This is a genomic window from Leifsonia sp. NPDC058292 (assembly GCF_042880955.1).
Lineage (GTDB): Bacteria > Actinomycetota > Actinomycetes > Actinomycetales > Microbacteriaceae > Leifsonia.
The window spans coordinates 1-54,993 of sequence record NZ_JBHVYL010000001.1 but is presented as its reverse complement, the minus strand read 5'-3'; the positions used below and the strand labels follow the sequence as shown (position 1 = coordinate 54,993).

The following is a 54,993-nucleotide window of genomic DNA, read 5'->3' as shown; positions in this document are numbered from 1 at the left end:
CGACTGGTGGCTCACGCGACCACTTTGGCTGCTGGCGGTCGGAGCCGGTGTCGCGGCGGTGGTCGCGCTGGCCGGGCGGGTCGAGCTCGGCCGCCCGCGCGAGAGTGCTGGTTCCGGGACGGGCGGTGCGTTCGCGCCGTTCGCCGCCGCCGCGATCGGCGCGGCCGGCGTGCTGCTCCTCCTCGTCACCGGCTTGTCGCTCGCGGGTGGCATCCTGGGTGTCGCGCTGATCACCGGCGCTCTGAAGATTCTGCCGAGAGCATAACGGCGCCACGGGAAGGCGCGGATGCCGGCCGCTGAGCCTAGGCTGGCCCACACGTCGACGGTGAGGAGGGACCATGCTGCTGCGTCACGCGATCGGTGCCGTGCTCAGACGCCTGAGGCTCGAGCGGGGCAAGACGCTGCGCGAGCTCTCGGAATCGTCGAGGATCTCGCTGCCGTATCTGTCCGAAGTGGAACGCGGACGCAAGGAGGCATCGTCCGAGATCCTCGCCTCGCTCTGCCGGGTGCTCGACGTGACCGAACAGGAACTTCTCGCACGCGTCGCAGCCGAGTATGCGACGAGGGAGTTGGTGCTCGCCACGAGCGTGCACCCAGCGTTCGACGCGCCCCGCGTGCCCTCACAGGCCCCGCAACTGCTGGCGGCCTGACGGCGCCGGCCGATTTCGCCCAGCGCCGTTCGATGAGTATCCTTGTCGAGCGCCTTCGGTCAGCAGAATACTGGTGGTTGGAGCGCCACGGCGAGTTACCCAAGCGGCCAAAGGGATCTGACTGTAAATCAGACTGCTCAGCATTCGGGGGTTCGAATCCCTCACTCGCCACCCCAGTGAAGACAAGGGCTCCAGCGTGAAAGCTGGGGCCCTTTTCTCGCCTCTCCCGTGTCCGCCACCCTGCCGTTAGTACACGCTATGCTGTATCGTCGGGGCATGACGCTCACCGCTTCAGCAGCCACCGTCACCCACACTGCCGCGCTGGCCCGTTTCAGCCATGCCCTCTCCGATCCGACCCGGGTCGGCATCCTTCTCGCACTGCGTGAAGCGCCGGCGTTCCCGTCCGACCTCGCGGACGCACTGGGCGTCTCCCGTCAGGTGATGTCGAACCAGCTCGCCTGCCTTCGCGGATGCGGTCTCGTCGAGGCCATCCCCGAGGGGCGGCGCACCTGGTACCGGCTCGCCGACGGCCACATCGCCCCCGCCCTGAACGAACTGCTGCGGGTCACCCTGTTCGTCGAGCCGGGATGCTGCGCCGGCGAAGAGTGCCGCTGCGCGTGAGCACCACTGCTGCGGCCACCCGCGCCGCTGTGCTGCGGCGACGCATCCGCTGGATCGTCGCCGCCACGATCGGCTACAACCTCATCGAAGCCGTCGTTGCGATCGCAGCAGGCAGCGTGGCGTCGTCTGCCGCTCTCGTCGGATTCGGTCTGGACTCCACGATCGAGGTGCTCTCCGCCGGGGCAGTGGCTTGGCAGTTCACTCGACGCGACCCCGAGCGTTGGGAGAAGCCCACCCTCCGCGTGATCGCCGTCGCGTTCTTCGCTCTCGCCGCTTACGTCGTCGTCAGTTCACTGCTGACTTTGCTCGCGCGCGTCGAGGCTCATCATTCACCCGTCGGGATCGCACTCACCGCCGTGAGTGTCGTGATCATGCCGTTCCTTTCCCTCGCGGAACGACGCGCCGGCCGCGAACTCGGCTCGGCCACCGCCGTCGCCGACTCGATGCAGACGCTGATCTGCGCCTACCTCTCGGCCGCCGTTCTCATCGGCCTGCTGCTGAACACCCTGTTCGGCTGGTGGTGGGCCGACCCCATCGCTGGGCTGGTCATCGCCGTTCTCGCCGTCCGGGAGGGCATCGAAGCGTGGAAGGGTGACGCCTGCGCGACGTCTGTCGGCATGCTGCTCGAGGAGGAAGACGCATCCACCCCTCAGGTCTGAGAGGCTGGTTGCATGCCTGCCAACGCCGAACTGCTCGAGATCGCCCTCACAATCGCCCACCGAGCCGCCGACCTTGCCCGGCAGCGCCGGGACGAGGGAGTGGAGGTCGCGGCGTCGAAGTCGTCGCTGAGCGACATCGTGACGCGGGCCGATCGGGAGGCGGAAGACCTCATCCGCGACGCCATCGCCGCTGCGCGACCCGACGACGGCTTCTACGGCGAAGAGTCCGGCGGCGCCGAGGGCACGAGCGGACTCACCTGGGTGGTCGACCCGATCGACGGAACCGTCAACTACTTCTACGGGATTCCGGCATACGCGGTCAGCGTCGCAGTCGTGGAGGGAGACCCCGACCCCCGCACCTGGCGAGCGTTGGCCGGCGCCGTGGTGAACCCGGCGATCGGTGAGACGTTCACCGCGTCGGCCGGTGGCGGCGCCGAACTGAACGGTAAAGCCTTGCAGGTGAAGCAGGGCACCGACCTGGCGCTCGCGCTGGTGGGCACGGGTTTCGGCTACGACGCCGAACGGCGGGTGCAGCAGGCGACCATCCTTGCCGACCTCATCGGCAAGGTGCGCGACATCCGGCGCATCGGAGCGGCATCCCTCGACCTCTGCTCGGTGGCGGCCGGGCGCCTCGACGCGTACTACGAGCGCGGGCTCAACCCGTGGGATCACGCGGCGGGCGCACTGATCGCTCGCGAGGCGGGCGCCCAGGTGGGCGCATTGGCCGGAACTCGGGAGAGCGCAGACCTGCTCATCGCGGCCGAGCCCGGCCTGTACGCGCAGCTCGAGCCGCTGCTGCGGCCGCATTTCTCGGTCGCCGGCTAGGGCTGAAACGGGCGACCCATACAAATTCATGTATTTCGGTGACGGGGTTGGTAATCGTTTATGAATTCGTTACATTGGATGAGCGCTCGGCCCCGGCCGTGACGCCCCCGCCTCACGAGAAGAAATCGAAAGCCGACTCGACCGTTGACTCCCGACCACCAGAACCTCGACGCTGCGACGTCGACAGGCTCGGTGGACCCTGAGGGATCCGGCACAGCAGGCGCATCGCAACCCATGACGAGGCGCGAACTGCGCGAGCGTGAGCGGGCTGCCGCGGCTGCCGCAACTGCCGCTGCTGTCACGGCGCCGGCGGATGCCGTGCCCCCGCGGATCGCGCGTACCGCGCAGACCCCACGGCTGACCACGGTGGCGCGGACGTCCGCGCCCCAGCGCCGCACGCACAAGGCGGCGTTCTCGCGCGGCTTCAGCGTGCTCGCGATGACCTTCGCCGCGACGATCGCGGTCGCGACGTCGGTGCCCGCGATGGCGCTGCTCACGAAAGACGACGTGCAGGCGCAGGCGATCCAGGCCCAGACCTCGCGAAGTGCGCAAGGTGTGGCCCAAGAACTGGTCTCCCAGCCGGGCAGCACCGTCGCGTCCATCACGCGCGACGGCACCGAGGTCACCTCGGCCGAGCAGGTTGTCGCGCTCAGCCACATGCGCATCGCGGACACCTTCACGAACAACCCGCGTGCCGCCGTGCAGTGGCCTTTCCCGGTCGGCGTCCCCATCTCCGACTACTACGGCGCCCGCTCGGCGCCCACCGAGGGTGCGTCGACCAACCACCTCGGTGTGGACTTCGCGCCCGGATCAGGCGTTCCCATCCAGATCATCGCCGACGGTGTGGTTCGGGAGGTCGTGAACAGCGACAACGGCGGATGCGGCGTGAACGTCACCATCGACCACATGATCGCGGGCGCTCTCGTGTCGAGCAAGTACTGCCACATGGCGCCGGGCTCGGTGCGGGTGGCTGTCGGTCAGCAGGTGAAAGTGGCCGACATCGTGGGACTCGTCGGCAACACCGGCGTCTCCACGGGCGCGCACCTGCACTTGGAGATCCTGCTGAACGGCACCGAGCACACGGATCCGCTCGCCTGGCTCAAAACCAACGCCCGCTGACGCGCCCGCCCGCTGACGCGCCCGCTGAACGCAGACGAGGGGCGCCTTCTTGCGGCCTACGGATGTCCGCAGCTCGCAAGAAGGCGCCCCTCGGCGCCCGGGCGCCCCGGTCCTAGCTTGCCAGCCAGACGGTGACGTCTTGCGGGATGACGTCGCCGGTGAGCGGTGCGCTGGAGAGCAGCACCTCGCCGGCGGGAAGCTCGACCGGCGCAGCGCCGATGTTGGCGACGACCGTCACATTCCCGTTGCGGAATGCGAGCACGTCGTCACCGAGCGACAGCCACTCGAGCGTGCCGAAGGCGAGGTCGTTCGCCTCGCGCGCGGCCAGCGCATCCTGGTACATCGTCAGGGTCGAGCCGGGAACGCCCTGCTGCAGGTCGCGCGCATACCGAGCCCAGGATGCGGGTTGCGGCAACCAGCTCGCGGCGTCGGGCCCGAAGCCGTACGAGGCGGCGTCCGCCTCCCACGGGATGGGGACGCGGCAGCCGTCGCGCCCGTAGCGCTCGCCGTTCGTGCGGAACCACGTCGGGTCTTGACGTGCGGCGTCGGGAAGGTCGATCGCCTCGGGAAGGCCGAGCTCCTCGCCCTGGTAGAGGTAGGCGGAACCGGGGAGGGCAAGCATCAGCGCGGTGGCCGCGCGGGCGCGGTGCAGGGCGAAGGCCGGGTCGGGGAGACCGGTGGACTTCGGTCCGATGCCGTGGCCCTGCAGGTTCTCTCCTTCGAGCGCGAGCCGCGTGGCGTGGCGGACGACGTCGTGGTTCGACAACACCCAGGTGCTGGGAGCGCCGACGCTGCCGAACACCGAGATCGAGCGGTCGATCACGTGACGCAGAGCCTCGGCGTTCCACGGCGTCTCCAGGTAGCCGAAGTTGAACGTCTGCTGCATCTCGTCGGGTCGCACCCAGAGAGCGAGCTTCTCGAGCGGCTCCACCCAGGCCTCGCCGCAGAGCACGCGATCGCCCTCGTACTCGTCGAGCACCTTGTGCCAGTCGCGGTAGATGGCGTGCACGCCGTCTTGCGCCCAGTAGGGCGGGGTCGGCGGCTCGCCGGCCGCGTGGCCGCCGATCTCGGGCTCGAGCGCCACTCCGCCGCCCATGCTGCCGGCGTGCTCCGGCGGCGTGTAGTCGGGCAGGCCTGCCTCTTTGATCATGCCGTGGGCGACATCGACGCGGAATCCGTCGACGCCACGGTCGAGCCAGAAGCGCAGGATGCCGCGGAACTGCTCCCAGACCCACGGGTTCTCCCAGTTGAGGTCGGGCTGTGACGTGTCGAACAGGTGCAGGTACCACTGGCCGGGGGTGCCGTCGGCTTCGGTCAAGCGCGTCCAGGCGGCTCCGCCGAAGATGGACTCCCAGTTGTTCGGCGGGAGCTCCCCGTTCTCGCCCTTGCCGTCGCGGAAGATGTACCGGTCGCGCTCGGGGCTTCCGGGAGCCGCGGCGATGGCGGCCTGGAACCAGGCGTGGTCGCTCGACGTGTGGTTGGGCACCAGGTCGATGATGACCCGCAGGCCGAGACCGTGCGCTTCGCTCAGCATGGCGTCGAAGTCGGCGAGTGTTCCGAAGAGCGGGTCGACGTCGCGGTAGTCGGCGACGTCGTAGCCCGCGTCGCGCTGCGGGGAGGTCTGGAACGGCGAGAGCCAGACGGCATCCACACCGAGATCGCGCAGCGAAGGAAGCCGCCGGGTGATGCCCGGCAGGTCGCCGATGCCGTCGCCGTCGGAGTCGGCGAACGAGCGGGGGTAGACCTGGTAGATGACGGCGGAGCGCCACCATTCGCGACGGGGAAGGCTCTCGGAGAGGGCGGGCGCCGTGGCTGCACGCCCCGGAACGATCGGGGAGTCGGTTGTAGAGATTGTCGTCACCTAAGTCTCGAAGGGAGGGAACGGTTAGACAATAGCCGCGCCCCTTCGGGGTTGACCAAATCGAAGCACAACGTTTACACAGCATCTACCGGCCGGGCGGTGGCCGCTCAGCGCGCCCAGTGCGCGGGGCGCACGACGGTCGACGGGAGCCGCGTGCGGGCATCCCCTCGCGCCGCGTTCATCTGCAGTTGGGTCACGTAGATGGCGGTGGCCAAGTTCGCACCCGCCAGGTCGGCATCGCGCAGGTCGGCGCCGATGAGGTCGGCTCCCGAGAGGTCGGCGTCGCTGAGGTCTGCCGCGATGAGAAGCGCGCCTCGCAGTTCGGCGCCGCGAAGGTCTTGTCCGTGGAGGTCGGCGCCGAGCAGGTCTGCGCCGGGACCGACCCGTTTCGACCGCTTGCCTCGCGGGTGCTGCGGCTGTGCGCTCCGAACCAAGCGGCTCGCCTCGCGCAGCAGCTCCGCGACCGGTGCCCGCACCGCGTCGAGGTCGAGGTCGAGGATGCTCTGCGCCGACGACTCGGTGAGCGCTTCGACCTCGGCCTCCGCGCGCTCCAGTTCGGGGCGGAGGGATGCTGCGCCGGGCATCCGGATGGCCTCGTCCAGATACCGCAGAAGCTCGTGCAGCTGCCGCATGATCGGAAACACGGCGAACATCTCCGACCGGGTCTGAGGCGCTTCGACCCAGCTCTTTCCGGAGTAGGTCGTCTGCGAGACCTTCTGGCCGGCGCCGTGGCAGTCGAACACCGTGCACCCGGCGAACCCGCGCTCGCGGAGCTCAGGGTGGATCGTGCAGCGGAAGCCGTCGTCGAGGTTCACGCACGGGTCGCCGGCGCTCTTGTCGAACGCGAAATCGGAGGACCGGGCGAAAGCGAGCGCGACGCAGCACAGCCCGAAACAGTCGGCGCAGTTCGCCAGCAGGTCGGGACGAGCTCCGCGGTCGATCGTCGTCATCCTTCCAGGGTATGCGTTACCGAATGTCACGCGCGGGAATGATGGGGCCGGGGGAGGCGGTTAGCGTGAGTGGACGACTTCACGCAACGGCTTCATCGAAGGAGACATACATGACCGCACCCCGCCGCACCATCGGAGGTTCCGACCTCTCCGTCTATCCGCTGTCGCTCGGTGGCAACGTCTTCGGTTGGACGGCCGACCGCGACACATCGTTCGCCGTGCTCGACGGCTACACGCGCGCGGGCGGCAACTTCGTCGACACGGCCGACGGATACTCGGCGTGGGTGCCGGGCAACACGGGCGGTGACTCGGAGCGCATCATCGGCGAATGGTTCGACGCCCGCGGCAACCGCGACGACGTCGTGCTCGCCACCAAGGTCAGCCAGCACCCCGACTTCAAGGGACTGGCCGCGGCCAACATCGTGAAGGCGGCGGATGCGTCGCTCCAGCGGTTGCAGAGCGAGTACATCGACCTCTACTACGCCCACTTCGACGACGAGACGGTTCCCCTCGAAGAGACGGTCGCCGCGCTCTCCGGCCTGGTCGACGCCGGCAAGGTGCGGTACATCGGCATCTCGAACTACTCGCCGGAGCGCATCCGCGAGTGGTTCCGCATCACGGAGGCCGAGGGGCTGCACCGCGCCGTAGCCCTGCAGCCGCACTACAACCTGGTCGAGCGCGGTTTCGAGGATTCGTATCGAGCGATCGCCGAGCAGGAGAACCTCGGCGTCGTGCCGTATTTCGCCCTCGCGGCGGGCTTCCTCACCGGCAAGTACCGCGACGGCGTTCAGGTCGACAGCGCCCGTGCCGCCGGCGCCTCGAAGTATCTCGACGACCGGGGGCGGTCCGTTCTCTCCGCCCTCGATGACGTGGCGGCAGCGCAGGGAACGTCCATCGCATCCGTCGCTCTGGCGTGGCTCGCGGCACAGCCCACCGTCGTCGCGCCGATCGCCAGTGCGCGCACGCTCGAGCAGCTTCCCGACCTCATTGCGTCGGTCGGACTGGAACTGACCTCGTCGGAGCTCGAAGCGCTCGACGCGGCGTCGGAGGAGGCCGAAGCGGCCTGACCCGCGCCTGCGTTCGGTGGTACGGAGGAGGGCCGCGCGGATGGTATTCTCTTACGGTTGCCAAAAACGTGCGGCGTTTCGCCGAATCGCAGGCTACGCCCCCTTAGCTCATTGGTAGAGCACTTCCTTGGTAAGGAAGAGGTAGTGGGTCCGATTCCCACAGGGGGCTCCGTCCTCCCGGTGTGAACCACCGTGGAAGACTGCGGCGGGGTAGCTCAGGTGGTTAGAGCACACGGCTCATAATCGTGGTGTCGCGGGTTCAAGTCCCGCTCCCGCTACTAAACCCCCAGGATCTCGCCATTCTGGGGGTTTTTTCCTGCCTCTGAGCGGGCTCATTCAGGTGAGTCCTCGTGGCTGCTCGCGATGTGCGCTAGCAGGGTTGGGCGCCCGTCGAGGGGTTCGATCGCACTGGCGGCGGGCTCAGAGTTCGTATGAGTGTGGGTAGCAGTGGTCGTGCTCCGGTCCATCATCAGGGCGGCGCGGTTCTGGCGTGCGAACGCCGGCTTGACGGGTGTGGACACGATGGCGAGGGCCCGTAGGAGTGGTCGCGGCAGGTGGCGGAGTGGGCCGTTCCAGTGGCGCGCTTCCTGAAGTGCTTGGGCGAGCTGGTTCATGGTGATCAGTTCTCCGGTGACCTCCAGGATCCTCCCTCGCAAACGACGGTCGCTGACCGCCCGGCTGACGAGGTCGGCGACGTCGTCGGCGGAGGTGAAGGGAATCGGCTGGTCACCTCGGCCGAATATGACGGGTCGCCCCGTGGAGCCGGCTGTTTCGGTGAGAATCGCCAGCCAGGTCTCGATGTAGGCGGGGGCTCTCACGATCGTCCAGGGTGCGCTGTTCGCCTGCGCGTACTGCTCCGCCGCGTATTTGGCGCGGAAGAGGTCGAGAGGGTGATCCGGTGCGGCGCCGCTCACGGATACGAGCACGAAACGCGCCCCGGTCGCCGCGGCAGCATCGATGAGGTTGGCGTTTCCTCGTTGATCCACCTCGGCTGGGCCGGCGCCGCGACCGCCGAGGAAGCCGTGCACGGCGGAGATGACGACGTCGGCACCGGCGACGGCAGCATCTAACCCCTTCCGGCGCCTCACATCCATGCTGATCACGCCGACGTCGGACCCGAGCACCGAGCGAGCGCGGTCGACGTCCCTCACCAGGACGACAATGCGTTCGCCGCGTCCCTGAAGCCGGGTGACGATCAGTCGGCCAAGGAGCCCACTGCCGCCGGCTACGACGATCATGGTGTTTCACCCGCGTGCACGTGAGCCTGCACGGCCTCGTCCACTGTCGACTCCGATTCGTCGACCGGTTCGAGGTAGAAACGAGCTGAGACCGCGCGCTCTCCCTCGAGCCTGAAGATGATCACTCCGCGCATCCGATGAAGGGTGCCGTCGAGACGTGTGCCGCTCATCTCCCACTCGGACCAAACGTCGCTGCCGTCGACTGCCTGGCTGACGATTGCGGCCGTGATGTCCGGCACGAAGGTGAAGATCCGGCTCCAATTGCTGCGCACCTGAACGGCGCCTGAGAAGCTACGGCCGGGATGCGCGGGTGTCTCGTTGCGGTAGTCGGCCGCGAAGCAGTCCACGAGCGCTTCGAGATCGTGATCGTTCGTCGCGCGCTGAAGGCGCTGGAGGAACGGAAGTGCAGCTCTGGACATCTCTGCCTCGATTTTGTTACAGTCGTCTGTAACCATTTACTTGAGTATGGAGCGCGGAATGACGGGCGTCAAGCGGCAGTATGACGGCGAGGCCCGGCGCGCACGAGCCGAGCAGGTGCGGGTGCAGATCCTCGAGCGTGCCAGGGAGATGCTTCTGCGCGACGGATATGCCGGCCTCACCATTCCCGCGGTGGCTCGTGCCTGCGGCGTCTCGGCGGAATCGGTGTACAAGCGGTTCGCGGGTCGAGCGGCACTGACTCGCGCGGTCGTCGAGGAGGCGTTGCACGGGCTCGGCCCGGTGGCGGCCGAAAGTCGCTCGGACGCCCTGCCCGCGGACGATCTCCCCAAGCTGGTGGACGGGTGGGGGCGTCTCACGGCCGAACTCGCGCCACGGGTGGCGCCGATTCTTCTGCTGCTCGAGAACGCGGCAAGCCATGATGCCGAACTCGCAGAGCTTTCTCGCGGGCTGAGCGACGATCGCCGAGCCAGGATGAGGGAGAACGCGCTCCGCCTCTCGCGCGCAGGGCACCTGCCCGCTGCCTTTTCCACCGAGCACGCGACCGACGTCCTCCTCACCTACAGTTCTCCCCAGCTGTACGACATGCTTGTCGTCCGCAGCGGGTGGAACCTCGCGGAGTACGCCAGGTTCGTCAGTGTCGGAATCGCGGCTCACTTGTCCGCGGTACAGCAATGACTGGCTTCAGACCTTGAGGCCGTGCCGCCTTCGTTCGACGCTAGCTTTTGTACGACCTACGGGCGGACTTCGACGCTTACCGGAACATCGCGCACGACAGACTTCGCCAAGCTCTCGTACATCTAGACTCGCGAAGCTCCCTCGACCGGTGCTCAGGCTCGCGATAGGGCAGGGGTTCCGCTGGTCCATCACAAGCGGCAGCTGAGGATCGCTGTCGGACGGCTGGATATTGGCGCGCCGGTGGGGGCGTCATATGGGTGGACGGGGCGCCGGCGTTACGGGTGCGGAACCATCGTGAAGCGGGCTCCGAGCTCGGCTATGCGGTTGGCGCGGTGCTCAGAACGCATGCGGCCGGCGCGTTCGAGCAGGCTGATGCCGTGCAATGCTCCCCAGAGCACTTCCGTTGCCGAGCCGTCGCCGTCGTCAGCGATCGCATCCGAGAGCACGTCGAAGGCTGCACGGAGGTTCGGGTCGGTGTCTTCGCTGGCGAACCGGGTGTCGATCGGCTGCTGGAACATGGCTTCGTAGACAGCCGGATGCTCGGTGCCGAAGTCGAGGTAGGCGATCGCAACGGCCTCGATCCCACGCCGCCCTCGTTCGCCATGGAGCGCTGCGCGACAGTTCTGCGTCAGCTCGACGAAGCCCTCCATCGCGAGGGTCAGCATGATCTCCGACTTGCCTCCGGGGAAGTGGCTGTAGAGCACCGGCTGGGTGTACCCGATGGCTTCCGCGAGGTGCCGGGTCGTCACAGCCGCCCACCCGTCGGCGTCGGCCCGCTCCTTCGCTGCAGCGAGGATGCGGCGGCGTCGCTCCTCGGTGCGCTGCCGGCGTGGCGTCTGATCTGGCATCGGTCCTCCTCTTGCGATCCTGTCCGTCGCCCCCTACGGTAGCACTGCTAGCGTTTCTAGTGACGCTAGATTCTGAAAGGAAGATGCAGTGATCTCCGTTCTCGCCATCATCACAACGACCGTCGTCGGCCTCATGGTCGGCGTCGAGTTCTCGGTCGCCTTCGTGATCAATCCGATCGTGTCGCGCCTCCCTGTCGGCGCCTCCCTGACCGCACGAGCGCATGGGGGTCGAATGCTCGGCCGCGTGATGCCGTTCTGGTACTTCGGCTCCCTGATCCTTACCGCGGCCCTCGCCGTGGCGCAGTGGGGCACGACGACCGCCGTCGCGGCCGTCGTCGCGGCAGCCCTGCTGGCCGTGACCGTCGTGATGTCCGTCGCTCTGCTGGTGCCGATCAACAATCGCTCGAAATCGTGGACCGCGGACGACCACCCTCAGGATTGGAGGGAGCAGCACCAGCGCTGGGACCGGCTGCACTACGTGCGCGTCGCGATCCTCGTGGCCGCCTTCGTCCTCGTCGCCGTCGCGGTCACGGCCCTCTGAGGCGAACCGACGACACAGGAGCCTGAACCCGGCGCCATCACTCGCCGGGATCGGGTTCGTGCCTGGATCCGTGCTCGGACTCGTGCTCGGCCTTGGGGTAGTTGCCCGCCCGCTGGTGCGTGGTGCGGACGAGGGGAGGCTCGCCGTCCCGCTCCGCGCCGATGTATGTTCCGGCTACATCGGCTTCAGGTCCGACGCCCCCGCGCTCGGTGTACTGTCCGTGGACTTCGCGCGGCTCGGGCGTCTCAGGGTCTGCCTGCGTGTAGCGGCCCTCGAGCCGGTCGCGTTCGTTTTCCTGCGCCATGGTCACCGCCTCCTCTTTGATTGCGATAGCGCAATTATCTCACGATTCCTGCCGCTCGGCGTGGGGATATAGGAGCGATTCGGGGTAGAAAGGACAGATGAGCGAAGACGAGCAGGTCGAGGCCGCCTTGGGCGCCGCCGACGTCCTCATGCGCGTCGCCGCCCGCTCTGTCATGGAGGTGGAGGACATCGTCACCTCGCCGCAGCTGCGGATCCTGGTCCTCATCGCGCGGCGCGGACCCCGCACGGCGGGCGATGTCGCCGCTGAACTCGAGGTGCATGCCTCCAACGCAACGCGCCTCAGCGACAAGCTCGTCCAGGCCGGACTCGTCGAGCGCCGCGAGGATCCGGAAGACCGCCGTTATGTCTGGCTCACTCTGACAAGTGCGGGCCGGCAGCTGGTGGAGCGCGTGATCGGCCACCGACGGCAGGCGATCGCCGAGGTACTGGCGGCGATGCCTCCGTCCGAGCGCGCCGCCGCCTCCCGAGCCTTCAGCGCGTTCTCTCGCGCCGCCAGCGCCGACCCCGACGACGACGGGCGCTTCACCCTCCTGCAGCCGGGATAGCGCATCCGCGTGAGTACTGCGCGCTGGTGCCGCGCCAGTCGGCTGCGATACCCCACGGTGGTTAGTGCACGTCGTCGCGAGCCATCGCAATCGCTGCGGCGATGTCGGCGGTCGTCGTCAGCCCTTGCCCCTCGGCCGAGAGTACGAACGTCGAGTCCTGCGGCCGTGCGTTGTCGACGCGGCTCTCCACGATATGAATCCATTGATAAGCCCGGAGCTCTGCGCGACCGGCGGAGCGCAACTCCATCGGTGTCGTGCCGTCCATCCCGAGGACATTGTGCATTCGGGGCGACGTCGCGTTCCGATGGCGCCCGTCGTCGAACAACGATCGTCGAGACATGCATCCGACCGAGCGTGAGTGCCGCTTGTGGACCGGCAGGCCCGCCTCCAACGACCGCCGCCTGAAAATTGTCCACCAAGTTATCTTGCTCCCACTTGCGAACTCGCCCGATGCCTAGAAAGAGCCGATGCCCTTGCCGATCAGTACCACTCCGATCACCAGAAGCAGAACGGCCATGACGGTCGCGTTGTTGTGGACGAGCCATTTGCGGAGCGATTCGAGTGGGCCGGCCATTTTGGAGGACGCGGCCAGGAACGCGACCACGGGGACGGCGACGGTGGAGGCCGCGATGATGGTGAAGATCACGATGGACAGGATGCTCTCGCCGACGGCGAGGCCGCCGGAGCCGATCGCGACGCCGGCTGCGACGCCCATGAGCAGGTTCTTCGGGTTCAACCCGGACAGCAGGAATCCGAGTACGAGGCCCCGGGCGGCGGTCATGGTGTCGATGGCGGCCATCCACTTGGGCAGGGTCGGTTCCGTGTCGCCCTGGGGGCGGGACCGCCATTGGCGCACGGCGAGCAGGAGCAGTAGCACGCCGAGGATGATTTTGATGACGCCGGCAATGGGCTTGGAGTCGTCGTCGCCTTGTGGGATCACGGAGGCCAGCAGCGTGAAGACCACGACGGCCACGATGATTCCGAGGAGCCAGCCGAGGAGGAAGCCGAGGCTGGTGCCTTTGGCTTTCGGGGAGAGGAGCATGAGGATTGCGGCGATGATCGGGATGGGGCTTATTGCGATGCCGAGTGCGAGGGGCAGGATTTCTCCGATGACGGAACCCATGGTGTTCTCCTAGTCGGTCGCTTCAGGCCGGGCGAGAGCGGCGAGCGCTGCCCGGTTGGTTGGGTAGATGGTCTCGTCGGTGACGAGATCGAGGGCGCGCATCCGGTCGATGATCTGGCGTCGCGGGCGAGTGTAGGCCAACGACACCGATCGGTCGGAGAGCCACGTCTTCAGCGAATCAAAGGCCTCCGCGCCGGTGACGTCAATGTCGGTGACCGCCTCGAGGTCGAGCACGACGTGGTGGACGCCCGGCGTGGTCGAGACGGCGCGTTTCACCGCGTCGGAGAACACGGAGCCGTTCGCGAAGAAGAGTGGAGCGGCCATCCGGATGACCAGGACGCCCGGGGCGGTCGCGGTGCCGGCTGGGGCTGGGTCTAGCAGTGACGAGCCCGGCTCGCCGTCGGCAGCGAGCACGTCGATGGCGGGGGTGGAGGCGCGTTTTGCGAGGTTGATGAGTGCGAGCACGAACGCGATGACGATGCCGGGGATGGCCCCGATGAACAGGGTGGCGAGGAAGCAGACGGCGCCGATGATGAACTCGAAGCGGTCCTGCTTCCAGAGCAACCGGAAGTCGCGGATGCCGAGCAGCGGCAGGATGGCGATGCCGACGATCGCCCCGATGGCTGGCGATGGGATGTGCTCGAGCAGGGCGGTGCCGAAGAGGAGGAGTAGCAGGGTGCCGACCGCGGCGACGACGGTAGGCCACTGGGTGCGGGAACCGGCTTGGTCCATGGCGGCGGTGCGGGAGGTGGACGATCCGACCGCGAAGCCTCCGGTCGCGCCCGCGGCGACGTTCGCGGCCCCGAACGCGAACAGGTCGCGGTTGGGGCTTGTGCTGTAGCCGCGCTTCTCGCCGTAGCTGCGGGCCACGAGCAGCCCTTCGGCCATCGTCACCATGGTGAGAGCGATCGCCGAGGGGATGAGGGCGAGCCAGGTTGCCCATGGGAGCACGGGCCAGGTGAGGGTGGGCGGCCCGGCGTCGACCGGGCCGAGCACGGCCACGCCCTGCTGCTCCAGGCCCGTGGTTACGACCACGACGGTGGCGGCGATGAGCACGATGAGCGCCCACGGCACAGCCCGAGCGAGGCGGCGGCCGATCACGAGCACGGCGACAGCTGTGGCGGCGATCAGCACCGACCATCCGTTGAGAGTCGGCAGGCCGGTGACGAGACCGGCGACCTTGTCGACGAACTCGCCACCGGAGTCGATCTTCACGCCGAGCATTTTGGCCAGCTGGCTGATCAGGATGTCGAGCGCGAGGCCGCCGACGAAACCGATGAGGATGGGCTTGGAGAGGAAGTTGGCGAGGAACCCGAGCTTGAAGACCGCCGCGAGGGCGAACAGCACCCCGCAGATGATGGCCTGAGCGAACGCCATCGTCAGGTAGCCGGCGCTGCCCGCGACGGCGAGCCCACCGAGCGAGGACGCCACGAGGGCGGCCGCCGCCGCGTCGGGTGAGGCGACGAGCTGTCGTGACGACACCAGCAGGGCGTACACGATCGCGGGCACCACGAGCGCGTAAAGCCCCGCCGTCGGAGGCAGGCCCGCGATCTGGGCGTAGCCGATGTTCAACGGGACGGCGATCGCGAGCAGGGTGACACCGGCGATCGTCTCAGTCGCCGCGTTCCGCCAGGTCAATCCGGCTAAGGGTCGCTGCATATGGTGACGTCCCCCTTGAAATCGGCCATGGGCCCAACCCGAGGGCACCCCGTGCGGGTGCTTCATTGTCACCTACACGGCACCGTTCTGTCATTCACCAATTGGCAGTAGCGATGTTTGCGGCTGACGCCTATGGTCGAGTCAGACGCAGCCCCGCCGGGGGCGTGCAGTCGATTGGGGAGCCGGAAGAGCCCCGGTTCGCAGGAGCAGGACTTCACGACTTGGGGGATTCATGAGGACCATCGAAACCGACTCCGCGCAGATCACGCAAGCGTACCTCTACGGGTTTCCTCTCGTGTTCAACCTCGACCAGGTCACCCGGTACGTCACGGAGGGTGTGGGGGCGAACCCCGCCGCTCCGTTCAACACGTTCAGCCACGCCCGCACGCTGGCCGGCCCCGCCGACACGTTCGTGACGATCAACAACGACACCGTGTACTCGATGGCGCAGCTCGACCTCAGCGTCGGCCCCGTCGCCCTGCATGTGCCCGACACCGACGGCCGGTACTACGTGCTGCAGTTCGTGGATGCGTGGACCGACAACTTCGCCTACGTCGGCCACCGCGCCACCGGCACCGGCGAGGGCGACTTCCTGCTCGTCCCGCCCGCCTGGGCCGGCACCGCGGATTCCGGGGCCACGGTGATCAGATTCCCCACACTGGTGGCCTCGATCGTCGGCAGGTGGGCGGTCGCCTCCGACGATGAGCTGCCCATCGTGCACGCCCTCCAAGACGCCACCACCTTGACACCCATCGATCCCGATGCCGTTCCGGCCGGCCTCGCCGCACCGGATGCCGAAGTTCCAGAAGAGCTGCGGTTCCTCGAGAAGCTGCGCATCTGGTCGCAGCAGTTCCCGCCCGCAGGCCGTGACAAGCCGCTTCAGGAAAGCTTCGCTCCGCTTGGCCTGACAACCGAAGGCCCATCCCCGTACGCTGGGCTCCCCGCCGACACCGTTACCGCTCTGGCCGGTGGGCTTGAGCACGCGAAGGAGGCCCTTCACACCGCGCTCGTGTCGGGTCATTCGCCGGAGGTCAACGGGTGGAAGCTCGTGTTCCATGCGTTCGACTACAACTTGGACTTCTTCGAAGTCGGCGCTCTCGACGACGACCAGTTCAAGATCGCCGACCCCAAGCTGCGGATCATTGAACGGGCTGCGGCGGCGATCGGCGGGCTGTGGGGCAACCACCCCTACGAGGCCGCCTACATCGTGACCTACCTCGACGATCAGCACGAGCAACTCACCGGGTCCCGCACCTACACACTGCGGCTGCACCCGACACCGCCGGTGAAGGCCTTCTGGTCGCTCACGATGTACTCGGTGCCCGACTTCTATCTCGTCGAGAACCCCATCGGCCGGTACTCCATCGGCGACCGCACCCAAGGAGTCGTGCTCGACGACGATGGTGCGCTCACGATCACCATCAGCCACACGCAACCCACCGACTCGAAAGCGGCCGCCAACTGGCTGCCCAGTCCCGCCGGCGACTTCCGTCCCGTGATGCGCATGTACGAGCCCGACGCATCCGTCCTGGATCAGAGCTACGTGTTCCCCGCAATCACCCGCATCGAGAGTTGACAAGGACCGATCATGACCGACCTCACAGCCCTGGCCGCCGATGCGTTCATCTTCGGCTACCCGCTCGTCTACAACGTGAACTCCCTCCAAGTCATCTCCGGGAAGGGTATGGGAAGCCTGCCCGCGACCCCGTTCAATCAGTTCGGCTTCGCGCAGAAACTCGCCACCCCAGCGGACCCGTTCGTGAGCGTCAACAACGACACCGTCTACGCCCTCGCCCAGCTCGATCTCTCCGGCGGCCCCCTGATCCTGCACGTGCCTGACACTGACGGGGCCTATTACGTGCTCCAGTTCGTCGACGCCTGGACCAACAACTTCGCCTACATCGGCCGCCGTGCCACCGGCACCAGCGAAGCCGACTACCTCATCGCCGGCCCCGGCTGGGACGGCCAGAACCCTGGCAACCTGCCCGTCATCGACGCCCCCACGAACGTCGTCAGCATCGTGGGCAGGCTCGCTTGCTCCGGCCCCGACGATCTGCCACGGGTGCTCGAGCTGCAGAAGCACTTCACTCTCACCCCCGGCAGCACGAACACCGCGCCGGCCGGTATCCCGCACGGGAACCCCGAACTCGCCAAGCCGTTGCAGTTCTGGGACCAGCTGCGCCTCTGGTCACAGACGTACCCGCCCGCCGGTGACGACCGCGACTATCTCGCGGGTCTCGGCGCGCTCGGACTACACGACCAGGGCGACCCCTACGCATCCGCCGACCCTGAGCTCGCGGCAGCATTGACCCAGGGACTGTCGGCCGGGCAGAAGCGGCTCGAGAAAGCCGCCCGGGCCGAAGACCCCAACGCCGTGAACGGGTGGCAGATGAGCCTGCACCTCTTCGACTACAACCGCAGTTCCTTCAGCGTCGGAGCTCTCGATGACGACAAATGGAAGATCGCTGACCGTGACGCGGCCTACCTCGACCGAGCCGTCGCTGCTCGCAACGCCCTGTGGGGGAACCACGCCTATGAGGCCGTCTACCCTCAGATCTACGTCGACGACAGCGGGAACCAGCTGAACGGCTCCAACCGGTACGAAATGACCTTCACCGAGCTTCCGCCCGTGGACGCGTTCTGGTCGATGACGATGTACTCCACCCCCGAGTACTATCTCGTCGACAACCCCATCGACCGGTACTCCATCGGCGATCGCACCGCGGGCATCCGCTTCGCCGACGATGGCTCCCTCACCATCACCCTGCAGCACGACGAACCCGCCGATCCCGACGCGAAAGCGAACTGGTTGCCCACACCAGAGGGCGACTTCCGGCCCATGATCCGCATTTACCAGCCCCGCGAAGCCGTCCTCGACGGCAGCTACACACTGCCTGCCATTCGCCGCATCACCTGAGTTCCGCCGCCCACTGCGGGAGTTCGAAAAGGGTCTCCTGTGCGGTTGCCGTATGCCATGCTGTGTCGAGGCGCGCCGTCTGATTGGTCTCACGGTTCTGAGGCGCGTTCCGTCGTGTCGTTTGGTGGGAGAGGGCAACGTGGCCTCTTCCTCGGGGGAGAGGTAGAGCATGGGCTCTCGCACTTTTGGTACTCGTTCTGTGTCTGGCCGCTTACGGGGTGCGACGTTAGCGGTCGTGAGTGGGATCGCGTTGGCCTTAGCCATGCCTCTCGCGGCAACAGCCGACACAGTGGTCGACGCCATCGCGGTCAATGACGCGGCTGGGACCTCTTCCACTGCGATGGTTGCGTCGCCAGACGGATCGCGTCTCTATGTCTCGGATGGGACCACCGGGACTGTGTCCGTCGTTGACACGACCACGAAGACCATCATCGGCTCGGTGCCGGTCGCCAACCCGATCGGGCTGGCGGTTTCCCCAGATGGAACGCGCCTCTATGCCGTGTCCAACGGCACGAGCACGCTCGTTGTCGTCGATACGGTGACGGATGCCGTTGTGGCCACTGTCCCGGTGGGCGCTGCACCGTTCGGTGTAGCGGTTTCTCCGGACGGGGCCCGTGCGTATGTCACCAGCGTCAATGGAGTCAACGGAATAAGTCCGGTGACAGTCGTGGATACCGCTACGAACACTGTCGTCACCACCATTCCTGTCCCCACCGGTCCGCGCGCGGTCGTCGTATCGCCGGACGGAAGCCGCCTTTACATCGCGTCCTCGACCCCCTCGACCCACGACATCTCCGTGGTCAGCACTGCCACCAACGCGGTGATCGCAACCATTCCGGTCGGTGTTTTCGCCAACACCGTGAACGGGTTTGCCTTCTCCACCGACGGCAGCACCTTGTACGCGGCCAGCTCCGCGGCTGACTTCGTCCGAACGATCGATACCGCGACCAATACCATCACTGCCACGATCCCGGCCGGTGACGGGGCCTTCGGCGTGGCCCTCACCCCCGACGGCACCCGCGCCTATGTCACCGACGCGGTAGCCGGCACGGTCTCGGTGATCGACAGGGCCACAAGCGCCGTCGTGTCCAACGTCACCGTCGGCACCACCCCGCGCAGCATCACCATTTCACCGGACGGCGCCTTCGCGTATGTCGCGAACGCCGGTTCGAACACAGTGTCCGTCATCGCGATCGATACCTTCCCCACGATCGCGACGACCACCATTCCGTCCGGCACGATCAACGCCGCGTATACGAGCACGATCGCCGTGACCGGAACACCGACACCGACCCTCGCGGTCACCGCCGGCAGCCTCCCGCCCGGCGTGACGCTCACCGGCGACACGATCGGCGGCGCGCCGACCGCAACGGGTTCCTACACGTTCACGCTCACGGCCAGCAGCTCGGTCAGCGGAATCCCCTCCACTGTCTCGCAGCCATACACACTCGTCGTGGCTGCGCTGGCGCCGGATGCTCCGCTCACCCTGACCGCGGCAGCCGACAACGGAACCGCTGTGCTGGACTGGACCGCACCCGCATCCGACGGGGGTGCCGCGATCACCGGATACCGGATCGAGCGCAGCATCGACGGGGCAGCGTTCGCGACCCTGGTCGCTGACACTGCATCCACCGCTGTCACGTACACCGACGCGACGACTGCTGCGGGCCACACCTACAGTTATCGTGTCTCGGCGCTGAACAGCGTGGGGGTCAGCGCGGCTTCGAACACCGCCACCGTCGAGTTTCCGGCCTCCGGCACTCCGAGCGGGGCGACCCCGCCGGGAGGAGCCGCAGTCGGAACCTCGTCACCGGCGACCGACCCGGGACTTGCCGACACAGGAAACAATGTAGCGAGCCCGCTGCTGCTGGCTCTGGGTCTACTGGCCGCCGGCGCGGCGGCCGCGGTGTCGCGCAAAAGGCTGACGCGCTAGCCTGCTACGACCCCTGCCTGACCGGGAGCCACCTGCCGTGGCGAGTAGAAGTCCCTGGTCCATTCCCAGACGTTACCGAACAGGAAACCCACCACGATGGAGTCATTTCGCGATGCCGTGAGCGCAGCCGTCGGCCGGTCTGACGCCGAACCGATCGACGTGGTCCACGTGCCGCTCGACTACGATGCCTTCCTCGCGCATCGCGCGGTGGGACGAGTGCGAGGCGCGGCGGTCGTCGATGGCGAGCGGTTGCCGTGGTCGATGATCGAGAAGCGCACGGAAGGCCCCGACTCGGCCTCGCCCTACCTTCGCGACAACGGCCTGCGCGAGCTGGCCGCCTACCGTTCGCGACTCTTCGACGACATGCCTCCGGGCATCCGGGCGCCTCGTGCCTACGGGACGCTGCTCGAACCGGATGGCGCGATCACCCTCTGGCTCGAAGATGTGCCTCACGAGGGCGCGCGACCTCTGGACGGGCAGGCGATGCTCACCGCGGCACGCCACCTGGGGGAGATGAACGGCCGGTGGTTCGGGCGAGCCGTCGAGCCCTGGATGTTCGAGGGCTGGATCGACCGGCACGCCCAGCCGGAAGCCGTGGAGCGGTCGCTGGAACTGGTGCGCAGTGCCCATCCGGCTGTCGTTGCCCGGCTCGGCGACCGGGTCGCGCTCGCTGAGCGACTGATGCTCGACCAGCCGCGCGTGCGCGAGGTGCTCGAGGCGCTTCCGCAGACTCTCTGCCACCACGACGCCGTCGGGGCGAACGTCATCCGAACCGGGCCGGCCACCGTGCTGATCGATTGGGAGTCGGTCGGGCCGGGCACAGTGGGGGCGGACCTTGCGTCGCTGCTCTTCGCGTCGGTGCGCCGCGGGGATGCTTCTGCGGTCACAGTCGCCGCCGTGCTCGACGACGCCGTGCGCGCGTACACCGACGGCTTCCGTTCGGAGTCGGCCGACGTCGCCTCCGACGAGATCCGTCGAGGGTTCGACGCCGCGGTCGCACTCCGCTGGAAGCTCGCGGCCGACGTGGTCGAAACCATCGCGAGCGGCCGACCGGCGCGACGGGGGAGCCTGCCGGACGAGGCTCCCGGCCAGGCGCTCGACGAGCTGGTCTCGCTCGTCGACCTCGTGCTTGACACGGCCCGCCGCGTGCTCGACTAGGGGCGAAAGCGCAGCGCTCAGCACCAACCGATCGATGACGAGCCCTACCCGAACGGTTGATTCGTCGAGCGCCCAGGATCGCGAACCTGGATGCATGACAGAGACACGCATCCACCCCACCGCCCTCACGAAGGCGGCCCTCGCTCGCCGCGCCGCGTTCCGTCCTGTACTCGTCGTGCTCACCGGATTCCTCGTCGTCAGCATCGCGATGGAGGCGGTGCTGATCGTGCAGAGCGTCTCGGGCACCGAAATCGACCCCGCTGTCTGGGTGCGCTGTTCGATCGTGCTCGGCAGCTCGATCCTCCTGCTGGTGTTCGCCGCCACCGCTTCTCGGGGCTCCCGGCCCGCTTGGCGGCGGCTGCGCATCATCGCTCCCATCGTCGTGGTGGCCGTCATCGTGATCGTCGCGATCCCCGGCTTTCTGCCCGATTGGGTGCGCGTCGAGCAGGCGGTGTGTGGCGCCCTGGTGCTGCCGGCGGCGATCCTCGTGAACCTGCCGGGCATGAGCATCCTGTTTCCCAAAGAAGCGTAGGGTCTGCGTATGGTCGACCCGCGCTGGCGGACCGTGCTCACGGTCACGCCGTATCTGGTGCTCGGGCTGCTGGTCGCCTTCGCGCTGGCCGCGAGGTGGGGCGACTGGAACCGGCTGGTTCCCGAGTTCGTGCTGTGCGCGGGATACGCGGTGAGCATCGTGGTGTTCCGCGATCTCCGGATCGCCTGGCGTCGCCCCGCCGCGGCGACCGCCGCCTTCTTGACCGTCGTGATCGCGCTCAACCTCGCGCTGGTGCTGCTCGACAGCTGGTTCGCGTTTCTCACCGTCGCCACGTTCACCTTCGCCTATTCGCTGACGGAGTGGCCGTGGGAGCTTCTCGCCGTCGGCGCCACCGCCACGGTCGCCGGTCTCGCTCAGTCGTCCGGTCTGGGCGCCGACGCGATGGGCTTCGCCGGGCGCGCGGTGATCGTCGCGGTCAACGTGACGATCATGTGCGGGCTGTCGTGGGGCCTCCGTCTCGCCCAGCGGCAGCAGGAGCGCACGGCGACGAAGGCGGCGACGGAGGCGGAGCGCTCCCGCCTCGCTCGCGAGATCCACGACACCCTGGCGCAAGGATTCGCGGGCATCGTGACGCAGCTGCAAGCAGCGGAGCAGGCTCCCGACGTCGCGGCGCGCGACCGTCACACCGGCTCGGCGCTCGCGCTGGCCCGGGATGGGCTGGCCGAGGCCCGGCGCTCGGTGCAAGCGCTGCGCCCTGTGGCGCTCGACTCGGTCACCCTCCCGCAGGCGATCGGCACCACCGCCCGCCGCTGGTCGGAGCGCACGGGCGTCGCGGTGAACGTCGATACGAGTGGTGAGCCCGCTGCCCTGTCGACGAACGCCGAGGTCGCCCTGTTGCGCACCGCGCAGGAAGCGCTCGCCAACGTCGAGCGCCATGCGCGAGCCCGGCATGTCGTACTGAAGCTCCGCTACGACCGTCGCGGCGCATCCCTCGAGGTGCGCGACGACGGATGCGGGTTCGAACCCGGCCCGGCGCAGCAAGACCCCTCCTCTGGTGGCTACGGCCTCACGGCGATGCGCGAGCGGATGGAGGCGCTGTCGGGCAGGCTGCTCGTCGAATCCGCTTCCGGCCGCGGCACCGCCATTCGAGCGGAGGTTCCCGCGTGAGCCTCGTGCGTCTCCTGGTCGCCGACGACCATCCCGTTGTTCGCGACGGCATCGTGGGCATGGTGTCCTCCGACCCGCTGATCGAGGTCGTCGGCGAGGCGTCCGACGGTGCCGAGGCCGTGGCGCTCGCGCGGGCGCTCGTGCCCGACGTCGTGCTGATGGATCTGCGGATGCCCGGCACAGACGGCGTCAGCGCCATCCGTGAGCTGAGCTCGCTCGGGCTGGCGACCCGGGTGCTCGTGCTCACCACGTATGACTCGGACTCCGACGTGCTCCCGGCGATCGAGGCGGGCGCGACGGGCTACCTGCTCAAGGATGTGACGCGCGACGAGCCGGTGCGCGCCGTGCATGCGGCCGCGAAGGGTCACGCCGTTCTGGCGCCTTCGGTGGCGTCGCGCCTGGTCGATCGTGTTCGCACATCCGACAGGCTCCTCAGCCCGCGTGAGCTCCAGGTGCTGGCGCTGGTGGCCGACGGAGTGACCAATCGCGCGGTCGGTCTGCGGCTGCACGTGAGCGAGGCGACCGTGAAGACCCACCTGCTCAGCGTCTACGCCAAGCTGGGCGTTGGCGATCGTGCGGCAGCGGTCGCGGAAGGGTTCCGTCGCGGGCTCCTCGGACGATCGTGAGGCGCCCGCAGCCGCTCACCGGCGTCGCGCGACGCGCTTGACGACGGAGACCACCGCGATTCCGGCGAGAACCCAGGGCCCCGCGACGATGATGGGGTCCATCCAGGCGTGCTTGACGTCGGCCCGGCGCTGGCCGAAGCGCGACGAGATCGGGCGATGCCGGCGCTCGCCGAAAATGCCGGTCTCCGTGATCGGGTTGTCCGGATGCGCGCTGGCGAGCGATCGCACGTGACTGCCCACGGCGTCGACCCGATCGCCGAGCATCAAGAGCAGCCAGTGCGCGGCCCGGCCCTCACTGTAGTGGTCGTACGCGTACCGGCGGATGGCACCCGACACCCCGTGCAGCGGTGCGGAGGTACCGAAGACCGGAGGCAGCATCCCGTGCTCGATCGAGCGCTCGCGCCCGGCGCTCGGCTCCTGCCGGTCGGGGAACGTCCAGTGAGCGCCGGTCGGCAGGTCGAGCTTCTCTCGGGGGACGGAGGGGCGGTCGCTGGGGTCCGCATCCGCGCCCCAGCCAGGGATGCGCGCGCGGAGCTCGTCTGGCGAGAACTGCTTGCGGTGGTCGTCTGCGATGTATGGCATGCCGGAACTCCCTTCAGGCGGCGTTCGGAACGACGAGTGTCTTGATGCAGCCGTCAAGCTTCGCCGAGAACAGGTGGTACCCCTCGTCGATGTGTTCGAGCGGTACCCGGTGCGTGACGATGTCGCTGGGCTTCAGGTAGCCGTTCTGGATGTGCTCGAACAGACGCGGCCATTGGCGCTTCACCGGGCACTGGTTCATTCGCAGGGTGAGACCTTTGTTCAACGCGTCGCCGAACTTCACCGCGCTGAACAGCGGACCGTATGCGCCGATCACCGAGACCGTGCCTCCCTTCCTGACCGAGTCGATCGCCCAGTTCAGCGCCACGGGCGAACCGCCCTGCAGTTTGAGCTTCGCCGAAGTGACGTGCTGGAGCAGGTTTCCGTCCGCCTCGGCGCCGACCGCATCGATCACGACGTCGGCGCCGAGATAGTCGGTGGTCTTCTTCATCTCGAGCACGATGTCGTCGTACTGGCTGAAATTGTAGGTCTCGACCTGGGCGAACGATTCCGCCTTCTCGAGCCGGTAGTCGAGGTGGTCGACGACGATCACACGGCCGGCGCCCATCAGCCAGGCAGATTTCGCAGCGAACAGCCCCACGGGGCCGGCTCCGAACACCACGACGGTGTCGCCCGGCAGGATGTCGCCGAGCTGCGCCCCGAAATAGCCGGTGGCGAGCGCGTCGGTCAGGAGCACCGCATCCTCGTCCGCCATCCAGTCGGGGATGACGCTCGGCCCGACGTCGGCGAACGGCACCCGCACGAATTCGGCCTGGCCGCCGTCGTACCCGCCGCACGTGTGCGAGTACCCATAGATTCCGCCCACAGCGGTGGCGTTCGGATTGACGTTGTGGCAGTTCGAATACAGTCCACGCGCGCAGAAGTAGCAGGAGCCGCAATACACGTTGAACGGCACCATCACGCGATCCCCACGTTTGAGGTTTTGAACCGAAGACCCCACCTCTTCGACCACACCGATGAACTCGTGGCCGAAGGTCATCCCAACCCGGGTGTCGGGCATCATTCCGTGATAGAGATGCAGATCCGATCCACAGATCGCGGCAAGCGTTACGCGCACGATCGCGTCGTTCGGATGCTGAATCTTCGGGATGTCCTTCTCGACAACGCGGACCTTGTACGGTCCGCGATACTCCATTGCACGCACGGAAGCCTCCTCGATTTTGTGCGCAAGGTTCTCACCGCGCCGTGCGTGTTTCTAGGGATTCACATCGGGGCAGACCCGGCCTAGCGTGGCGGCGTCCGCTGGCGCCGGTAGACTCCCTGAGTCGATTTCCCCGCTGCCGAAAGGACCGCCGTGCGGCCCGCGACGGCTGCCGGCACACGACCCCCGATGCCCCTCTCCCCGTCTGCGCCCCCATCCACCCGGTTCCGTCTGCCGTCCGGCCAGGTCCCGGTGCTCGCCGTGCTGCGCCGCCCGCGCTTGCTCGCCACGGAGGTGCTGGCCGGCATCGTGACCACGCTCGCGCTCATCCCCGAGGTGATCTCGTTCTCGATCATCTCGGGCGTCGGGCCCGATGTCGCGCTGGTCTCCTCCGTGGTGCTCGCCATCACGATGTCCTTCCTGGGCGGCCGCCCGGCGATGGTCACCGCCGCCGCGGGATCGGTCGCGCTCGTTCTCGCCCCGATGGTGCACGCGCACGGAACGGCGTACGTGCTGCCGGCCGTGCTGCTCGCGGGGCTCATCCAGATCGCGTTCGGTGCGGCCGGCCTGGCGAAGCTCGTGCGGTACATCCCGCGGTCGGTGATGATCGGCTTCGTGAACGCGCTCGGCGTGCTGATCTTCGTGGCGCAGGTGCAGCACCTGGTCGACGTGCCCTGGCAGGTCTACCCGCTGTTCGCCGTGACCGTGCTCATCGTCGTGTTTCTGCCGCGACTGACGAAAGCGGTGCCGGCGCCGCTCGTGGCGATCGTCGTGGTGACCGCGGCCGTGATGGTGATCGGGATGAGCGTGCCGACGGTCGGAGACGAGGGCACGGTGAGCGGAGTGCTGCCGGGCATCACGCCCTGGACCGTTCCGTTCGACCTCCAGACCTTGCAGATCATCGCGCCGACTGCGTTCGCCGCCGCCCTGGTCGGGCTGCTGGAGACGCTGCTGACGGCGAAGCTCGTCGACGAGCTCACCGACAGCCGTTCGGCCAAGGGCCGCGAGTCGTGGGGACTCGGCGTCGCGAACATCCTCGCCGGGCTGTGGGGCGGGGTCGCCGGCTGCGCGATGATCGGGCAGACCGTCGTCAACGTTCAGATCGGCCGGGCGCGCACCCGGATCTCGACGCTTGTCGCCGGCCTGTTCCTTCTGCTGCTGGTCGGCGTGCTCTCGCCTGTGATGGCGGCCATCCCGATGGCGGCGCTCGCGGCGGTGATGATGATCGTCGCGTTGCAGACGGTCGACTGGCACAGCGTGCGCCCGTCCACGCTGCGACGGATGCCGGTGCCCGAAACGCTCGTGATGCTCGTCACCGTCGCGGTGGTGGTGGCGACCGGCAACCTCGCGATCGGCGTCGGAGTGGGGGTACTGCTCGCGCTCGTGTTCTTCGCCCGCCGCATCGCGCATGTCGTGCGGGTGGAGCGTACCGTCGATCCATCCGGCGAGGTGGCGCGCTACCGGGTGCTCGGTCCGCTCTTCTTCGCATCGAGCAACGACCTGGTGGAGCAGTTCTCCTACGCCGACGATCCGCCTCGTGTGATCGTCGATCTGAGCGGGTCGCATGTGTGGGATGCGTCGAGCGTCGCTGCCCTCGACGCGGTCGAGACGAAATACGAGAAGCATGGCGCGACGGTCGAGCTGACTGGCCTCAACCCGCACAGCCGAACGTTCCACGGCCGGCTGACCCGCTCGCTCGGGAGCTGACGCCGAGCGCCGGCGCTCAGCGCCCTCACCGTATCGACACGGTGTCGACGCTCTTCGCCCCGGCTATACACCGCGTACAGTCGACCGGGAGCGGCCCGCCCATACGATCGGGCACAGCAATCGTTCTGAGGGAGACCGGCAATGACCAGCATCGAGCGCGACGTCGTGATCGTGGGAGCGGGCGCCTCCGGGCTGACCGCGGCCACGGAGCTGAAGAAGGCGGGGCTCAGCGTCGCCGTTCTCGAGGCGCGCGATCGGGTCGGCGGCCGCCTGTGGACAGACGACATCGACGGAGCCACGCTCGAGATCGGCGGCCAGTGGGTGTCGCCCGACCAGGATGCGCTCATCGACACGCTCGCCGAGCTCGGCCTCGAAACCTACGAGCGCTATCGCGAGGGCTTGAACATCTACATCGGCCCGGGCGGAGAGCGCCGCACGTTCGAGGGCGAGATCTTTCCGGTGCCGGCGCCGACCGAGCACGAGATCGTCACGCTCATCGAGCGTCTGGATGCCCTGGTCGCCGAGATCGACCCCGACCGGCCTTGGGAGCACCCCCGAGCCAAAGAGCTCGACGAGATCTCGTTCAGTCACTGGCTCGAGACGCAGACCGACGATGAGGAGGCCCGGCAGAACATCGGCATGTTCATCGCCGGAGCCATGCTCACCAAGCCGGCGCACGCGTTCTCGGCGCTGCAGGCGCTGCTCATGGCGGCCTCGGCCGGGAGCTTCTCGAACCTCGTCGACGCCGACTTCATCCTCGACAAGCGGGTGAAAGGCGGACTGCAGCAGGTGCCGCTTCTGCTGGCCGAACGGCTGGGCGGGGATGTTCACCTGAACGCTCCGGTGCGCACGTTGCGGTGGGACGACGCGGGCGTCACCGCCATCGCCGACGGTCTCGAGGTGCGGGCGCGGTACGCCATCCTGGCCTTGCCGCCCATCCTGATCAGCCGCATCTCTTACGAGCCGCCGCTGCCGCGCCGCCAGCAGCAGATGCATCAGCACCTCTCGATGGGGTTCGTGATCAAGGTGCACGCGGTCTACGAGACGCCGTTCTGGCGCGCGGACGGCTTCTCGGGCACCGCCTTCAGCCCCTACGAGCTGGTGCACGAGGCCTACGACAACAGCTACGACGGCGACCCGCGGGGAACACTCGTCGGGTTCGTCTCCGATGAGGAGGCCGACTCGGTGTTCGCGCTGAGCGCGGAGCAGCGCAAGGCCCGCATCCTCGAATCCCTCTCGCACTACTACGGCGAGGCGGCGCTCGACCCCGTCGTCTACTACGAGAGCGACTGGGGCAGCGAGGAGTGGACGCGCGGAGCGTATGCGGCGAGCTTCGACATGGGCGGCCTCGCCCGCTACGGCTCCGACCTCCGGGCGCCGGTCGGCCCCATCCACTTCTCGTGCAGTGACATGGCCGGCAAGGGCTACCAGCACGTCGACGGCGCGATCCGCGTCGGCCGCGAGACCGCCGCGGAGATCGTCACCCGCACTCAGCGCTAGCGCCTGCGCTCAGCGCCCCACAGACCGGGCGCGGCTTGTTCGTGGCTTGCCGCGCCCGCCCTTCCTCCGCCGCTCCAGCACCCTCGGGCGGCGAGTGGCGAGTAGTCGTGACCTGGAGAGCTCCGCAGGTCACGACTACTCGCCCTTGGCGCGCCTGGAACGGGCTACACCCGTGGCTGTTGCTGCGTGATGCAGTGGATGCCGCCCCCGCGCGCGAAGAGCGGGCGCGCATCCACGGTCACCACCGAGCGCCCGGGGTAGGCCTCCGCGAGGATGGCCGCGGCCTGCGCGTCGTTGTCGTCGCCGAAGGAGCAGGCGATGACGCCGCCGTTCACCAGCAGGTGGTTGATGTAGCTGTAGTCGGTCCAGCCGTCGTCGTCGCGCAGCGTCGCGGGAGCGGGGACCTCGATGATCCGCAGGGAGCGGCCGGCCGCATCCGTTGAGCCCTCGAGCACCGCGCGCAGCGAGCGGGAGACCTCGAAGTCGGGATGCGACGGGTCGCGCTGGCTGTGCAGCAGCACGACCCCTGGCTCGGCGAAGGCGGCGACGATGTCGACGTGGCCGCGGGTGCCGAAGCGTTCGGAGTCGCGCGTGAGGCCTCGCGGCAGCCAGATGGTCTTCGTGGTGCCGATGGTACGGGCGAACTCGGCCTCCACGTCGGCGTGGGTCAGGCCCGGGTTGCGGCCGGGGTCGAGCTGCACCGTCTCGGTGGCGAGCACCGTTCCTTCGCCGTCGACGTGGATGCCGCCGCCCTCGTTCACCAGCGCGCTGCCGACGAGGGTCGCGCCGGCCCAGTCCGCGACGCGCGCGCCGACCTTGCTGTCGTTGCCCCAGGTCGCCCAGTCCTGGGCGCCCCAGCCGTTGAACACCCAGGCGACCGCGCCGAGTGCGCCCGTCTCTGCCGAACGCACGAACGTGGGGCCCATGTCGCGCATCCAGGCGTCGTCGAGGGGCGCTTCGCGCAGCTCGATCGAGCCGGACAGGTAGCGCGGAGCCACGTCTGCGTCACGCGGGTCGACGACCACCGTCACGGGCTCGAACTCGGCGATCGCGTTGGCGACGGCCGCCCAGGTCGTGCGAGCCTCCTCGGCGTCTTCGGCGGAATCGCCGAGTGTGTATCCGGAACTCGGCCAGGCGAGCCAGGTGCGCTCGTGCGGGTCGCCCTCGTGCGGCATCCGCCAGCCCAGCGGGGCTCCCGTCATCGGTCGTCTCCGGCGAGCAGGGCGTAGGTGTCGGGGCGACGCGTGGCCAGAAACGGGAAGAGAGTCAGCCAGTCGTCGCGCTGCGGCAGATCGAGGTCGACCACCAGCACCGCTTGCTCGTCGCGCGGAGCCTCGGCGAGGATGCGGCCGTACGGGTCGCTCACGAACGACGAACCGTAGAACGTGTTGCCGGGCGTTCCGTCGGCCCGTGTCTCGGCGCCGGTGCGGTTCGGAACGACCATGAAGGTGCCGTTGGCGATGCCGTTGCCGACGATCACCTGGCGCCACAACGGCTGGGTGTCGAAGTCGGGATGGTCTGGCTCGGAGCCGATCGCGGTCGGGTAGACCACCACGTTCGCGCCCTGCAGGCCGTAGGCCCGCGCGACCTCGGGAAACCACTCGTCCCAGCAGGTCGGCAGCCCGAGGCGAACACCCGGGAGTTGCGCCAGCTCGTGCACCGGATACGGCTCGTCGGCGGGACCGGCCCGAAAGTACTTGTCTTCGTAGTAGCCGGCGGTCACCGGGATGTGCAGCTTGTTCGTCTTCGCGACGATCTCGCCGGAAGGGGAGACGACGATCGCGGTGTTCAGTCCGCGGCCGTCGTCGTCGCCGGTGCGCTGGTAGAGCGACGCATGAACGTAGACATCGTTCGCGGCGGCGACGGATGCGGCCCAGCGGCGGGTCGGGCCCGTCTCGAGGGCTTCGGCCAGTTCGTCCGCGCGGCCGTCGGGAACGGTGTCGGCCGGGTAGCGGGAGAGGGTCAGCTCGGGGAGGAACACGATGCGGGCGCCTTCGCCGGCGGCCAGTGCGACGGCCTCGGCGAGCGACGCCTCGAGCTCCGCAGGGTCGGACTGCCAGGCGTGCTGCACGACGCCGATGCGCAGCGGCTCGCTGTCGGAACGGCTGCCGGCGACACGGGCGAGCGAGACGGGGGCGCCGGTCGAGCGCACGAGTGAGAAGGTCATGGGTCCACCCCGGGGTGCTAAAACGAATGGTGTTCGTTTATTATGCACAGGGAAGGCCGCGAGCGAAAGGGGATGCGATGCCGAGACCGTCGTCGCCCATCCTGAACCCCGAACGGATCGCCGACGCGGCGATCGACCTCGTCGACGCGGGCAAGCCCTTCGGCGTGAACGCGGTGGCGCGGGCGCTCGGGGTCACCCCGTCGTCGCTCTACAACCACGTCGAGGGGAAGGACGCGATCGTCGAACTGATGCGCGGCCGTCTCGCCGAGCGCGCCGCCATCGTGGTGCCCGACGGTCTGAGCTGGGATGCGGTGGTGGAGTACGTGGTGCGGGAGCAGCGGGCGATGTTCGCCGCGCATCCCCTCGTCTTGCCGTTGCTCGTGGGCAAGCCGGTGACCGACGCGGGGGTGCTCGGCTACTACGACGCGCTGGCGGCGGCACTGCTCTCGGCCGGCTTCGCCGACGAGGACGTGCTCGTGGTCATCGCCGTGCTCGACGCGTTCGCACTCGGCTCGGGTCTCGACCTGTCGGCGCCGAACGAGGTGTGGCGCGCGGCTCCGAACACAGCGCTCGGCCGCCTCGTCGCCAAGGGGGAGGCGGGGGCGGAACGCTCAGACCGCGCGTTCGACCTTGGTGTCGAACTACTGCTCGCCTCGCTCCGAGCCCGAGCGCGCGCCCAGTCGGCGGGCACCGAGATACTGGACGCGAACTTGTAACATTTCGCATCCACAATGTAGGATGGGGGTATGACTTGCGGCCGACTTCTGTCGCGCGGGTCATACGGCTGAAGCGAGCATGTCGGGTGTCCTTGCTTCAGCTGTCTGCGGTGGTGTTGTTGATCCCCGCAACGCCCCCGGCTTTCGGGTCTCGCCGGGGGCGTTTCTCGTGTCCGCGGCTCGGCGCGATCGCTCGGCGCGATCGCTCGCCGCGATCGGACGCCGCGATCGGACGGTGCGACCTCAGACGGCGCGGATGGTCCAGTCGGCCGACGACGAGGCTCCCGGCTCGAGCACGACCAGATCGACGCCCGAGTTGAATGCGTCGGGCGGGCAGGTCATCGGCTCGACGGCCAGTCCGATGCGGCTCATCGACGGGTCGTCGCTGTCGGCGGTGTGCACCTGCACCCAGGGGCACGAGTGGTCCCAGGTCATCTCGACTCCCGATCCGTCGGCCGTGAGAACCGACACGGTCGCCGCTCCCTCCTCGTCCCGCGCGAGGCCGGTGAAGGCGTGGTCGATGAACGTGTCGCCGATGGTGCGCGGTTCGCGGAAGTCGAAGATCCCATCGCCTTCCGAAGCGACGTCGACGCTGGCGATCGGCAGCAGTCTCTCCTCGGTGATCGTCACGACGGTGGCGGCGGGAAGGGTGAGCGACCAGTCGTCGACGTGTCCGGAGCCGGCAACGAGATAGGGATGCGGCCCAGTGCCCCAGGGTGCGGCATCCGTTCCCGTATTGGTGGCGGTGACGGTCGTGTGCAGGCCGGCCTCGTCCAGGGTGAAGGTGACGGAGACGTCGACGCGGTGCGGGTAGCCGGCCTGCGCCTCCACAGTGGCGACGAGGCTCACGCTGCTCGCCGACTGGTCGACCGGGGTGAACTCCAGCCAGGAAGCCAGACCGTGGAGCGCGTGACCGCGGGCCGGTTCGGTGATGGCGAGTTGCTGCTCGACGCCGCCGAAGGTGTATCTGCCGTCGATGACCCGGTTCGGCCAGGGAGCGAGCGTCGCGCCGCGGAACACAGGGCGGATCTCGTCCGCCTCGAACGGCACGACGAGGTGTCGTCCGCGAAACTCGAGGGTGCGAAGCGTTGCTCCGACCGAGGCGATCGTGGCGTGGTAGTCGCCCGCCGTGAGGCCGAAATGGGTACCGGAGATCGGAGTGGTCATTGTGCCATTCTGCCGAAAAGCTCGGGTGGGTACAGTCGGTCACATGACCGACCCTCATGACCCTGCCACGCTCAGCGGCGACGAGACCCTCGACTTTCCCGAGTTCGATGCTCCGCCGGCGGACCCGATGCCGCTGCTCAAGGGCTGGCTCGTGCAGGCTCAGGCTGACGGCGTGCGGGAGCCGCTCGCCGCATCCCTGGCCACCGCCGGCCCCGGCGACCCGTCCAACGGGGCGGCCGTGATCCCGTCTGTGCGCACGATCGCGGTGAAGGCTTTCGACGAGCGGGGCCTCGTTTTCGGCAGCTACACGTCGAGCCGGAAAGGCCGCGACCTGGCGTCCGGGCCGTATGCGGCGATGGGCTTCTACTGGCGGGAGACGATGCAGCAGCTGCGCATCGAAGGAAGCGTCGAGCGGCTCGGCCAGGAGGAGTCGGCCGCCCTGTTCCGCGACCGGCCGATCGAGGCGCAGGCGACGGCGGCAGCATCGCACCAGGGCGAACCGCTCGACGACGAGGATGCCCTGGCCGAGCGGGCCGCGGCACTCGCGAGCCGGGCGGAGGGCATCCCGATGCCTTCCGACTGGGCCGGCTACCGCCTCGTGCCCACCTCGATCGAGTTCTGGCACGGTCGCACCAGCCGCCTGCATCGCCGTCTCGCCTACCGTCGCGCCGCCGTCGGCGCCCCCTGGACGCACGCCCGGCTCCAACCCTGAGCCCGGCCGCTTCGGAAGCGGAGCGAGGCGGAGCGCGGCGGCGGCGCGCGTAGCGCGATCGAAACGTGCGGAAATGTGGGGGAAACGCGCGCTGGGTAACGTCTGCTCATGGGCGATCTGTTCGGTGGGTACGGGGTGCTGGCGGGCAAGCGCCGGCGCGGCAGGTCCGCCGCCTGGGATGAGATGTTCGCCGATTTCGGGCGCTCCGCCGGGGCCGAACACGCGAGAGCGCCGTACCGCGAGCTCTACACGGCGCTGGCCGCGCTCACACAGGATGAGCTGCGCGGCCGAACGGACGCGCTCGCCAGCTCTTATCTCGCGCAGGGTGTCACGTTCGACTTCGCCGGCGAGGAGCGCCCCTTTCCGCTGGATGCGGTGCCGCGCGTCATCGAGCAGGCCGAGTGGCAGCGCGTCGAGGCCGGCATCAAGCAGCGGGTGCGCGCGCTCGAAGCCTTCCTGAGCGACGTCTACGGAGCGCAGAACGCCGTGCGCGACGGGGTCATCCCCGCCGCGCTCATCACGTCGTCGTCGCATTTCCACCGCGCGGCGGCCGGCATCGAGAGCGCCAACGGGGTGCGCATCCAGGTGTCTGGCATCGACCTGATCCGGGATGAGCGCGGCGAGTGGCGCGTGCTCGAAGACAACGTGCGCGTGCCGAGCGGCGTCAGCTATGTCATCTCGAACCGCCGGGTGATGGCGCAGACGCTTCCGGAGCTGTTCACGTCGATGCGGGTGCGCCCGGTCGGCGACTACCCGTACCGGCTGCTGCAGGCCCTGAAGGCGAGCGCGCCCGGGGGCATGGAGTCGCCGAACGTGGTCGTGCTCACCCCGGGCGTCTACAACTCCGCCTACTTCGAGCACACGCTGCTCGCCCGGCTGATGGGCGTCGAACTGGTCGAGGGGCGCGACCTCTTCTGTTCGGGCGGCAAGGTCTGGATGCGCACCACCTCCGGCCCGCAGCGCGTCGACGTGATCTACCGGCGCATCGACGACGAGTTCATCGACCCGCTGCAGTTCCGGGTCGACTCGGTGCTGGGCACGCCCGGGCTCATGCTCGCGGCACGGCTCGGCAACGTCACCATCGCCAACGCGGTCGGTAACGGCGTCGCCGACGACAAGCTCGTCTACACCTATCTGCCCGACCTGATCCGCTACTACCTCGCCGAGGAGCCCCTGCTTTCGAACGTCGACACGTGGCGGCTCGAAGACCCCGAGTCGCTCGCCGAAGTGCTCGACCGGTTGGACGAGCTCGTCGTGAAGCCCGTCGACGGGTCGGGTGGCAAAGGCCTGGTGATCGGCCCGGACGCGTCGAAGAAGGAGCTCGCCGATCTTCGGGCGCGTCTGCAGGCCGACCCGCGCGGGTGGATCGCGCAGCCTGTGGTGCAGCTGTCCACCATCCCGACCCTGGTCGAAGACGGGATGCGCCCGCGCCACGTCGACCTCCGCCCGTTCGCGGTCAACGACGGCCGAGACGTCTGGGTGCTTCCCGGCGGCCTGACGAGGGTGGCGCTCGCCGAGGGCAGGCTTGTCGTGAACAGCAGCCAGGGCGGCGGCTCGAAAGACACCTGGGTCGTGGGGATGACCGGCTCGGCACCTGAGCCGGAGAGCGAGTCGAGGGGTGTGCCGGGCCTCGTCGCGGATCAGGCGGCGGCGTCATCGCCCGGCGCGCCGTCGCAGCACGCGCCCGACCACTCCGACCAGGATGCGCCACGCAGCGACCAGCAGCAGCAGCAACAGCAACAACAGCAGCAGCAGCAGCAACAGCAACAGCAACAACAACAGCAGCAGCAACAACAGCAGCAGCCCGCGCCGACCGCGACGGAGGCGACCCGATGCTGAGCCGCATCGCGTCGAGCCTCTTCTGGATCGGGCGCTACATCGAGCGCAGCGACGGCACCGCCCGCATCCTCGACGTGCATCTGCAACTGCTGCTCGAAGATCCGTGGATCGACGAGGACACCGCCTGCCGGTCGCTGCTCGGCGTGATGGACAGCGATGCGCCGGAGGGGGAGCTGGCGCGGGAGGATGTGCTGCGCATCCTCGCCGTCGACCGAACCGCCCCTGCGTCGATCGTCTACTCGCTGAGCGCCGCACGGGAGAACGCCAGGCGGGCGCGCGAGATCGTCTCCACCGAGATGTGGGAATGCCTGAACACCACCAGCGCCCGGATGCCGCGGCGGGTCACGAGCGACAAGGTGCACGAGTTCTTCACCTGGGTGCGCGACCGCACCGCGCTCGCCGTCGGCATCATGGATTCGGGCGCCAGCCGCGACGAGGCTTGGCAGTTCTTCACGCTCGGACGCAGTCTGGAGCGCGCGGACATGACCGCCCGCCTGCTCGCGACCCGGTCGCTCACGGAGGCGAGCGGGCCGAGCTGGACGACCATCCTGCGGTCGTGCGGCGCCTACGAGTCGTACCTGCGCACGTATCGCGGCGTTCCGTCGGCGCGCAACGCGGCCGAGTTCCTGCTGCACGACCGGCTGTTTCCGCGCTCGATCCTCTTCTCGATCACGCGGGCGGCCGAGAGTCTGCGCGAGATCGAGCCGCGGCTGGAGCGCGCGGGGGTGTCCGACCGGGCGCAGCGCCTGCTCGGGCAGATCCGGAGCGAACTCGAGTTCCGTCCGGTGGCCGAGGTGCTCGACGATCTGCCCGCCCACATGTCGGCGATCCAGGAGGCGACGAGTGCGGCCACGGAGGCCATCCGTCGCCGCTACTTTCCTGAGAACGTCGCGCCGAGCTGGATCGGAGACAAAGCGTGAAGCGGCTGCGGATCGTGCACGCGACCGGATTCCGTTACGACGGCGAGGTGACGGCGTCGTACAACGAGGCGCGGATGCTGCCGGTCTCGGGTGAGCGCCAACTGGTGCTGCACGCCAACCTCGACGTGCAGCCCGTCTCGTCACACCACCAGTACACCGACTACTGGGGAACCCGGGTGCTCGCGTTCGACGTGCTCGCCCCGCACAGCGAGCTGACCATCAGGGCAAGCAGCCTGGTGGAGGTGCTGGAGACGACGCACGCCCGGGCCGGCCTCGGCTGGGACGACCTGGATGCCGTCGTGCAGAGTTCGGGTGAGTACGTGCAGCAGCTCTGGCAGACGCCGCTGACCGCTCCGCCCGAGGATGTCGTCGCCCTGGCCACCGCCGCTCGCGAGGCGGCCGGCGACGATCCGTGCGCCGCCGGGCTCGCCATCGCCCGGGCGGTCGGCGACGGCATGCAGTACGTCAGCGGGGTGACGGGCGTCAGTTCCACCGCAGCTGAGGCCTGGGAGTCGCGGAAGGGCGTCTGCCAGGACATCGCGCACGTCGCGGTCGGAGCGTTGCGCGCGGCCGGGCTGCCGGCGCGGTACGTGTCGGGCTACCTGCATCCGGTGGCCGAGGCCACAATCGGGGAGACGGTCGTGGGGGAGTCGCACGCCTGGGTCGAATGGTTCTGCGGAAGCTGGCACGCGTACGACCCGACCAACCAGCTCGACATCGGCGATCGCCATGTGCGGGTCGGCCACGGCCGCGACTACACGGACGTGGCACCGTTGCGCGGGGTGTACGCGGGCAGTGCCGGGTCGGAGGTCTTCGTCTCGGTGTCGATCACCCGGGAATCGTGACGTCGGAGATTTCGTGGCGCAGGCCGGCGTTTCTTCCGGCGTGACGGCATTGCGTGCCGGGATGCGCGGGATGTCCGGCGCGACGCGGCGGCTTGGCCGCGGTCAGAGGGTGGCCAGGGCGGCGTACAGGTCGGCGCGGGCGGCGAACGGGGTGAGGTCTCGGCCGAGGAGACGCTCGGCTTCGGCGACGCGGGCGCGGAGGGTGTGCCGGTGGATGCCGAGCTCGCGCGCGGCGACATCGTAGACACCGTTGTGGTCGAGCCAGGTGCGCAGCGCTGCCACGAGCGCGGGGTCGGCGGCCAGAGGCTCGAGGGTCGCCGCGGCCACGGCGCGCGCGTCGTCGGTGTGCAGCAGGGCGAGCATCCCGCCCGCCGCGAGGTCGTCGAAGCCGCGCAGCGGAAGTTCTGCGGTGGCGCCGTCGCGCGCCGCCGACGCTTGGGCGACGGCCGCGGCAAGCCCCAGGGGGGAGGCCGGGCCGGAGACACCACCGCGCAGCCCGAAGCGCTCGACCAGAGCCGTGACATCGGCCGACGTCGCAGTGTCAGTCAGCAGCACGAGATCACCGCCGTCGCGTGCGAAGAACTCCGGCGCGGTCTCGGGATGCAGTTCCAGCCAGTCCGCCGCAGCCGGCACCCCGTCGCCCGCGAGCAGGGCCACACGCACGGAGCCCTCCGGGAGCGGACCGACCACGGGCTCCGCGACCCGCACGGCGAGGGAACGGTCGCCGGCGAGCAGGGCACGCCAGACGGCCGTGCGCAGGCGGGAGCGGGCCGCATCCGTCGCCCGGCTCTGTTCGAGCGCGAGGCCGGCCAGCGCGACCACACCGGTCACCACCTGCTGCGCCGCCTGGTCGAGGCTTGCGCCGCCGCCCACGGCGACGACGCCTCGCAGGCGCCCGGCGGCGCCGAGGGTCTGCAGCGCGAACGATTCGCCCCCGATCTCGACCGTGCTTCCCGCGCGCCTTCCTCCCCGCAGCAGCGGCTCCGCCGCCGCAGCCAGGCTCGACCGGGCCGCGCCGTCGACGGCGCTCGGCGGGTATGCCCGCTCGACCGCTCCGGCCGCGCCCACCAGCGCCACGGGGTGCTCGATCTGCCGCGCGAGCTCGGCGAGAACGGCGCCGAGCGCATCCGGGCGGAGGGCCGCGAGCGAGATCGCGCGAGACGCGCGCAACGCCCAGGTGCTGCGGGCGTAGGCGTCGGCGGCGACGCTGTCGGCGACGAAGCGGGTGATCGCGATGAACGGCGTGCGGTACGGCACCTCGAACAGCGGGAGCCCGTGCCGCTCGCAGGCGTCGGCGAGGGCATCCGGGGTGCCGTCACGCACCACGTCGGTGCCGAATCCGAGTCCGGCGATGCCGTGCGCCACCAGCCGCTCGACATACGGTTCGACGTCATCGGGTGTGCCGGTGACGAGGAGCACCTGCCCCTCGCTGAGAAACGGCGTCGGGTCGGCGAGCTCGGAGCTGTGCACCCAGGGGATCGGCCGGTCGAGCGAACCGGTGCCGGGAGAGGTGAGCAGCCGGAGACCGAGCTCGGGGCGGGCGAGCAAGTGGGCGAGGGTCGCGGGCACAGCGGCTCCGATCTGCCAGCGTGTCGAGTGGATGCTCCCCAATTGTACAAGGTGTCCAAGAATTGCGCCGTCCCGGCTCCATACGATGCCCGCATGACCATCGTCGACATCCCAGCAACCGTCACCGGCGGCCCCGGGCTTCCGCAGGAGCGCCGGCTCGTCACCCCGATCCCCGGCCCCGAATCGCGCAGAAGGATGGAGCGCAAGTCGCAGGCCGTCGCCGCGGGCGTCGGGGCGACCATTCCCGTGTTCACCGTCGCGGCCGGCGGCGGCGTGCTCGTCGACGTCGACGGCAACTCGCTCATCGACTTCGGCTCCGGCATCGCCGTGACGGGTGTCGGGAACTCGGCGCCCCGCGTCGTGGACGCGGTCGCCGCGCAGCTCGCGCAGTTCACGCACACGTGTTTCACCGTGGCGCCGTACGACTCCTACGTCGACGTGGCCGAGGCACTGAACCGGCTCACCCCGGGCGACCACGACAAGCGCAGCGCGCTGTTCAACTCCGGCGCGGAAGCCGTCGAGAACGCGGTGAAGATCGCGCGCCACTACACCGGCAAGCAGGCCGTCGTCGCCTTCGATCACGCCTACCACGGCCGCACGAACCTCACGATGGGTCTCACGGCCAAGAACCAGCCGTACAAGAACGGCTTCGGACCGTTCGCGCCCGAGATCTACCGCGCACCGCTCAGCTACCCGCTGCGCGACGGCGGACTCTCCGGTGCCGAGGCCGCGGCCCGCGCCACCCTGCAGATCGAGAAGCAGATCGGCGCGAGCAACCTGGCCGCGATCATCATCGAGCCTATTCAGGGCGAGGGCGGTTTCATCGTTCCGGCCGACGGTTTTCTGCCGGCCATCGCCGAGTGGGCGGCCGCGAACGGGGTCGTCTTCATCGCCGACGAGGTGCAGACCGGCTTCGCTCGCACCGGAACCATGTTCGCCTCCGAGCAGTTCGGCATCGTGCCCGACCTGATCGTCACCGCCAAGGGCATCGCCGGCGGGCTGCCACTCTCCGCCGTCACCGGACGCGCCGAGATCATGGACGCTCCGCAGGTCGGCGGCCTCGGCGGAACGTACGGCGGCAACCCGCTCGCCTGCGTCGCAGCCCTCGCCACCATCGAGACCTACGAGGCCGAGAACCTCGCCGAGCGCGCTCGAGAGATCGGCGCCATCCTCTTCGACAAGCTGGGCGCTCTGCGCGACGCCGACGCCCGGGTGGCCGAGGTGCGCGGACGCGGGGCGATGGTCGCCATCGAGCTCGTCGATCCGGCGACCGGAGAACCGGATGCGGCGCTCACCGCCCGGGTCACCGCCGCCGTGCACGCGGCCGGCGTGGTGCTGCTGACCTGCGGCACCTACGGCAACGTCATCCGTTTCCTGCCGCCCCTGAGCATCCCGGACAACCTGTTGATCGAGGGCCTCGATGTCGTGGCCGAAGCATTGGAGAACGCATGACCATCTCAGACACCGCGGCCCCGACCGATGCCGCTCTCGACCCTCGCGAAGCCGAGCTGCTCGCGCGCGTTCCCGACGGCCTGTTCATCGGCGGTGTCTGGGAGGCCGGGTCTGCCGCTCCGATCGAGGTCAAGGATCCGGCGACCGGCCGCGTGATCAAGCGCATCGCCAACGCGCAGCCCGAAGACGGCATCCGGGCCCTGGATGCCGCTGCCGCTGCCGCCGACGCCTGGGCGGCGACCCCTCCGCGCACGCGCGCCGAGATCCTGCGCCGGGCGTTCGACCTGCTGCAGGAGCGCCGCGACGACTTCGCGCTGCTGATGACCCTGGAGATGGGCAAGCCGCTCGCGGAGGCCAACGGTGAGGTGACCTACGGCGGCGAGTTCCTCCGCTGGTTCAGCGAGGAGGCCGTGCGCATCGGCGGCCGGTACGGGCGGAACCCCGAGGGCACCGGATCGATGATCGTGTCGCAGCGCCCGGTCGGCCCCTGTTACCTGATCACCCCGTGGAACTTTCCGCTCGCGATGGCCACCCGCAAGATCGCTCCGGCTCTGGCCGCGGGGTGCACTGTGGTCGTCAAGCCGGCCGAGCTCACGCCGCTCACCACGCTCCTCTTCGCGCAGCTGCTCGCGGATGCGGGGGTGCCGGCCGGGGTCGTCAACATCGTTCCCACGCACAACGCCGGCGCGCTCTCCGAGCCGATCATCGCCGACCCGCGCCTGCGGAAGCTGAGCTTCACGGGCTCGACGCCGGTCGGCCGCCGTCTGCTCGCGCAGGCCGGGCAGAACGTGCTCCGCACGTCGATGGAGCTCGGCGGCAACGCACCGTTCATCGTGTTCGAAGACGCCGACATCGAGAAGGCCGTCGAGGGCGCGATGCTCGCGAAGTTCCGCAACATCGGCCAGGCCTGCACCGCTGCCAACCGCTTCCTCGTGCACGAGTCCGTCGCCGAGGAGTTCGCCGCTCGCGTGACCGAGCGGGTGAACGCGCTGTCGCTCGGCCGCGGCACCGACGACGGAGTGACCATCGGGCCGCTCATCGACGACCGCGCCGTCGCGTCGATGAGCGTGCTGATCGGTGACGCGGTCGACCGCGGCGCGCGCATCCTCACCGGGGGCAAGGCGCCCGAGCGTGACGGCTGCTTCTTCGAGCCGACCGTGCTGATCGGTGTGCAGCCGGGCAGCGAGATCCTGCGCGAGGAGATCTTCGGGCCGGTGCTCGCCATCTCGACGTTCGCCACCGAAGACGAGGCCGTCGCCGGCGCCAACGAGACCGAATACGGTCTGGTCGGCTACGTCTTCACGAACGACCTCGCTCGCGGCCAGCGGATGATCGACCGCATCGACACCGGCATGATGGGCCTGAACACGGGGCTGGTCTCCAACGCCGCAGCGCCGTTCGGTGGTGTCAAGCAGTCCGGGCTCGGGCGCGAGGGCGGTGCCGAGGGCATCCACGAGTACCTCAGCACCAAGTACACGCTGATCCCCGCGAGTTGAGCCCGGGATGACCGACGCCGAGCGCCGCATCCTCATCGGTTACACCGCGACACCGGCGGGGGAGGACGCCCTCGCCCTCGGTGTCAGGCTGGCCACCGCGCTCGGCGCCGGGCTCGACGTCGTGCTGGTGCTGCCCGACTCGTCGCGGCCCACGCTCGTGCCGAACGATCCGGCTTACGACGCCTACCTGCGTGACACTGCCGAGGGCTGGCTCGCCGAAGCGCGCACGCGCGTTCCGGCGACCCTCGACGCCAGGATGCGGCTCGTGCGCGGCGACTCACTCGCACAAGGGCTGCTCGCCGCTGCTGAGCACTCCGCAGCGGCGCTGGTGATCATCGGCGCGGCCCGCGACGGACTCCTCGGCCGCTTCACCGTCGGCTCGGTGGCCGGCTCGCTGCTGCACGCGTCGCCCATCCCCGTGCTGCTCGCGCCCGAGGGCTCCCGCGCCGTCACCGTTCCCGTTTCCCGCGTCACCGCCATGGTCGGAACCCGGGCGGGGGCGGATGCGGTGGTCGCGACGAGCGCGCGACTCGCCTCTGCCGCGAACATCCCGCTGCGACTCGTCTCGCTGCTCGCCCTCGACCTTCCGAGCGGGCTCGACGCCGGGAGCGCGAAACAGAGGGGCGAAGCGCACGCCGCGCAGGTTCTGGCCGAGGCAGCCGCCGCCCTGCCCGAGGGTGTCGAGGCGACCGCGTCGGTCGCCCCCGGCGACAGCGTCGCCGACGCCGTCGCCCACCTCGACTGGCAGCCCGGCGAACTGGTGGTCGTCGGATCGAGCCGTCTCGCGCAGCCGAGCCGGCTCTTCCTCGGCACCACAGCGGCGATCATGCTGCGCGAACTCCCCGTCCCGATGATCGTCGTGCCGCGCGAGGCATAGCCGGCGCACAACGCCCGCCAAGGCAGAGCACCAAGGAGCACTCACCACATGAGCACGTCACGCAGCGTCGCGGAGACCACCGACCAGACCGCCGACCAGACCGCCGCCACCTCGTCGAAGGGGTTGAGCGCCGGATCCGTCGGGCTGCTCGGGGCCGTCGTCATCGGGATATCCTGCATCGCCCCGGCATACACCCTCACCGGTGCACTCGGGCCGACCGTCTCGGAGGTCGGCGTGCATCTGCCGGCCATCTTCCTCGTCGGCTTCATCCCGATGCTGCTCGTGGCTTTCGGCTACCGAGAGCTGAACAACGCCATGCCCGACAGCGGAACCTCGTTCACCTGGGCGACCAGGGCGTTCGGGCCTTGGCTCGGCTGGATGGGAGGCTGGGGGCTCATCGCGGCCACGATCGTGGTGCTCTCCAACCTGGCGGGCATCGCGGTCGACTTCCTCTACTTGATGCTGTCGCAGATCTTCCACAGCCAGGCCATCGCCGACGTGGCGGCGAACCCGTTCGTCAACGTTGCGACGTGTCTGGCGTTCATGGCCGTCGCCACGGTGATCTCCTATCGCGACATGCAGACCACACAGAAGGTGCAGTACGTGCTGGTCGGCTTCCAGCTGCTCGTGCTCATCGCCTTCGGGGTGGTCGCGGCCATCCACGTGTTCAACGGCACCGCCTTCGACGCCACCCCGCTGAACCTCGACTGGTTCAACCCGTTCGCCGTTCCGACGTTCTCGGCGTTCGCGGCCGGTCTGTCGCTCTCGATCTTCATCTTCTGGGGCTGGGATGTGACGCTCACGATGTCGGAGGAGACGAAGGGATCGCGGTCAACGCCTGGGCGGGCCGCCACCCTCACGGTCGTCATCATCGTGCTGGTCTACCTGTTCGTCTCGATCGCCGCCATCTCGTTCGCCGGCGTCGGCGGCGACGGGGTCGGGCTCGGCAACCCGGACATCCAGGAGAACGTGTTCTTCGCGCTCGCCGGCCCGGTGCTCGGCCCGCTCGCCATCCTGATGTCGATCGCGGTGCTGTCCAGTTCGGCCGCGTCGCTGCAATCGACGGCGGTGTCGCCGGCGCGCACGCTCCTCGCGATGGGGCACTACGGTGCCCTGCCCGCACGATTCGCGCGCGTCAGCCCGCGGTTCATGACACCCGGGTATTCGACGGTGGTCTCGGCCGTGGTCGCGTCGGCGTTCTACGCGGTGATGCGGTTCGTGAGCGAGGACGTGCTCTGGGACACCATCACCACACTCGGCATGATGATCTGCTTCTACTACGGCATCACCGCGTTCGCCTGCGTGTGGTTCTTTCGCACGAAGTGGTTCGCGTCGGTGCGCAACGCGTTCTTCATGCTGGTCTGCCCGTTGGTCGGAGGCGTCATCCTCTCCGTGCTGTTCTTCACGACACTTGTCGACAGCATGAGCCCCGATTACGGCAGCGGCTCCAACATCGCGGGCGTGGGCCTCGTCTTCATCCTCGGCATGGTGATCCTGCTTTCGGGCGTGATCGTCATGCTGATCATGCGCCGACGGCTGCCCGCGTTCTTCCGCGGCGAGACGCTGCCCCGGGGCACGGCCTAGAGCTCCGCGACGATCCGTTCAACGGGGGCGAGCGATTCGCGCGTCTCCACGGTGGGGGTGTACTCCAGGCCGAACCGGCCGGGGTAGCCGAGATCGCGCAGGGTGCGGAACTGGTGCGCCCAGTCGACCGTTCCCGTGCCCGGCTGGTGGCGGCCCGGGATGTCGGCGACCTGCACGTGGCCGATCAGCGCGCTGTCGTCGCCGATGACGTCGGTCAGGTCTTCGTCCATCATCAATGCGTGGTACGCATCCAGCAACAGCAGCAGATTCGGGGATCCGACCTCCCGCACGATGTCGAACCCTTCGCGGGTCGAGGAGAGGAAGGTGCCGACGTGGTCGACCCGGGTGTTCAGCGGTTCGAGCAGGAGTCGCACGCCCGAGCCGTCGAGCAGGGCGGCCGCCGCGCTCAGCACCGAGACCAGCGCTGCCCGCTGCTCCGGCCGGGGCAGGTCAGCGCGCTCCTGCCCGGCGACGACGACCAGGTTCGGTGAGCCCAGCCGGCGCGCGACCGCGAGCGATTCGGTCACGGCGCTCAGGTAATCGGGATGCGTCGCCGGGTCGGTGAGCGCGAGCTGCGGGTCGACGGTCAGCGACACCAGTTCGACGCCCGTCTCGCGCAAGGCCGTCTCGATCGCGTCGACGTCCTTCTCCCGCCAGCCCCACATCTCGACCGCGTCGATCCCGTGGTGCGCCGCTGCCCGGATGCGCTCCGCCGTCCCGTCGCCCGCCTCGCTGAACAGCCACTCCAGGTTCACGCTCATCGCACTCATCCCCCCATCGTCGCACCCCGCCCACCGCACCCCGCCCCTTTGGAGGCGGCTAGAGGGCGTTGGCGCGGGCGACGGAGCCGAGCCAGGCGAGGCTCGGCTTCGGGGTGCGCACGAAGGTCTCGCGGTCGACGGCGATGAGGCCGAACGTGGGGCGGTATCCGCTCGCCCACTCGTAGTTGTCGAGCGCGCTCCAGTGCAGGTACCCCTCGAGTTGCACGCCCTCCTGGATGGTGGCGTGCAGTTCGCGCAACGCCGCATCCGTGTATGCGATCCGCCGGGCGTCGTCGGAGGTCGCGACGCCGTTCTCCGTGATCATCACGGGAACGCCGCCGGAGAGCTTCCAAGCGCTGCGAACGCCTTCCGCCGCCGCCGGAGGGTAGAACTCCCAGCCGGTCAGTGTCGTCTCGACGTCGTCGGCCACCGGCAGGGGTCCGTTCGGGCCAATGAACGTGCGCGTGTACGCCTGCACCCCCACGAAGTCGTCGCCGGCCGACTGTTCGAGGTACCAGTCGTCGCGCGGGTAGCCGTACTCCCGCAGCATCTCCTCCGAGCCGGGTTCGCCGTTGGCGCGAAACGCCTGGGTCGCGATGGTCCAGCCGGTCTTGAGGCCCCGCACCTGGGAGAGCACGTCGCGCGAGCGCTTGTGCGAGGCGAGCAGCGCATCCGCCACCCCGAGGTCAGGATTCGGCAGCCCGTACGCGACGAGGTTGACCGCATCCTCGCCGCCCGCGAGCATGGCGGCGATGTTGGGCTCGTTGATCGTGCAGACGTAGTCGACCCCGTCGGAGACGATCGGCAGCGCGAGCTCGGTGTAGCGCGCGAACAGGTCGGCGGCATCGGATGCGCGCCAGAAGCCGTCACGCTCGAACCAGCGCGGAACGGTGAAGTGCATCAGGGTCACGACCGGGTTGAGACCGAACTCGTGGGCCGCGTCGACCATGCGGCGGTAGTGGTCGATCTCGGCCCGGGAGACGTATCCGCGCTCGGGCTCGATGCGAGCCCACTCCACGCTGAACCGGTAGGTGTTGAGGCCCGCTTGGGCGAGCAGCTTCATGTCTTCGCGGTAGCGGTGGTAACTGTCCATGGCGTCGCCCGACGGTTCCACGATGGAGGTTCCCGGCGTGTGCTCGTGCACCCACCAGTTGCTGTTGATGTTGTTGCCCTCGACCTGGTGGGCGGCGGTTGCTGCGCCCCAGAGGAATCCGTCGGGGAAGGAAAGCACGGTGCTCCTGTTCAGTGGTGGTTCGGGGAGGTGAAGAAGTCGTCGAGGGCCGTCGCCGTCGCCTCGGGTGCCTCGAGCTGCGGGGAGTGGGCGCTTCCCGGGATGACCGTGTACGCGGCGCCCAGCTGCTCGGCCATCTCGCGCTGCCAGTCGACGGGCCAGGCCTCGTCGAACTCGCCGTGGGCGATGTGCACCGGCAGCCCGGTGGCCCGCAGTTCGGCGGTCGACCCCGGGTCGGAGCGCAGCAGTTCGGCGCCGGCCAGCAGGTTGTCGCTGGAGGTGCGGGACGCGCGCAGCCGCAAGAAGGCTTCGTCGGCCGTGAGGTCGGCATCCGGCAGCCCGATGGTGTGCGCGTTGTCGCGGTTCCAGAGCCCGATCGACCCGGAGGCGGCCACCGTGTCGGTGGTGTCGTGGTGTCGGCCGGGCCAGCCGAGGGGTCCGGAGCAGAGCAGCGTGACCGAGGCGAAGGATGCGGGCACCGCGATGGCCGCTGCCCGCACGACGACGCCGCCGAAGCTGTGGCCGACCACGTGCACCGGGTGACCGCCGCCCACCAGACCCGCGACCTCGATCGCGTCTCCGGCGAAGTCTTCGAGCCGGTAGTTCTCGACGCCGACCGGCCCCACCGAGTCGGCCTGTCCGCGCTGGCTGTACGCCCACACGTCCCAGCCGTGGGCGACGAGAAGGGGCAGGAACGTCCGGAAGTCCTCTTTCGACCCGGTGAACCCCGGAACGATGAACACGGTGCCGCGTGCGTCACCGGCCGGTGACGCATGGAACGCGGTCAGCGTGCCGACCGTCGCCGGAATGCCCAGCACGTCGACGCCCTCGGGCACCTCGCCGGCGCCGAACGCGTCGATCTGGGCGAACGCGGGCGCAGGAACGCCGCTCATGCCAGGGCCTCCCTCGTGCGGGCCGGGTTCGGCACGGCGTCGAGCAGCTGGATCGTGTACGGGTCGACGGGATGCTGAAGCACCTCGGCCGTCTTGCCGCGCTCGACCACGCGGCCGGAGTTCAGCACCATGATGTCGTCGGTCACGAGTCGTGCCGACAGCAGGTCGTGCGTGATGTAGAGCATCGACACCCCCCAGCGCTCCCGCAGGTCTTGCAGCAGCGCGAGCACCCCGGCGCGCAACGACACGTCGAGCATCGACACGGGCTCGTCGGCGATGAGCACCTGCGGGTCGCTCGCCAGGGACCGCGCGATGACCACACGCTGCCGCTGGCCGCCCGAGAGCTGGTGCGGCAGTTTGGCGGCGAACTGCTCGACCGGCGTCAGACCGACCGTCTCCAGCAGTTCGAGAACACGGGCCCGCGCATCCCGCCCGCGGAGCCCGGTGAAGTTCAGCACCGGCCGGGTCAGCGCGTACTCCACCGAGTGCAGCGGGTTGAGCGCTGCGTATGGGTCTTGGAAGACCATTTGCACGTTCTTGTGGAGCCCCCGGATGCCCCGGCGGCCCAGGTTCGGAACGTCGAGGTCGCCGAAGCGCACGCTTCCGCCGCTCGGCTTCTCGATGCCGGTGATCAGCTTGGCGATCGTCGACTTTCCGCTTCCGGATGCGCCGACGAGCGCCAGGGACTGGCCCGGCTCGAGGGTGAACGACACGGCGTCGACCGCCGTCACGGGCTGCTCGCCTCGGCGCGGCGGCGGGTAGACCTTGGAGACCGCGTCGACCACGATCGCCGACTCGGCCGAGCGGCCCTGACGCGCGGTGGCGGTGGTCGAGACGGTGGTGTCGGCCTGCGCCTCGCGCGTCGCCCGGGAGGGGAAGCCCGGCAGCTCCACGACCTCGGCGCGCGGGTCGGCGTAGTGGCTCAGAAGCATTTTCGTGTAGTCGTGCTGCGGCCGCTCCAAGATGTCGCGATTCGAGGCGTCTTCGACGATCCGTCCGTCGTGCATCACGAGCACGCGCTGCGTCGCCTCCAGCACGACGCCGAGGTCGTGGCTGATCAGGATGGCCGTGAAACCCTCGGTGCGCTGCAACTCCGTGATCGTGTCCATGATCGCGTGCTGCACGAGAACGTCGAGGGCCGTGGTCGGCTCGTCGAACACCATGAGCTGCGGTTCGAGCGACAGGGCGAGCGCGATCGAGACACGCTGGCGCATCCCGCCGGAGAGCTCGCCCGGAAAGCGCGCGAGCACCTTCGGGTCGAGGCCGACCTTCAGCACGAGCTCGCGCATCCGGTCGTCCCAGCGGTTCCGGTCGACGTGGCCGTGCGCCTTGAAGATGTCGACGAAATGCTTGCGGATGGTGCGAACCGGGTTCAGCGCGTTCATGCCCGATTGCAGCACCATCGCGAAGCCGCCCTGACGCTGGCGGCGCAGTTCCTCCCGGTCGAGTTCGCGGATGTCGTGGCCGCCGAACAGGATCTGCCCGCCATTCGTGTTCGCCGGCGGTTTCTGCAGTCGCGTGATCGCGAAGCCGAGCGTCGACTTGCCCGAGCCCGACTCGCCGACCAGGCCGACGAACTCGCCGGCACCGACGGTGAACGACACGTGGTCGACGGCTTGGACCGGGGTCTGACCGGCCGACTCGTAGACGACCGAGAGGTCGCGGACCTCGAGGAGCTGGCTCATTTGCCCTTCCTTTCGCTCGCGCGGCTTTCGCTCGCGCGGCTTTCGCTCGCGCGGCCTTCGCGCAGGCGCGGGTTGCTGATCGCATCCACGCCGAAGTTGATCAGGGTGAGGCTCATCGCCAGCAGGGCGATGCACAGACCCGGGGCGAACAGCAGGATCCACTGCCCGGTGAGCAGCGCGTTCGAGTTCTGCGCCCAGTAGAGGATGGTGCCCCAGCTGACGATCGACGAGTCGCCGAGACCGAGGAACTCGAGACCGGCCTCCGCGAGGATCGCCGCCGTCGCCGCACCGAAGAAGCTTCCGGTGATGAGCGAGGTCATGTTCGGCAGGATCTCGCTGAACACCACCCGGAAGGACCGGTCGCCCGAGAAGCGAGCGGCCGTCACGAAATCGCGCGACCGCAGAGACTGCGTCTGACTGCGCAGCACGCGGGCGCCCCACGCCCAGCCGGTGATCACGATCACCGTCACGATCATGAACAGTCCGCCGTTCTGCAGGTAGGCGGCGATCACGATCATCAGCGGGAGGCCCGGGATGACCAGGAACAGGTTGACGAAGAAGTTCACGACCTCCGCCCCGAACCCGCGGATGTAACCCCAGCTGAGTCCGATCAGCACGGCGACGATCGTCGATAGCAGGCCCGCGATGAAGCCGACCAGCACGCTGACCCTGGCGCCGTAGATGAGCTGGCTGAGCACATCCTCGCCCGCAGCCGTCGTGCCGAACCAGTGCTGCCAGCTCGAGTCGGCGTTGCGCGGAAAGCCGTCTTGCGTCGCACCGTAGGGCGCGAGCAGCGGCGCGAAGATCGCGACCAGCACGAAGAAGGCCAGGATGATCAGGCCGAGCCGGGACTTCCAGTTCGACCACAGTGTGGCGGCGGCCCGGCCGAGAAAGGCGAGCTTGTGCGGCGGCTTGGTGTCGCCGGCCGGACGGATGGACTTGATGCTCTGTGTGGTTGTCATCGGCGGGTCCTTGGGTCGAGTACGCCGTACAGGATGTCGACGAGGAAGTTGGCGACCAGCACGCTCAGGGTGATGAGCAGGAACAGCGCCTGCATGAGCGGGTAGTCCTGTCCGATCACGGCGTTGAACAACAGGAAGCCGATGCCCGGATAGCCGAACACCTGTTCCACGAGGATGGAGCCGCCGACGACGCCGCCGAGCGCGAGCCCGAAGCCGGTCAGGTTCGGCAGGATCGCGTTGCGCGCCGCGTACTTCATGGCGACGGTGCGGCCCTTGAGCCCGTTCGCCTCGGCGAAGGTGACGTAGTCGTCGCCGAGCGTGTTGATCATCGCGTTGCGCATCCCGAGGATCCAGCCGCCCACCGAGGTGATGAGGATGGTGACGGCCGGGAGCACCGCGTGGTACGCCACGTCGACGATGAAGTTCCAGGAGAAGGACGGCTCGGCCGTCGGGCCGAACGCTCCCGAGGTCGGGAACCAGTGCAGCACGTATCCCAGGAAGAACAGCAGCAGTAGAGCCGTCCAGAAGTACGGGAAGGTGCTGGCGAAGGTTCCGGTGAGGGTCGGCAGCGAGTCGAGCCAGGTGTTGCGCTTCCAGGCGGCGAGCACACCGAGAAGGGTCCCGAGCACGAAGGCGACGATCGTCACGATGCCCAGCAGCACGATCGTGTACGGGAACGCCTGGCCGACGAGCTCGGAGACCGACTGCGGATAGAAGGTGTACGACACCCCGAAGTCGAACGTGACGACCTGGTGCAGGTAGGTCACGTACTGGTCCCAGAGGTTGCCGCCCGGCACGCCGAGCTGGGCCGCGATCGCGTCGCGGGTGGCCTGGGTGACCGGGCCGTTCTGCGACAGTTTCGCGATGGCGGCGTCGGTGGGGGAGCCCGGCATGAGCCGCGGGAGCAGGAAGTTCAGGGTCACGGCGGCCCACAGGGTGAGCACGAACAGACCGAGCTTGCGCAGGAGGTAGGCCATCGGTTACTCGCCCTCCTTGCGGAGCTTCAGGTGGGTGAACACCAGCAGCGGTGTCTGGTCGTACGTCTGCGGCGGTGCGTACGGATCTTTCGCATCCGGCCAGCCGGTGAACTTGGCGTCGTTGTAGAGACCCCAGAGCCCGCCGTAGTAGAGGCCGATCACCGGCAGGTCGTCGTAGACGATGTTCTGCAGTTCGTGACTCAGATCGAGCCGCTTCGCGTCGTCGGTGGTGATCTTGTACTCCTGCAGCACCTGGTCGGCCTCAGCGCTCTTGTACCGGCCGAAGTTGCTGGCCGTCGCTTTGCCGATCGGGGTCGCGAACTCGCTGTTCAGCAGCCCGTTGTATGCCTGGAAGATGATGCCGCCGCCCATGCCGCCCATCGCGACCTGGAAATCGCCGTTCTGGATGGCCTGCTGGTATCCCGGCGGTTGGGGCTGCTTGATTGTCACGTCGATGCCGAGCGCGCTCAATTCTTTGCGCACTTCCTGCACCGCACGGAGCCAGTCGGCGTACCCGTTCGCCGTGGTGATCGAGAAGCTGAACTGCTTGCCGCTCGCGTCGACGAGCTTGCCGTCTTTCTGCGTGTAGCCGGCGGCGGCGAACGCCTCGAGCGCGGCGGCCGTGTTCTGCTTGATCACGCCCTGGTCGGGGATGCTCGGGTCGAGCTCGCTCTTCTGGTTCGGCAGCATGAGACCCGTCTGACCGGCAGCCGTCAGGTAGCCCTCGGTGGCGGAGTCCGCGATCTTGTCGCGGTCGAGCGCCAGGGCGAGCCCGCGTCGCACATCCAGGTTGTCGAACGGAGCGACGGTGAAGTTCGGCATCAGGCTGATGACACCGCCCGGCGGGAACCAGTACTTGTTGTGCGGGTTCGCCTCGACCCAGGTGCCCTGCACATCGCTCATGAACGCGTAAGCCCAGTCGAAGCCTTTCGTGGCGATGTCGAGCTCACTCGTGGCCGAGGGCAGCACCAGGTGCTTGACCTCGACCTTGTCGGCCTGCCAGTAGTCGTCGTACTTGTTCATCGTGTACTGCTGAGACGAGAAGTTGCCCAGCGTGTACGGGCCCGTGCCGACAGGGTTCGGGTTGCTCCAGGTGTCCGGATGCTTTTGCTTCTTCCAGATGTGCTCCGGCACCATCAGCGTCTGCGAGATGATGTCGGCCGCCGGAGCGTCGGCCTCCTTGAGGTGGAAGATGACGTGGTCGCCTGTCACCTCCAGCGTGTCGATGTGCTGCCAGGCGCCCTTGAGGTCGAGAGCCGGGAACTTCTTGATCAGATCGAAGGTGAACTTCACATCGGCGGGGGTGAACGCCTTGCCATCAGACCAGGTCACCCCGCTGCGGATCGTGTAGTCGATCGTCTTCGAGTCGGGCAGTGCGATCGACTCGGCGAGCCACATCGTCTGCTTGCCGTCGAGCACGTTGATCACGACGAGCGGCTCGTAGATGTACGTGGAGGCGGCGCGCTTGTTCACCGCGTACGGGTTGAAGTTGCGCTGCAGCATCGGCGTGCCCTTGTCGGCCGCCAGCAGCATGGTGTCAGCCGGGATCGACGGATCCTGCTCGCTCTTGATCTTGATACTGCAGCCCGAGAGGAGAAGCGCGGCCGTCGCGATCGTCGCGAGTACCGCGAGTCGCCTGCGCCGCCGCCTTGGGGCCGTGTGGTGCTTCGTGTGCGTCATCGCATCCGTCCTTGCTGGTTAGTCCTGCATGAGTGTAAGCGCATACATTCAGCAGCGCAAGTATAGGGATGCGAAGCCCTGGCGGGTCAGGCCGGCTCGGAGCTCTCGCGCAGGATGACCTCCACCGGCAGTCGCACGGCCACTGCCGGGCGCTCCGGCGCGTTCAGCCGCCTCACCAGCGCCTGCACCGCCGCGCGGCCCAGCCGCTCCATCGGCTGGCGCACCGTCGTCAGCCGAGGGGTCGACAGCCGGCCCGCGTCGATGCCGTCGAAGCCGGTCACGATGAGGTCTCCCGGAACGTCGACGCCGGCGATCCGAGCCGTGTCGATCACGCCGAGGGCCATCTGGTCGTTCGCGCACACCACGGCGCGCGGAAGGTGGTCGCGCGCCAGCAGTTCGCGGCCGGCGCGTCGACCGCCCTCGCGGGTGAAGTCGCCGCGCAGCCCTGGCTTCTCCGGCGTCGGCAGGTCGCGCTCGGCGAGAGCCGCACGGTAACCGCTCCACCGTTCGACGTCGTCGGGGGAGTCTTCGCTTCCCGCCACATACGTGATGTCGCGCGCGCCGAGATCGTCGATGAGATGCGCGACCAGGGCGTGCATCCCCTCGGCGTTGCTCACCGATACGTGATCGAGTTCGTCGCCGCGGCTCGGGCCGGCCATGACCACCACGGGGATGCGTCTGGATAGTTGCGCGAGCTCTTCTTCGCTCGCGCTCCCCGCCAGCACCACCAGCCCGTCGACGCGGCCGGCCATGTCGCGCACCGTGTCGTGCGCCGTCTCACCGCGGCCGACGCCGACCAGCAGCACGAACCCGCTGCGCCAGGCCTCGAGCTCGCTGCCGCGCAGCACCTCGTCGAAGTAGAGGTTGAGTGGGCGGGTGTCCGCGGCCCCGGCAACGTCGCGCACGATCGTCGCGGCGCCGGCGGAGGCCTCGCCGCCGTCGAACGAGATGTCGGCGATGTCATCCATCGCATCCAGCCCGGGAAAGAACAGGCCGAGCACGCCGGTTCGCCTCGCCGCGAGCCCTCGGGCCGCGCCGCTCGGAACGTAGCCGAGCGCTTCGACCGAGGAGAGCACCCGGGCGCGGGTCTCGTCTTTCACGGTCTCGGGGCGGCTGAACACGCGGGAGACCGTCGCGATCGACACCCCCGCGTGGGTGGCGACGTCGTAGACGGTGGCGTTCTTGCCCACGTTCGAGCTCCCTCCGTGCTGCACCGGCGCTTTCCCCCGTGCGTCGAGCACCCCCAATGTTACGCATCCGCGCTCCGCCGTGTACGCGCATTCATTCCTCTGCCGGTGACCGTGGGCGAATGCTCCGGCCGGTTCGTGGCAGGCTGGCGGTATGGCAGAGACGATCGAGGTGGTCGTCGTGCGCGTTTTCTCTGATGCGCACGGCGGGCACGGCAACGAGTTGGGAATCATCCGCAGCACGGCGCAGACGGAGGGCCGCGAGCAGACCGTCGCCACCGGCCTCGGATTCAGCGAGACCGTGTTCGTGGATGCGGTCGAGCCGGCTTCGGAGCGCGGGGGCTCGGCGAGCATCCGCATCTTCACTCCCGCGCGGGAACTGCCGTTCGCCGGCCACCCGAGCGTGGGAACGGCCTGGTGGCTCGCCCACGAGGGAACCCCCGTGGCAGTGCTGCGCGAGAAGGCCGGCGACGTCGAGGTGGTCTCCGACGGCGACATCACCTGGGTCGCCGCGAGGGCGGAGTGGGCCCCCGAGTTCGTATGGCATCCGTTCGCGACACCCGGCGAGGTCGACGCCGTGGATGCGTCCGAGTTCACCGACGGCCACCACTACGCCTACTCGTGGATCGACGAGGCCGACGGTCGCCTGCGCTCGCGGATGTTCGCGCCCGACATGGGCATCGCCGAAGACGAGGCCACCGGCGCCGCCGCGATCCGTGTCACCGCCGAACTCGGCCGCGATCTGATCATCTCGCAGGGCGCGGGCTCGGAGCTGCTCACCGAGCTGGCCGGCGAAGGCCGCATCCGGGTCGGCGGTCGCACGGTGTTCGACCGCACTCTGACGGTCGCGCTGTGACGGCGGCCATCGTCGAGCATCCGGTCGGTGAGCCGGGCGATGGCCCGTACGGGGTCGCGGTCACCCGCGACGGCGCCGTCTGGTTCACCCTCGTGCACGGCGGCCGGGTCGGAAGACGCGGCCCCGACGGAACCATGACATACACGTCGCTGGGCGAGGGGTCGCAGCCCTCCCTGCTCGCCGCTGCGACGGAGTCGAGCGTGTGGGTGACGGACACCACGGGCAATCGGCTCCTTCTTCTCGAGGCGGCGGATGACCGCGCGATCGTCGAGCTCGGTTCCGTGTCCGTTCCCACGCCCGACGCCCAGCCGTTCGGCGTGGTCGCCCTCGACGACGGCACCGCCTGGTTCACGGAACTCGGCGCGGACGCGCTCGGCCGCATCGACATCCTCGGCCGCGTCGACGAGTTCCCTGTCGGCCGCGAGGGATCGTTCGTCTCGATGATCGCGACGACCGGCGACAGCCTCTGGTTCACCCTCAACGCCGGCAATGCGGTCGGTCACGTGCGGGGTGGGGATGCGGCGATCGCGTTCACGGAGCTGCCGAGCGTCCCGTCGGGCCCGGTCGGCATCACCGTGGCCGCCGACGGCTCCGTCTGGGTCGCGCAGATCCTCGCGGATGCCGTCGCCCGCATCGCACGCGACGGCTCCGTCACCGAGGTCGCTCTGGGGGCGGGCGCCAAACCTCACGCCGTCGCGGCCGACCCGCACGACGGCGTCTGGGTGACACTATGGGGCTCGAACGAGGTCGCCCATGTCGCCGCCGATGGCGCCGTCACCCGGCATCCCCTGCCGACTCCCGACAGCGAGCCGCACGGCGTGGCCGTCACCCCCGCCGGCACCGTGTGGGTGGCCCTCGAGTCCGGCGCCCTAGCCGCCCTCTCGACGACCCCCTGACGCGCGCCATCGCCGACCCGCCGACCCCCGCCAACCCGCCGGCGAGGTGCCACCAACGGCAACTTTTCGGTCCGAATTCTTGCAGGTATTGACACCTCGGCAGCTGAACGGACGAGGCGGCGGCGGGATGTGCTCC

At 68.8% G+C, this 54,993-nt stretch carries 53 protein-coding genes and 3 tRNA genes (1 of these 56 only partly in view); 33 read left to right on the top strand and 23 right to left on the bottom strand.

Annotation, left to right across the window (positions count from 1 at the left end):
• The 7 genes from ACFVWR_RS00280 to ACFVWR_RS00250 all read left to right on the top strand — a co-directional run.
• On the top strand, positions 1-265 hold the end of the coding sequence (locus ACFVWR_RS00280) for an acyltransferase (RefSeq protein WP_387207031.1). 1,031 nt of this gene lie to the left of the window's left edge; only the last 265 of its 1,296 coding nucleotides appear in the window; its start codon lies beyond the left edge, outside the window; it ends in the stop codon at positions 263-265.
• A 73-nt stretch (positions 266-338) separates the two neighbouring features.
• Positions 339-650, top strand: coding sequence for a helix-turn-helix domain-containing protein (locus tag ACFVWR_RS00275; protein ID WP_387207030.1), 312 nt, complete (start codon positions 339-341; stop codon positions 648-650).
• Between the two features lie 89 nt (positions 651-739).
• Positions 740-821 (top strand) — tRNA-Tyr (locus ACFVWR_RS00270).
• A gap of 105 nt (positions 822-926) precedes the next feature.
• On the top strand, positions 927-1,271 hold the full coding sequence (locus tag ACFVWR_RS00265; RefSeq protein ID WP_387207029.1) for an ArsR/SmtB family transcription factor: 345 nt from the start codon (positions 927-929) through the stop codon (positions 1,269-1,271).
• On the top strand, positions 1,238-1,930 hold the full coding sequence (locus tag ACFVWR_RS00260; protein ID WP_387207028.1) for a cation diffusion facilitator family transporter: 693 nt from the start codon (positions 1,238-1,240) through the stop codon (positions 1,928-1,930). The genes ACFVWR_RS00265 and ACFVWR_RS00260 overlap by 34 nt, the downstream gene beginning before the upstream one ends.
• A gap of 12 nt (positions 1,931-1,942) precedes the next feature.
• Positions 1,943-2,755: an inositol monophosphatase family protein gene (locus ACFVWR_RS00255; protein WP_387207027.1), complete on the top strand. Its 813-nt coding sequence runs from the start codon at positions 1,943-1,945 to the stop codon at positions 2,753-2,755.
• A gap of 234 nt (positions 2,756-2,989) precedes the next feature.
• Positions 2,990-3,874, top strand: coding sequence for a M23 family metallopeptidase (locus ACFVWR_RS00250; RefSeq protein ID WP_387207026.1), 885 nt, complete (start codon positions 2,990-2,992; stop codon positions 3,872-3,874).
• Between the two features lie 112 nt (positions 3,875-3,986).
• On the opposite strand, the gene ACFVWR_RS00245 is transcribed toward ACFVWR_RS00250, so the two are convergent.
• Together ACFVWR_RS00245 and ACFVWR_RS00240 are read right to left on the bottom strand one after the other, a co-directional pair.
• Complete coding sequence (locus tag ACFVWR_RS00245) at positions 3,987-5,705, bottom strand: alpha-amylase family glycosyl hydrolase (protein WP_387207436.1); 1,719 nt, start codon at positions 5,703-5,705, stop codon at positions 3,987-3,989.
• Positions 5,706-5,842: 137 nt separating this feature from the next.
• The gene (locus tag ACFVWR_RS00240) at positions 5,843-6,685 is read right to left on the bottom strand and encodes a pentapeptide repeat-containing protein (protein ID WP_387207025.1); all 843 of its coding nucleotides are present in this window, start codon (positions 6,683-6,685) and stop codon (positions 5,843-5,845) included.
• Positions 6,686-6,795: 110 nt separating this feature from the next.
• Between ACFVWR_RS00240 and ACFVWR_RS00235 the strand changes: the two genes are divergently transcribed.
• The 3 genes from ACFVWR_RS00235 (at position 6,796) to ACFVWR_RS00225 (ending at position 8,030) form a co-directional block, all read left to right on the top strand.
• Complete coding sequence (locus ACFVWR_RS00235) at positions 6,796-7,752, top strand: aldo/keto reductase (RefSeq protein WP_387207024.1); 957 nt, start codon at positions 6,796-6,798, stop codon at positions 7,750-7,752.
• Between the two features lie 97 nt (positions 7,753-7,849).
• Positions 7,850-7,921 (top strand) — tRNA-Thr (locus ACFVWR_RS00230).
• Between the two features lie 35 nt (positions 7,922-7,956).
• Positions 7,957-8,030, top strand: a tRNA-Met gene (locus ACFVWR_RS00225).
• Between the two features lie 54 nt (positions 8,031-8,084).
• Here ACFVWR_RS00225 and ACFVWR_RS00220 read toward each other — a convergent pair.
• Together ACFVWR_RS00220 and ACFVWR_RS00215 are read right to left on the bottom strand one after the other, a co-directional pair.
• Entirely contained in the window at positions 8,085-8,990 is a 906-nt protein-coding gene (locus tag ACFVWR_RS00220; protein WP_387207023.1) for an SDR family oxidoreductase, read from the bottom strand.
• A complete protein-coding gene (locus tag ACFVWR_RS00215) occupies positions 8,987-9,409 on the bottom strand; it encodes a nuclear transport factor 2 family protein (RefSeq protein ID WP_387207021.1) in 423 nt (140 codons plus the stop codon). Before ACFVWR_RS00215 ends, ACFVWR_RS00220 begins: the two co-directional genes overlap by 4 nt.
• Positions 9,410-9,467: 58 nt before the next feature.
• Here ACFVWR_RS00215 and ACFVWR_RS00210 point away from each other — a divergent pair, with 58 nt between their 5' ends.
• Complete coding sequence (locus ACFVWR_RS00210) at positions 9,468-10,103, top strand: TetR/AcrR family transcriptional regulator (protein WP_387207019.1); 636 nt, start codon at positions 9,468-9,470, stop codon at positions 10,101-10,103.
• A 275-nt stretch (positions 10,104-10,378) separates the two neighbouring features.
• Here ACFVWR_RS00210 and ACFVWR_RS00205 read toward each other — a convergent pair whose 3' ends face one another.
• Positions 10,379-10,951, bottom strand: a complete 573-nt coding sequence (locus ACFVWR_RS00205) for a TetR/AcrR family transcriptional regulator (RefSeq protein ID WP_387207018.1) — start codon at positions 10,949-10,951, stop codon at positions 10,379-10,381.
• Between the two features lie 88 nt (positions 10,952-11,039).
• Between ACFVWR_RS00205 and ACFVWR_RS00200 the strand changes: the two genes are divergently transcribed.
• Positions 11,040-11,492 carry an anthrone oxygenase family protein gene (locus ACFVWR_RS00200; RefSeq protein WP_387207017.1) on the top strand — a complete coding sequence of 151 codons (453 nt, stop codon included), beginning with the start codon at positions 11,040-11,042 and terminating at the stop codon, positions 11,490-11,492.
• A gap of 37 nt (positions 11,493-11,529) precedes the next feature.
• Here ACFVWR_RS00200 and ACFVWR_RS00195 read toward each other — a convergent pair whose 3' ends face one another.
• A complete protein-coding gene (locus ACFVWR_RS00195) occupies positions 11,530-11,796 on the bottom strand; it encodes a hypothetical protein (protein ID WP_387207016.1) in 267 nt (88 codons plus the stop codon).
• A gap of 97 nt (positions 11,797-11,893) precedes the next feature.
• Between ACFVWR_RS00195 and ACFVWR_RS00190 the strand changes: the two genes are divergently transcribed.
• Complete coding sequence (locus tag ACFVWR_RS00190) at positions 11,894-12,361, top strand: MarR family winged helix-turn-helix transcriptional regulator (protein ID WP_387207015.1); 468 nt, start codon at positions 11,894-11,896, stop codon at positions 12,359-12,361.
• Between the two features lie 61 nt (positions 12,362-12,422).
• Here ACFVWR_RS00190 and ACFVWR_RS00185 read toward each other — a convergent pair whose 3' ends face one another.
• From ACFVWR_RS00185 to ACFVWR_RS00175, 3 genes are all read right to left on the bottom strand, one after another.
• On the bottom strand, positions 12,423-12,626 hold the full coding sequence (locus ACFVWR_RS00185) for a hypothetical protein (protein WP_387207014.1): 204 nt from the start codon (positions 12,624-12,626) through the stop codon (positions 12,423-12,425).
• A 189-nt stretch (positions 12,627-12,815) separates the two neighbouring features.
• A complete protein-coding gene (locus ACFVWR_RS00180) occupies positions 12,816-13,484 on the bottom strand; it encodes a GAP family protein (protein WP_387207013.1) in 669 nt (222 codons plus the stop codon).
• A 9-nt stretch (positions 13,485-13,493) separates the two neighbouring features.
• Complete coding sequence (locus tag ACFVWR_RS00175; RefSeq protein WP_387207012.1) at positions 13,494-15,143, bottom strand: SulP family inorganic anion transporter; 1,650 nt, start codon at positions 15,141-15,143, stop codon at positions 13,494-13,496.
• A 232-nt stretch (positions 15,144-15,375) separates the two neighbouring features.
• Here ACFVWR_RS00175 and ACFVWR_RS00170 point away from each other — a divergent pair, with 232 nt between their 5' ends.
• The 7 genes from ACFVWR_RS00170 to ACFVWR_RS00140 all read left to right on the top strand — a co-directional run bounded on the left by ACFVWR_RS00170 (position 15,376) and on the right by ACFVWR_RS00140 (position 23,437).
• Positions 15,376-16,719 (top strand): DUF1254 domain-containing protein, encoded by a 1,344-nt coding sequence (locus tag ACFVWR_RS00170; RefSeq protein ID WP_387207011.1) that lies wholly within the window; start codon positions 15,376-15,378, stop codon positions 16,717-16,719.
• A gap of 12 nt (positions 16,720-16,731) precedes the next feature.
• Entirely contained in the window at positions 16,732-18,060 is a 1,329-nt protein-coding gene (locus ACFVWR_RS00165; RefSeq protein ID WP_387207010.1) for a DUF1254 domain-containing protein, read from the top strand.
• A 169-nt stretch (positions 18,061-18,229) separates the two neighbouring features.
• A complete protein-coding gene (locus tag ACFVWR_RS00160; RefSeq protein WP_387207009.1) occupies positions 18,230-19,993 on the top strand; it encodes a beta-propeller fold lactonase family protein in 1,764 nt (587 codons plus the stop codon).
• A 96-nt stretch (positions 19,994-20,089) separates the two neighbouring features.
• Positions 20,090-21,151 carry a phosphotransferase family protein gene (locus ACFVWR_RS00155; protein ID WP_387207008.1) on the top strand — a complete coding sequence of 354 codons (1,062 nt, stop codon included), beginning with the start codon at positions 20,090-20,092 and terminating at the stop codon, positions 21,149-21,151.
• Between the two features lie 94 nt (positions 21,152-21,245).
• Positions 21,246-21,683, top strand: coding sequence for a hypothetical protein (locus ACFVWR_RS00150; protein WP_387207007.1), 438 nt, complete (start codon positions 21,246-21,248; stop codon positions 21,681-21,683).
• A gap of 9 nt (positions 21,684-21,692) precedes the next feature.
• Positions 21,693-22,811, top strand: coding sequence for a histidine kinase (locus ACFVWR_RS00145; protein ID WP_387207006.1), 1,119 nt, complete (start codon positions 21,693-21,695; stop codon positions 22,809-22,811).
• Positions 22,808-23,437, top strand: coding sequence for a response regulator (locus tag ACFVWR_RS00140; protein WP_387207005.1), 630 nt, complete (start codon positions 22,808-22,810; stop codon positions 23,435-23,437). Before ACFVWR_RS00145 ends, ACFVWR_RS00140 begins: the two co-directional genes overlap by 4 nt.
• Before the next feature lie 15 nt (positions 23,438-23,452).
• On the opposite strand, the gene ACFVWR_RS00135 is transcribed toward ACFVWR_RS00140, so the two are convergent.
• Both ACFVWR_RS00135 and ACFVWR_RS00130 read right to left on the bottom strand, forming a co-directional pair.
• Positions 23,453-24,019, bottom strand: coding sequence for a hypothetical protein (locus tag ACFVWR_RS00135; RefSeq protein WP_387207004.1), 567 nt, complete (start codon positions 24,017-24,019; stop codon positions 23,453-23,455).
• A 13-nt stretch (positions 24,020-24,032) separates the two neighbouring features.
• Positions 24,033-25,181, bottom strand: a complete 1,149-nt coding sequence (locus ACFVWR_RS00130) for a zinc-dependent alcohol dehydrogenase (RefSeq protein ID WP_387207003.1) — start codon at positions 25,179-25,181, stop codon at positions 24,033-24,035.
• Positions 25,182-25,367: 186 nt separating this feature from the next.
• Between ACFVWR_RS00130 and ACFVWR_RS00125 the strand changes: the two genes are divergently transcribed.
• Both ACFVWR_RS00125 and ACFVWR_RS00120 read left to right on the top strand, forming a co-directional pair.
• On the top strand, positions 25,368-26,885 hold the full coding sequence (locus tag ACFVWR_RS00125) for a SulP family inorganic anion transporter (protein ID WP_387207002.1): 1,518 nt from the start codon (positions 25,368-25,370) through the stop codon (positions 26,883-26,885).
• A gap of 141 nt (positions 26,886-27,026) precedes the next feature.
• Positions 27,027-28,385: a flavin monoamine oxidase family protein gene (locus ACFVWR_RS00120; RefSeq protein ID WP_387207001.1), complete on the top strand. Its 1,359-nt coding sequence runs from the start codon at positions 27,027-27,029 to the stop codon at positions 28,383-28,385.
• A gap of 164 nt (positions 28,386-28,549) precedes the next feature.
• Here the strand turns inward: ACFVWR_RS00120 and ACFVWR_RS00115 are convergent, their stop codons facing one another.
• Together ACFVWR_RS00115 and ACFVWR_RS00110 are read right to left on the bottom strand one after the other, a co-directional pair.
• Complete coding sequence (locus ACFVWR_RS00115; RefSeq protein ID WP_387207000.1) at positions 28,550-29,587, bottom strand: agmatine/peptidylarginine deiminase; 1,038 nt, start codon at positions 29,585-29,587, stop codon at positions 28,550-28,552.
• Positions 29,584-30,552, bottom strand: coding sequence for a nitrilase-related carbon-nitrogen hydrolase (locus tag ACFVWR_RS00110; protein WP_387206998.1), 969 nt, complete (start codon positions 30,550-30,552; stop codon positions 29,584-29,586). The genes ACFVWR_RS00115 and ACFVWR_RS00110 overlap by 4 nt, the downstream gene beginning before the upstream one ends.
• Before the next feature lie 77 nt (positions 30,553-30,629).
• Here ACFVWR_RS00110 and ACFVWR_RS00105 point away from each other — a divergent pair, with 77 nt between their 5' ends.
• Positions 30,630-31,268: a TetR/AcrR family transcriptional regulator gene (locus ACFVWR_RS00105; protein WP_387206997.1), complete on the top strand. Its 639-nt coding sequence runs from the start codon at positions 30,630-30,632 to the stop codon at positions 31,266-31,268.
• 243 nt (positions 31,269-31,511) lie between these two features.
• Here ACFVWR_RS00105 and ACFVWR_RS00100 read toward each other — a convergent pair whose 3' ends face one another.
• Positions 31,512-32,435 carry an aldose 1-epimerase family protein gene (locus ACFVWR_RS00100; RefSeq protein ID WP_387206996.1) on the bottom strand — a complete coding sequence of 308 codons (924 nt, stop codon included), beginning with the start codon at positions 32,433-32,435 and terminating at the stop codon, positions 31,512-31,514.
• 43 nt (positions 32,436-32,478) lie between these two features.
• Here ACFVWR_RS00100 and ACFVWR_RS00095 point away from each other — a divergent pair, with 43 nt between their 5' ends.
• From ACFVWR_RS00095 to ACFVWR_RS00080, 4 genes are all read left to right on the top strand, one after another.
• The gene (locus ACFVWR_RS00095; protein WP_387206995.1) at positions 32,479-33,147 is read left to right on the top strand and encodes a pyridoxal 5'-phosphate synthase; all 669 of its coding nucleotides are present in this window, start codon (positions 32,479-32,481) and stop codon (positions 33,145-33,147) included.
• A 108-nt stretch (positions 33,148-33,255) separates the two neighbouring features.
• Positions 33,256-34,986 (top strand): circularly permuted type 2 ATP-grasp protein, encoded by a 1,731-nt coding sequence (locus ACFVWR_RS00090; protein WP_387206994.1) that lies wholly within the window; start codon positions 33,256-33,258, stop codon positions 34,984-34,986.
• A complete protein-coding gene (locus tag ACFVWR_RS00085; protein WP_387206993.1) occupies positions 34,980-35,906 on the top strand; it encodes an alpha-E domain-containing protein in 927 nt (308 codons plus the stop codon). Before ACFVWR_RS00090 ends, ACFVWR_RS00085 begins: the two co-directional genes overlap by 7 nt.
• Entirely contained in the window at positions 35,903-36,751 is an 849-nt protein-coding gene (locus ACFVWR_RS00080) for a transglutaminase N-terminal domain-containing protein (protein ID WP_387206992.1), read from the top strand. The genes ACFVWR_RS00085 and ACFVWR_RS00080 overlap by 4 nt, the downstream gene beginning before the upstream one ends.
• Positions 36,752-36,853: 102 nt before the next feature.
• Here the strand turns inward: ACFVWR_RS00080 and ACFVWR_RS00075 are convergent, their stop codons facing one another.
• Complete coding sequence (locus tag ACFVWR_RS00075) at positions 36,854-38,320, bottom strand: PucR family transcriptional regulator (protein WP_387206991.1); 1,467 nt, start codon at positions 38,318-38,320, stop codon at positions 36,854-36,856.
• A gap of 93 nt (positions 38,321-38,413) precedes the next feature.
• On the opposite strand from ACFVWR_RS00075, the gene gabT reads away from it, so the two are divergent.
• The 4 genes from gabT to ACFVWR_RS00055 are packed head-to-tail and all read left to right on the top strand — an operon-like array spanning position 38,414 to position 43,729.
• Complete coding sequence (gene gabT / locus ACFVWR_RS00070; RefSeq protein WP_387206990.1) at positions 38,414-39,772, top strand: 4-aminobutyrate--2-oxoglutarate transaminase; 1,359 nt, start codon at positions 38,414-38,416, stop codon at positions 39,770-39,772.
• Positions 39,769-41,268 carry an NAD-dependent succinate-semialdehyde dehydrogenase gene (locus tag ACFVWR_RS00065; protein ID WP_387206989.1) on the top strand — a complete coding sequence of 500 codons (1,500 nt, stop codon included), beginning with the start codon at positions 39,769-39,771 and terminating at the stop codon, positions 41,266-41,268. Before gabT ends, ACFVWR_RS00065 begins: the two co-directional genes overlap by 4 nt.
• A 7-nt stretch (positions 41,269-41,275) precedes the next feature.
• Complete coding sequence (locus ACFVWR_RS00060; protein ID WP_387206988.1) at positions 41,276-42,145, top strand: universal stress protein; 870 nt, start codon at positions 41,276-41,278, stop codon at positions 42,143-42,145.
• Between the two features lie 48 nt (positions 42,146-42,193).
• Positions 42,194-43,729 (top strand): APC family permease, encoded by a 1,536-nt coding sequence (locus ACFVWR_RS00055; protein WP_387206987.1) that lies wholly within the window; start codon positions 42,194-42,196, stop codon positions 43,727-43,729.
• Here the strand turns inward: ACFVWR_RS00055 and ACFVWR_RS00050 are convergent.
• The 8 genes from ACFVWR_RS00050 to ACFVWR_RS00015 form a co-directional block, all read right to left on the bottom strand.
• Complete coding sequence (locus ACFVWR_RS00050) at positions 43,726-44,499, bottom strand: hydroxypyruvate isomerase family protein (protein WP_387206986.1); 774 nt, start codon at positions 44,497-44,499, stop codon at positions 43,726-43,728. The two genes, ACFVWR_RS00055 and ACFVWR_RS00050, sit on opposite strands and share 4 nt — an antisense overlap.
• Positions 44,500-44,548: 49 nt before the next feature.
• A complete protein-coding gene (locus tag ACFVWR_RS00045; protein ID WP_387206985.1) occupies positions 44,549-45,721 on the bottom strand; it encodes a glycoside hydrolase family 1 protein in 1,173 nt (390 codons plus the stop codon).
• Positions 45,722-45,732: 11 nt separating this feature from the next.
• A complete protein-coding gene (locus tag ACFVWR_RS00040) occupies positions 45,733-46,614 on the bottom strand; it encodes an alpha/beta fold hydrolase (protein ID WP_387206983.1) in 882 nt (293 codons plus the stop codon).
• Positions 46,611-48,299 (bottom strand): ABC transporter ATP-binding protein, encoded by a 1,689-nt coding sequence (locus tag ACFVWR_RS00035; RefSeq protein WP_387206982.1) that lies wholly within the window; start codon positions 48,297-48,299, stop codon positions 46,611-46,613. Before ACFVWR_RS00035 ends, ACFVWR_RS00040 begins: the two co-directional genes overlap by 4 nt.
• Positions 48,296-49,261, bottom strand: coding sequence for an ABC transporter permease (locus ACFVWR_RS00030; RefSeq protein ID WP_387206981.1), 966 nt, complete (start codon positions 49,259-49,261; stop codon positions 48,296-48,298). Before ACFVWR_RS00030 ends, ACFVWR_RS00035 begins: the two co-directional genes overlap by 4 nt.
• Positions 49,258-50,238 (bottom strand): ABC transporter permease, encoded by a 981-nt coding sequence (locus ACFVWR_RS00025; RefSeq protein WP_387206980.1) that lies wholly within the window; start codon positions 50,236-50,238, stop codon positions 49,258-49,260. The genes ACFVWR_RS00030 and ACFVWR_RS00025 overlap by 4 nt, the downstream gene beginning before the upstream one ends.
• 3 nt (positions 50,239-50,241) lie before the next feature.
• Positions 50,242-51,918: an ABC transporter substrate-binding protein gene (locus ACFVWR_RS00020; protein WP_387206979.1), complete on the bottom strand. Its 1,677-nt coding sequence runs from the start codon at positions 51,916-51,918 to the stop codon at positions 50,242-50,244.
• A gap of 86 nt (positions 51,919-52,004) precedes the next feature.
• Positions 52,005-53,108, bottom strand: a complete 1,104-nt coding sequence (locus ACFVWR_RS00015) for a LacI family DNA-binding transcriptional regulator (protein ID WP_387206978.1) — start codon at positions 53,106-53,108, stop codon at positions 52,005-52,007.
• A 151-nt stretch (positions 53,109-53,259) separates the two neighbouring features.
• Here ACFVWR_RS00015 and ACFVWR_RS00010 point away from each other — a divergent pair, with 151 nt between their 5' ends.
• Entirely contained in the window at positions 53,260-53,961 is a 702-nt protein-coding gene (locus tag ACFVWR_RS00010; protein WP_387206977.1) for a PhzF family phenazine biosynthesis protein, read from the top strand.
• Positions 53,958-54,857 (top strand): virginiamycin B lyase, encoded by a 900-nt coding sequence (locus ACFVWR_RS00005; protein ID WP_387206976.1) that lies wholly within the window; start codon positions 53,958-53,960, stop codon positions 54,855-54,857. Before ACFVWR_RS00010 ends, ACFVWR_RS00005 begins: the two co-directional genes overlap by 4 nt.
• Positions 54,858-54,993 lie beyond the last annotated feature (136 nt).

Excerpts from the sequence above, each read along its gene's own strand:
- ACFVWR_RS00155 (WP_387207008.1), top strand. The coding sequence starts at position 20,090 with ATGGAGTCATTTCGCGATGCCGTGAGCGCAGCCGTCGGCCGGTCTGAC.
- ACFVWR_RS00190 (WP_387207015.1), top strand. The coding sequence starts at position 11,894 with ATGAGCGAAGACGAGCAGGTCGAGGCCGCCTTGGGCGCCGCCGACGTC.
- ACFVWR_RS00160 (WP_387207009.1), top strand. The coding sequence starts at position 18,230 with ATGGGCTCTCGCACTTTTGGTACTCGTTCTGTGTCTGGCCGCTTACGG.
- ACFVWR_RS00110 (WP_387206998.1), bottom strand. The coding sequence starts at position 30,552 with ATGACCTTCTCACTCGTGCGCTCGACCGGCGCCCCCGTCTCGCTCGCC.
- ACFVWR_RS00050 (WP_387206986.1), bottom strand. The coding sequence starts at position 44,499 with ATGAGTGCGATGAGCGTGAACCTGGAGTGGCTGTTCAGCGAGGCGGGC.
- ACFVWR_RS00145 (WP_387207006.1), top strand. The coding sequence starts at position 21,693 with ATGGTCGACCCGCGCTGGCGGACCGTGCTCACGGTCACGCCGTATCTG.
- ACFVWR_RS00205 (WP_387207018.1), bottom strand. The coding sequence starts at position 10,951 with ATGCCAGATCAGACGCCACGCCGGCAGCGCACCGAGGAGCGACGCCGC.
- ACFVWR_RS00125 (WP_387207002.1), top strand. The coding sequence starts at position 25,368 with ATGCCCCTCTCCCCGTCTGCGCCCCCATCCACCCGGTTCCGTCTGCCG.
- ACFVWR_RS00035 (WP_387206982.1), bottom strand. The coding sequence starts at position 48,299 with ATGAGCCAGCTCCTCGAGGTCCGCGACCTCTCGGTCGTCTACGAGTCG.
- ACFVWR_RS00100 (WP_387206996.1), bottom strand. The coding sequence starts at position 32,435 with ATGACCACTCCGATCTCCGGTACCCATTTCGGCCTCACGGCGGGCGAC.
- ACFVWR_RS00020 (WP_387206979.1), bottom strand. The coding sequence starts at position 51,918 with ATGACGCACACGAAGCACCACACGGCCCCAAGGCGGCGGCGCAGGCGA.
- ACFVWR_RS00215 (WP_387207021.1), bottom strand. The coding sequence starts at position 9,409 with ATGTCCAGAGCTGCACTTCCGTTCCTCCAGCGCCTTCAGCGCGCGACG.
- gabT (WP_387206990.1), top strand. The coding sequence starts at position 38,414 with ATGACCATCGTCGACATCCCAGCAACCGTCACCGGCGGCCCCGGGCTT.
- ACFVWR_RS00105 (WP_387206997.1), top strand. The coding sequence starts at position 30,630 with ATGCCGAGACCGTCGTCGCCCATCCTGAACCCCGAACGGATCGCCGAC.
- ACFVWR_RS00170 (WP_387207011.1), top strand. The coding sequence starts at position 15,376 with ATGAGGACCATCGAAACCGACTCCGCGCAGATCACGCAAGCGTACCTC.
- ACFVWR_RS00180 (WP_387207013.1), bottom strand. The coding sequence starts at position 13,484 with ATGGGTTCCGTCATCGGAGAAATCCTGCCCCTCGCACTCGGCATCGCA.
- ACFVWR_RS00195 (WP_387207016.1), bottom strand. The coding sequence starts at position 11,796 with ATGGCGCAGGAAAACGAACGCGACCGGCTCGAGGGCCGCTACACGCAG.
- ACFVWR_RS00090 (WP_387206994.1), top strand. The coding sequence starts at position 33,256 with ATGGGCGATCTGTTCGGTGGGTACGGGGTGCTGGCGGGCAAGCGCCGG.
- ACFVWR_RS00115 (WP_387207000.1), bottom strand. The coding sequence starts at position 29,587 with ATGACGGGAGCCCCGCTGGGCTGGCGGATGCCGCACGAGGGCGACCCG.
- ACFVWR_RS00085 (WP_387206993.1), top strand. The coding sequence starts at position 34,980 with ATGCTGAGCCGCATCGCGTCGAGCCTCTTCTGGATCGGGCGCTACATC.
- ACFVWR_RS00135 (WP_387207004.1), bottom strand. The coding sequence starts at position 24,019 with ATGCCATACATCGCAGACGACCACCGCAAGCAGTTCTCGCCAGACGAG.
- ACFVWR_RS00095 (WP_387206995.1), top strand. The coding sequence starts at position 32,479 with ATGACCGACCCTCATGACCCTGCCACGCTCAGCGGCGACGAGACCCTC.
- ACFVWR_RS00065 (WP_387206989.1), top strand. The coding sequence starts at position 39,769 with ATGACCATCTCAGACACCGCGGCCCCGACCGATGCCGCTCTCGACCCT.
- ACFVWR_RS00275 (WP_387207030.1), top strand. The coding sequence starts at position 339 with ATGCTGCTGCGTCACGCGATCGGTGCCGTGCTCAGACGCCTGAGGCTC.
- ACFVWR_RS00250 (WP_387207026.1), top strand. The coding sequence starts at position 2,990 with ATGACGAGGCGCGAACTGCGCGAGCGTGAGCGGGCTGCCGCGGCTGCC.
- ACFVWR_RS00010 (WP_387206977.1), top strand. The coding sequence starts at position 53,260 with ATGGCAGAGACGATCGAGGTGGTCGTCGTGCGCGTTTTCTCTGATGCG.
- ACFVWR_RS00150 (WP_387207007.1), top strand. The coding sequence starts at position 21,246 with ATGACAGAGACACGCATCCACCCCACCGCCCTCACGAAGGCGGCCCTC.
- ACFVWR_RS00255 (WP_387207027.1), top strand. The coding sequence starts at position 1,943 with ATGCCTGCCAACGCCGAACTGCTCGAGATCGCCCTCACAATCGCCCAC.
- ACFVWR_RS00165 (WP_387207010.1), top strand. The coding sequence starts at position 16,732 with ATGACCGACCTCACAGCCCTGGCCGCCGATGCGTTCATCTTCGGCTAC.
- ACFVWR_RS00235 (WP_387207024.1), top strand. The coding sequence starts at position 6,796 with ATGACCGCACCCCGCCGCACCATCGGAGGTTCCGACCTCTCCGTCTAT.
- ACFVWR_RS00220 (WP_387207023.1), bottom strand. The coding sequence starts at position 8,990 with ATGATCGTCGTAGCCGGCGGCAGTGGGCTCCTTGGCCGACTGATCGTC.
- ACFVWR_RS00040 (WP_387206983.1), bottom strand. The coding sequence starts at position 46,614 with ATGAGCGGCGTTCCTGCGCCCGCGTTCGCCCAGATCGACGCGTTCGGC.
- ACFVWR_RS00260 (WP_387207028.1), top strand. The coding sequence starts at position 1,238 with ATGCTGCGCCGGCGAAGAGTGCCGCTGCGCGTGAGCACCACTGCTGCG.
- ACFVWR_RS00185 (WP_387207014.1), bottom strand. The coding sequence starts at position 12,626 with ATGGACGGCACGACACCGATGGAGTTGCGCTCCGCCGGTCGCGCAGAG.
- ACFVWR_RS00025 (WP_387206980.1), bottom strand. The coding sequence starts at position 50,238 with ATGGCCTACCTCCTGCGCAAGCTCGGTCTGTTCGTGCTCACCCTGTGG.
- ACFVWR_RS00265 (WP_387207029.1), top strand. The coding sequence starts at position 927 with ATGACGCTCACCGCTTCAGCAGCCACCGTCACCCACACTGCCGCGCTG.
- ACFVWR_RS00060 (WP_387206988.1), top strand. The coding sequence starts at position 41,276 with ATGACCGACGCCGAGCGCCGCATCCTCATCGGTTACACCGCGACACCG.
- ACFVWR_RS00120 (WP_387207001.1), top strand. The coding sequence starts at position 27,027 with ATGACCAGCATCGAGCGCGACGTCGTGATCGTGGGAGCGGGCGCCTCC.
- ACFVWR_RS00055 (WP_387206987.1), top strand. The coding sequence starts at position 42,194 with ATGAGCACGTCACGCAGCGTCGCGGAGACCACCGACCAGACCGCCGAC.
- ACFVWR_RS00030 (WP_387206981.1), bottom strand. The coding sequence starts at position 49,261 with ATGACAACCACACAGAGCATCAAGTCCATCCGTCCGGCCGGCGACACC.
- ACFVWR_RS00175 (WP_387207012.1), bottom strand. The coding sequence starts at position 15,143 with ATGCAGCGACCCTTAGCCGGATTGACCTGGCGGAACGCGGCGACTGAG.
- ACFVWR_RS00240 (WP_387207025.1), bottom strand. The coding sequence starts at position 6,685 with ATGACGACGATCGACCGCGGAGCTCGTCCCGACCTGCTGGCGAACTGC.
- ACFVWR_RS00210 (WP_387207019.1), top strand. The coding sequence starts at position 9,468 with ATGACGGGCGTCAAGCGGCAGTATGACGGCGAGGCCCGGCGCGCACGA.